Source organism: Thauera phenolivorans (assembly GCF_001696715.1).
In the GTDB taxonomy this organism is placed as follows: domain Bacteria; phylum Pseudomonadota; class Gammaproteobacteria; order Burkholderiales; family Rhodocyclaceae; genus Thauera; species Thauera phenolivorans.
Map to the genome: position 1 here is coordinate 308,409 of NZ_MBFM01000005.1, position 47,003 is coordinate 355,411.

General features: G+C 71.9%; 38 protein-coding genes and 1 riboswitch. Of the genes, 19 read left to right on the plus strand and 19 right to left on the minus strand.

The window, feature by feature from the left end; genetic code table 11:
• On the plus strand, positions 1 to 200 hold a 200-nt coding region (locus tag BB334_RS14485; protein ID WP_456300361.1), incomplete at its 5' end, for a magnesium chelatase subunit ChlI family protein.
• A 63-nt stretch (positions 201 to 263) separates the two neighbouring features.
• Positions 264 to 1,454 (plus strand): multidrug effflux MFS transporter, encoded by a 1,191-nt coding sequence (locus tag BB334_RS14490; protein WP_068809208.1) that lies wholly within the window; start codon positions 264 to 266, stop codon positions 1,452 to 1,454.
• Between the two features lie 4 nt (positions 1,455 to 1,458).
• Here BB334_RS14490 and BB334_RS14495 read toward each other — a convergent pair whose 3' ends face one another.
• The 3 genes from BB334_RS14495 to BB334_RS14505 all read right to left on the minus strand — a co-directional run bounded on the left by BB334_RS14495 (position 1,459) and on the right by BB334_RS14505 (position 3,419).
• Positions 1,459 to 1,851: a rhodanese-like domain-containing protein gene (locus BB334_RS14495; RefSeq protein WP_068809209.1), complete on the minus strand. Its 393-nt coding sequence runs from the start codon at positions 1,849 to 1,851 to the stop codon at positions 1,459 to 1,461.
• Between the two features lie 61 nt (positions 1,852 to 1,912).
• Positions 1,913 to 2,656, minus strand: coding sequence for an ABC transporter ATP-binding protein (locus tag BB334_RS14500; RefSeq protein ID WP_068809210.1), 744 nt, complete (start codon positions 2,654 to 2,656; stop codon positions 1,913 to 1,915).
• Positions 2,646 to 3,419: an ABC transporter ATP-binding protein gene (locus BB334_RS14505; RefSeq protein ID WP_068809211.1), complete on the minus strand. Its 774-nt coding sequence runs from the start codon at positions 3,417 to 3,419 to the stop codon at positions 2,646 to 2,648. Before BB334_RS14505 ends, BB334_RS14500 begins: the two co-directional genes overlap by 11 nt.
• A gap of 227 nt (positions 3,420 to 3,646) precedes the next feature.
• Between BB334_RS14505 and BB334_RS14510 the strand changes: the two genes are divergently transcribed.
• The 4 genes from BB334_RS14510 to BB334_RS14525 all read left to right on the plus strand — a co-directional run bounded on the left by BB334_RS14510 (position 3,647) and on the right by BB334_RS14525 (position 9,293).
• Positions 3,647 to 4,135 (plus strand): hypothetical protein, encoded by a 489-nt coding sequence (locus tag BB334_RS14510; protein WP_068809212.1) that lies wholly within the window; start codon positions 3,647 to 3,649, stop codon positions 4,133 to 4,135.
• Between the two features lies 1 nt (position 4,136).
• On the plus strand, positions 4,137 to 4,757 hold the full coding sequence (locus tag BB334_RS14515; protein WP_068809213.1) for a hypothetical protein: 621 nt from the start codon (positions 4,137 to 4,139) through the stop codon (positions 4,755 to 4,757).
• Positions 4,758 to 4,886: 129 nt separating this feature from the next.
• Positions 4,887 to 4,970, plus strand: a riboswitch (S-adenosyl-L-homocysteine riboswitch).
• 87 nt (positions 4,971 to 5,057) lie between these two features.
• On the plus strand, positions 5,058 to 8,822 hold the full coding sequence (metH, locus tag BB334_RS14520) for a methionine synthase (RefSeq protein WP_068809214.1): 3,765 nt from the start codon (positions 5,058 to 5,060) through the stop codon (positions 8,820 to 8,822).
• Between the two features lie 96 nt (positions 8,823 to 8,918).
• Positions 8,919 to 9,293, plus strand: a complete 375-nt coding sequence (locus BB334_RS14525; protein WP_068809215.1) for a thioredoxin family protein — start codon at positions 8,919 to 8,921, stop codon at positions 9,291 to 9,293.
• Positions 9,294 to 9,339: 46 nt separating this feature from the next.
• Here BB334_RS14525 and BB334_RS14530 read toward each other — a convergent pair whose 3' ends face one another.
• Both BB334_RS14530 and BB334_RS14535 read right to left on the minus strand, forming a co-directional pair.
• A complete protein-coding gene (locus BB334_RS14530) occupies positions 9,340 to 11,391 on the minus strand; it encodes a BCCT family transporter (RefSeq protein WP_198531265.1) in 2,052 nt (683 codons plus the stop codon).
• 152 nt (positions 11,392 to 11,543) lie between these two features.
• Complete coding sequence (locus tag BB334_RS14535; RefSeq protein ID WP_068809216.1) at positions 11,544 to 12,473, minus strand: LysR family transcriptional regulator; 930 nt, start codon at positions 12,471 to 12,473, stop codon at positions 11,544 to 11,546.
• Positions 12,474 to 12,622: 149 nt separating this feature from the next.
• Here BB334_RS14535 and BB334_RS14540 point away from each other — a divergent pair, with 149 nt between their 5' ends.
• On the plus strand, positions 12,623 to 13,030 hold the full coding sequence (locus BB334_RS14540; protein ID WP_068809217.1) for a tellurite resistance TerB family protein: 408 nt from the start codon (positions 12,623 to 12,625) through the stop codon (positions 13,028 to 13,030).
• 76 nt (positions 13,031 to 13,106) lie between these two features.
• Positions 13,107 to 13,580, plus strand: a complete 474-nt coding sequence (locus BB334_RS14545; protein WP_068809218.1) for a phosphate-starvation-inducible PsiE family protein — start codon at positions 13,107 to 13,109, stop codon at positions 13,578 to 13,580.
• A 12-nt stretch (positions 13,581 to 13,592) separates the two neighbouring features.
• Here the strand turns inward: BB334_RS14545 and BB334_RS14550 are convergent, their stop codons facing one another.
• Positions 13,593 to 14,534: a ribose-phosphate diphosphokinase gene (locus BB334_RS14550; protein ID WP_068809219.1), complete on the minus strand. Its 942-nt coding sequence runs from the start codon at positions 14,532 to 14,534 to the stop codon at positions 13,593 to 13,595.
• Between the two features lie 189 nt (positions 14,535 to 14,723).
• Between BB334_RS14550 and BB334_RS14555 the strand changes: the two genes are divergently transcribed.
• Positions 14,724 to 15,281, plus strand: a complete 558-nt coding sequence (locus BB334_RS14555) for a mechanosensitive ion channel family protein (RefSeq protein ID WP_068809220.1) — start codon at positions 14,724 to 14,726, stop codon at positions 15,279 to 15,281.
• Between the two features lie 63 nt (positions 15,282 to 15,344).
• On the opposite strand, the gene recD is transcribed toward BB334_RS14555, so the two are convergent.
• From recD to recC, 3 genes are read right to left on the minus strand one after another with little or no spacing between them, the layout of a single operon-like run.
• Positions 15,345 to 17,363, minus strand: coding sequence for an exodeoxyribonuclease V subunit alpha (gene recD, locus BB334_RS14560; protein WP_068809221.1), 2,019 nt, complete (start codon positions 17,361 to 17,363; stop codon positions 15,345 to 15,347).
• Positions 17,360 to 21,031, minus strand: coding sequence for an exodeoxyribonuclease V subunit beta (gene recB, locus BB334_RS14565; protein ID WP_068809222.1), 3,672 nt, complete (start codon positions 21,029 to 21,031; stop codon positions 17,360 to 17,362). The genes recD and recB overlap by 4 nt, the downstream gene beginning before the upstream one ends.
• Positions 21,028 to 24,561: an exodeoxyribonuclease V subunit gamma gene (recC, locus tag BB334_RS14570; protein WP_068809223.1), complete on the minus strand. Its 3,534-nt coding sequence runs from the start codon at positions 24,559 to 24,561 to the stop codon at positions 21,028 to 21,030. The genes recB and recC overlap by 4 nt, the downstream gene beginning before the upstream one ends.
• Before the next feature lie 173 nt (positions 24,562 to 24,734).
• Here recC and BB334_RS14575 point away from each other — a divergent pair, with 173 nt between their 5' ends.
• The 3 genes from BB334_RS14575 to BB334_RS14585 all read left to right on the plus strand — a co-directional run bounded on the left by BB334_RS14575 (position 24,735) and on the right by BB334_RS14585 (position 26,325).
• Positions 24,735 to 25,091: a hemerythrin domain-containing protein gene (locus tag BB334_RS14575; RefSeq protein WP_068809224.1), complete on the plus strand. Its 357-nt coding sequence runs from the start codon at positions 24,735 to 24,737 to the stop codon at positions 25,089 to 25,091.
• Positions 25,092 to 25,142: 51 nt separating this feature from the next.
• Positions 25,143 to 25,415, plus strand: coding sequence for a hypothetical protein (locus BB334_RS14580; RefSeq protein ID WP_198531266.1), 273 nt, complete (start codon positions 25,143 to 25,145; stop codon positions 25,413 to 25,415).
• Between the two features lie 181 nt (positions 25,416 to 25,596).
• The gene (locus tag BB334_RS14585; RefSeq protein ID WP_068809225.1) at positions 25,597 to 26,325 is read left to right on the plus strand and encodes an alpha/beta fold hydrolase; all 729 of its coding nucleotides are present in this window, start codon (positions 25,597 to 25,599) and stop codon (positions 26,323 to 26,325) included.
• 6 nt (positions 26,326 to 26,331) lie between these two features.
• Here the strand turns inward: BB334_RS14585 and BB334_RS14590 are convergent, their stop codons facing one another.
• Positions 26,332 to 27,555, minus strand: a complete 1,224-nt coding sequence (locus BB334_RS14590) for an exo-beta-N-acetylmuramidase NamZ family protein (RefSeq protein ID WP_068809226.1) — start codon at positions 27,553 to 27,555, stop codon at positions 26,332 to 26,334.
• 10 nt (positions 27,556 to 27,565) lie between these two features.
• Complete coding sequence (locus BB334_RS14595) at positions 27,566 to 28,207, minus strand: DOMON domain-containing protein (protein ID WP_068809227.1); 642 nt, start codon at positions 28,205 to 28,207, stop codon at positions 27,566 to 27,568.
• A gap of 173 nt (positions 28,208 to 28,380) precedes the next feature.
• On the opposite strand from BB334_RS14595, the gene BB334_RS14600 reads away from it, so the two are divergent.
• Complete coding sequence (locus BB334_RS14600) at positions 28,381 to 32,088, plus strand: nSTAND1 domain-containing NTPase (RefSeq protein WP_068809228.1); 3,708 nt, start codon at positions 28,381 to 28,383, stop codon at positions 32,086 to 32,088.
• A gap of 75 nt (positions 32,089 to 32,163) precedes the next feature.
• Here the strand turns inward: BB334_RS14600 and BB334_RS14605 are convergent, their stop codons facing one another.
• The gene (locus BB334_RS14605) at positions 32,164 to 33,213 is read right to left on the minus strand and encodes a hypothetical protein (protein WP_068809229.1); all 1,050 of its coding nucleotides are present in this window, start codon (positions 33,211 to 33,213) and stop codon (positions 32,164 to 32,166) included.
• 28 nt (positions 33,214 to 33,241) lie between these two features.
• On the minus strand, positions 33,242 to 33,724 hold the full coding sequence (locus tag BB334_RS14610) for a glycine zipper domain-containing protein (protein ID WP_108722507.1): 483 nt from the start codon (positions 33,722 to 33,724) through the stop codon (positions 33,242 to 33,244).
• A 180-nt stretch (positions 33,725 to 33,904) separates the two neighbouring features.
• On the opposite strand from BB334_RS14610, the gene BB334_RS14615 reads away from it, so the two are divergent.
• A complete protein-coding gene (locus BB334_RS14615) occupies positions 33,905 to 35,086 on the plus strand; it encodes an MFS transporter (RefSeq protein WP_068809231.1) in 1,182 nt (393 codons plus the stop codon).
• A 12-nt stretch (positions 35,087 to 35,098) separates the two neighbouring features.
• Here BB334_RS14615 and BB334_RS14620 read toward each other — a convergent pair whose 3' ends face one another.
• A complete protein-coding gene (locus tag BB334_RS14620) occupies positions 35,099 to 35,941 on the minus strand; it encodes a mechanosensitive ion channel family protein (RefSeq protein ID WP_068809232.1) in 843 nt (280 codons plus the stop codon).
• A gap of 160 nt (positions 35,942 to 36,101) precedes the next feature.
• Between BB334_RS14620 and ald the strand changes: the two genes are divergently transcribed.
• A complete protein-coding gene (gene ald / locus BB334_RS14625) occupies positions 36,102 to 37,190 on the plus strand; it encodes an alanine dehydrogenase (RefSeq protein ID WP_068809233.1) in 1,089 nt (362 codons plus the stop codon).
• 12 nt (positions 37,191 to 37,202) lie between these two features.
• On the opposite strand, the gene BB334_RS14630 is transcribed toward ald, so the two are convergent.
• The gene (locus BB334_RS14630) at positions 37,203 to 37,718 is read right to left on the minus strand and encodes a DUF2242 domain-containing protein (RefSeq protein WP_068809234.1); all 516 of its coding nucleotides are present in this window, start codon (positions 37,716 to 37,718) and stop codon (positions 37,203 to 37,205) included.
• Between the two features lie 150 nt (positions 37,719 to 37,868).
• Here BB334_RS14630 and BB334_RS14635 point away from each other — a divergent pair, with 150 nt between their 5' ends.
• Positions 37,869 to 38,501 carry a MarC family protein gene (locus BB334_RS14635; RefSeq protein ID WP_232756747.1) on the plus strand — a complete coding sequence of 211 codons (633 nt, stop codon included), beginning with the start codon at positions 37,869 to 37,871 and terminating at the stop codon, positions 38,499 to 38,501.
• A gap of 55 nt (positions 38,502 to 38,556) precedes the next feature.
• Complete coding sequence (locus BB334_RS14640; RefSeq protein WP_068809235.1) at positions 38,557 to 39,867, plus strand: tryptophan--tRNA ligase; 1,311 nt, start codon at positions 38,557 to 38,559, stop codon at positions 39,865 to 39,867.
• A gap of 29 nt (positions 39,868 to 39,896) precedes the next feature.
• Here the strand turns inward: BB334_RS14640 and BB334_RS14645 are convergent, their stop codons facing one another.
• Positions 39,897 to 40,751, minus strand: coding sequence for a class I SAM-dependent methyltransferase (locus tag BB334_RS14645; RefSeq protein ID WP_068809236.1), 855 nt, complete (start codon positions 40,749 to 40,751; stop codon positions 39,897 to 39,899).
• Between the two features lie 190 nt (positions 40,752 to 40,941).
• Here BB334_RS14645 and BB334_RS14650 point away from each other — a divergent pair, with 190 nt between their 5' ends.
• Positions 40,942 to 41,955, plus strand: coding sequence for an AraC family transcriptional regulator (locus BB334_RS14650; protein ID WP_068809237.1), 1,014 nt, complete (start codon positions 40,942 to 40,944; stop codon positions 41,953 to 41,955).
• A 60-nt stretch (positions 41,956 to 42,015) separates the two neighbouring features.
• Here BB334_RS14650 and cysK read toward each other — a convergent pair whose 3' ends face one another.
• From cysK to BB334_RS14665, 3 genes are all read right to left on the minus strand, one after another.
• Positions 42,016 to 42,993 carry a cysteine synthase A gene (gene cysK / locus BB334_RS14655; RefSeq protein WP_068809238.1) on the minus strand — a complete coding sequence of 326 codons (978 nt, stop codon included), beginning with the start codon at positions 42,991 to 42,993 and terminating at the stop codon, positions 42,016 to 42,018.
• 141 nt (positions 42,994 to 43,134) lie between these two features.
• Positions 43,135 to 44,568: an MFS transporter gene (locus BB334_RS14660; protein ID WP_083200445.1), complete on the minus strand. Its 1,434-nt coding sequence runs from the start codon at positions 44,566 to 44,568 to the stop codon at positions 43,135 to 43,137.
• Between the two features lie 407 nt (positions 44,569 to 44,975).
• Complete coding sequence (locus BB334_RS14665) at positions 44,976 to 46,487, minus strand: acetyl-CoA hydrolase/transferase family protein (RefSeq protein WP_068809239.1); 1,512 nt, start codon at positions 46,485 to 46,487, stop codon at positions 44,976 to 44,978.
• Between the two features lie 226 nt (positions 46,488 to 46,713).
• Here BB334_RS14665 and BB334_RS18030 point away from each other — a divergent pair.
• Positions 46,714 to 47,003 (plus strand): LysR family transcriptional regulator (locus BB334_RS18030; protein WP_158014423.1); only part of this gene is annotated, 290 nt, incomplete at its 3' end.

A 47,003-nucleotide genomic window follows, 5' to 3' on the forward strand; every position in this document is an offset into this window, starting at 1 on the left:
TTGAGGCCTTGTGCGCGCCGGACGCGGCCGGCGAGAAGCTGCTGCGGCAGGCGATCGGCGGGCTGAAGCTGTCCGCCAGGGGGTATCATCGCGTGCTACGGGTGGCACGCACGCTCGCCGATCTCGCCGGAGCGGGGCGCCCCGGCCCCGCCCACATCGCCGAGGCGATCCAGTACCGTCGCAGCCTCGATTCGCGCTGAGGGCGCCGGGGATGGCGACGGCGTCGGCGCGCCGCGCCCTCCAAGAACAACGACAACAGGCCGATGCCCTTCAGTTCGATAAGCCGCTGGCTGCCGCTGGTGCTGGCGACCCTCTCCGCCATCGGTCCGTTCGCGATCGACACCTACCTGCCGGCCTTCCCGGCGATTGGCACCTCGCTCGGCGCGACCCAGGTCGAGGTGCAGCAGACCCTCACGGTGTACATGCTCACCTTCGCCGTCATGGTGATGTGGCACGGCTCGCTATCGGACCGCTTCGGCCGCCGTCGGGTGCTGATCGTCGCCTCGGGCGCCTTCGCGTTCGCCTCGGCCCTGTGCGCGCTGGCGCCGACGATCGAGTGGCTGTGGATCGGACGCGCCGCGCAGGGCGTGTTCGGCGGTGCCGGGGTGGTGGTGGGGCGCGCGGTGGTGCGCGACCTCTATGACGGGGCCCAGGCCCAGCGCCTGATGGCGCGGGTGATGACGATCTTCGCGGTGGCCCCGGCGGTGGCGCCGATCATCGGCGGCGCCCTGCTAGAGCTCGCCGGCTGGCGCTCGATCTTCGTCTTCCTCGCGCTCTTCGGCGCCATGCAGACCTGGCTCACCTGGCGCTTCCTGCCCGAGAGCCTGCCCGAGGATGCCCGCCAGCCGCTGCATCCGGTCGGGCTCGCGCGTGCCTACGGCGCGGTGCTGTCGAATCGCGCCTTCATGCTGCTGAGCCTGGCGACGGCGCTGAACTTCAACGGCTTCTTCCTCTACGTGATGTCGGCGCCGGTGTTCATCATCGACCACCTCGGGCTGGGCAGCACCGCCTTCGGCTGGCTGTTCGTGCCGGGGGTGGCGGGGATGATGGCGGGCTCGATGCTGGCGGGCAGGCTCGCCGGGCGCTGGTCGACCGGGCGCACGATCGCCGTCGGCTACGCGCTGATGCTGGCGGCGGGCCTGCTCAACGTCGCGCTGTCGGCGCTGCTGCCGGCCGGCTTGCCGCAGTCGGTGCTGCCGATTCCGCTGTTCACCCTCGGCATGGCGATGGCGATGCCCTCCCTGAGCCTGCTCGCGCTCGATCTCTTCCCCGCCCGCCGCGGCATGGCCTCGAGCTGCCAGAGCTTCCTGCAGATGGGGCTCAACGCGGCGGTCGCCGGTGCGGTGGTGCCGCTGCTGTGGGGCAGCACGCTGTCGCTCGCGGCGGGGATGTGTCTGTTCGCGGGCCTCGGTCTGTTCGCCTTCCTTGCCTGGGCGCGGCGCGCCGCGGCGTGAAGCCTCAGCACTGCTGCCAGGGCAGGCCGTCGAAGCGCCAGCCGCTGACGCTGTTGCGGTGGTGGTGGTCGTCGAGCTCGCCCTCGAAACCATGGGCGACGTTGTAGATCTCGCTGAAACCGGCGGCGAGCAGGGCCTCGCCGGCCGCCTCCGAGCGGTTGCCGCTGCGGCAGATGAGCAGGATCGGGCGCTGGCCGCCGTTGCCGGCGAGTTTCTTCACCTCGCCGACGAAGTGCGGGTTGATGTCCCAGTCGGGGCCGTCGTTCCACGACACGTGGATGGCGCCGACCGGATGGCCGACGAAGAGGAATTCGATCTCGCTGCGCACGTCGATCAACAGGGCGTCGGGCGTGGCCTGGAGGAAGGCATGGGCCTCCTTCGGGGTCAGGTGTTTCATCGGCTTGTCTCCTTTGGCGCAGGATTATATTCGGAATTGCCGATGCGCCATGACGCCGGGCTCAGCCCGCCTCGCCGAGATAGGCGGCGCGCACGCCGGGGTCGGCGAGCAGGGCCTCGCCGCTGCCGGTGAGGATCAGCCTGCCCGACGCCATCACGTAGCCGCGCCCGGCGAACTCGAGCGCGAGCCTGGCGTTCTGCTCGACGAGCAGGACCGTGACGCCCTCGCGTGCCACCGACTGCACGACCTCGAAGATCTTCTCCACCAACAGCGGGGCGAGGCCCATCGAGGGCTCGTCGAGCAGCAGCAGCCTGGGCCGCGACAGCAGCGCGCGACCGATCGCCAGCATCTGCTGTTCGCCGCCAGACAGCGTGCCGGCGACCTGGTGCAGGCGCTCCCTCACCCGCGGCAGCAACGTGTAGACGCGCTCGAGGTCGGCCTCGATGCCGGCGCGGTCCTTGCGGCTGTAGGCGCCCATGCGCAGGTTCTCCGCCACCGTCAGACGGGTGAAGATGCCGCGGCCTTCGGGTACCAGGGCGATGCCGCGGCGCAGGCGCTCGTGCGCCGGCACCGGGTTGATGCGCTCGCCGGCGTAGAGGATGTCGCCGCCGGTGAGCGGCAGCACGCCGGCGATCGCGTTCAGCGTGGTGGTCTTGCCGGCGCCGTTGGCGCCGATCAGGCAGACCAGCTCGCCCGTCCGCAGTTCGAGCTCGATGCCCTTGACGGCCTGGATGCCGCCGTAGGCGACACGCAGCTCGCGGAGCTGCAGCAGCGGGCCGCTCGTGCTGCGGGTGTCAGTGGCCATGCCTGCCTGCGCCGAGATAGGCGGCGATCACCGCCTCGTCCTTCTGCACCACCGCCGGCACGTCTTCGGCGATCTTGCGGCCGAAGTCGAGCACCGCGACGCGGTCGCACAGGCCCATGACCAGCATGACGTCGTGCTCGATCAGCATAACGGTGACGCCGTCGGCGCGGATCTGCTCGATCAGCTGTCTGAGCTGGCCGGTCTCGGTGGCGTTCATGCCGGCGGCCGGCTCGTCTAGCGCGAGCAGCTGGGGTTCGGTGGCGAGCGCGCGTGCGATCTCGAGCCGGCGCTGATCGCCGTAGGGCAGGTTTTTCGACACCACCCCGGCGAAGCGGCCGATGCCGACGTAGTCCAGCAGCTCGTGAGCGCGCGCCGTGGTCCGCCGCTCCTCCTCGCGGGTGTGGCGGCTCTGGCCGAGGATGCCCCAGATGCCCGCCTTCGTCCGGATGTGGTGGCCGGCCATGACGTTCTCGAGCGCGGTCAGCTCGCGGAACAGGCGGATGTTCTGGAAGGTGCGGGCGATGCCGCGGCCCACCACCTCGTGCGGCTTGCCCGCGGGCAGCGCGCTGCCCTTGAACACGAACGCGCCGTCGTCGGCCACGCAGGCGCCGGTCAGCACGTTGAAGAGGGTGGTCTTGCCCGCGCCGTTGGGGCCGATCAGGCCGTACACCTCGCCCTCGTTGATGGTCAGCGACACTTCGGACAGCGCGTGCAGGCCGCCGAAGCGCTTCTGGACCTTGCGGGCCTCGAGCAGTGGGCTCACCGCCCTGCCTCCCGGCCCGGCCGCGGGCCGCGGGTGCGCGCAGGGCGTCGTCCCGCGGCGCGCGCCGCGAAGCCGATGGGGGTCTGCTTCATTCTCGATTCGCCCTCGCTGTGCTTGCAGTCACTTACCCCGCCGTCGTTGCAAAATGCGCGGCTTCGGAGGATTCTAGCCGAGTGATCGGACGCGCTGGCGAGTCCCGTCGGCGCTTCGCATGGAGATCTTCCCCGATGAAGCGATTTCTCGCCTGGCTGTGCGCCCTGTTGTCCGCGATCGGACTGAGCGCCTGCGACCAGTTCCACATCCGCGAACTCCAGCCCGGGGTTTCGAGCTCGCACGAGGTGCGCGACCGCTTCGGAGCGCCGCAGATGGAGTGGCGCAACGAGGACGGCTCCGTGACCTGGGAGTATTCCCGCCAGCCCGAGGGCACGGAGTGCTTCATGATCACGATCGGCCCGGACGGCATCCTGCAGCGCATCGAGCAGGTGCTCAACGAGGCGCAGTTCGCCCGCGTCGAACGCGGCATGGTCGGCGACGAGGTGCGCCGCCTGCTCGGCAAGCCGGCTTCCAGCCAGTTCCTACAATTGAAGCAGGAGACCGTGTGGGAGTGGCTGATCGATGTTCCCCCGCCGGGCGGGGATCGCGTCTATTTCACGGTCAATTTCAACACCGACGGCCGCGTCACCGGCACCGGCCGCTATGTGAAACCGGGGCGCTGAGATGAACGCGAATCGACTGCCCGCCGCGCGCGTGCGCGGCGTCGGATTGCTCCTGTTGCTGATGCTCGCGATGCTGCTGAGCGGCTGCGCGGTGTTCCGGCCGCCGCCGCCCTACACCACCGAGGCGGATGCGCTCGCGGACCGCGGCGAGCCGACCCGACGTTGGACGAACGAGGACGGCACCACCGTGCTCGAGTATTCGACCCAGCCCAACGGCTACACTTGCCTGATGGTCGAGGTGGACCGAAGCGGCGTCGTGCTGCGCCAGTGGGACGCCTTGTCCGAGCGCAACCTCGCCGAGGTCCGCCCCGGCATGAGCCGCGAGGAGGTCGACCGCATGCTCGGCGAGCATCGCTCGGAGCAGACCTTCCGCCTGTCGGGCGAGGAGGTGTGGGACTGGAACATCTACAACGACGGCCCCGGCATCGCCACTCTGTTCAACGTGCACTTCATCGACGGCAAGGTGGTGCGCACCAGCCGTACCTACGTCTATCCGAACGACGGCGGGCTGTTGGGCGGCTACTACTATGGCCGTCCCTACGGCTACGGTTTCTGGGGGGGCTATCCCTTCGGCTGGCCGTATCGCGCCTATCACCCCTACGCCCCCTGGTTCTTCTGGTGATCGACCGTGGCCCGGCTGCGCCGGATGCGGCGTTGTAGGAGCGCAGCCCTCTGCGCGATTGCAGCGGTGGCGCGGCTACCGGGGCGCGCCCGCTTGGCAAGGGATCGCGGGAATGGCTAGAATTGCGCACTTGCCGAGGAGCGTTGCGACCCGAACAGGCCCCGCGGGCCGGCGGGCCAGGCTCGGCAACCGATTCAACGGCGCTCGCAGACCCTTGCCGGTTTGTGGCGCCGTTCGCTTTTGTGTCCCGCTGCAGCCGGCCAACCTTGCGCGCAAGATCGCAGAACCGAGGTAACCGCCATGCAAGCCGACTGCAGCACCGAATTCCGCCAGCTTCTCGCCGAGCGCATCCTGATCCTGGACGGCGCGATGGGTACGATGATCCAGCAGGAGAAGCTGGGTGAGGCGGACTATCGCGGCGATCGCTTCCTCGATCACCCGAAGGACCTCAAGGGCAATAACGACCTGCTCGTGCTGACCCGTCCCGAGGTGGTCGCCGGCATCCACCGCGCCTATCTCGAGGCCGGCGCCGACATCATCGAGACCAACACCTTCAACGCCACCCGCGTGTCGCAGGCGGAGTACGGACTTGAAGCGCTGGCCTACGAGCTGAACGTCGAGGGCGCGCGTCTGGTGCGCCAACTGTGCGACGAATACACCGCGCAGGATCCCGCCAAGCCGCGCTTCTGCGCCGGCGTGCTCGGCCCGACCTCGCGCACGCTGTCGATCTCGCCGGACGTGAACGATCCCGGCTACCGCAACATCAGCTTCGATGCGCTCGCCGACGACTATTACGATTCGGCGAAGGGCCTGCTCCAGGGGGGCGCCGACCTCCTGCTGATCGAGACGGTGTTCGATACCCTGAACGCCAAGGCCGCGGTGTTCGCGATCGAGAAACTGTTCGATGACCTGGGCCGGCGCTGGCCGGTGATGATCTCCGGCACGATCACCGACGCCTCCGGCCGCACGCTGTCGGGCCAGACCGCCGAGGCGTTCTGGAACTCGCTGTCGCACGCGCAGCCGATCAGCTTCGGCCTCAACTGTGCGCTCGGCGCCGACCAGTTGCGCCAGTACGTCGAAGAGCTGTCGAACGTCTGCGACACCCATGTGTCGGCCCACCCCAACGCCGGCCTGCCCAACCCGCTGTCGCCCACCGGCTACGACGAGACCCCCGAGCACCTCGCCGGCCAGATCAAGGAATGGGCGCAGAGCGGTCTGGTGAACATCGTCGGCGGCTGCTGTGGCACCACGCCGGCGCACATCGCGGCGATCGCCGCGGCGGTCGAAGGCCTCGCCCCGCGCAGCGTGCCGACCATCGACAAGAAGCTGCGTCTGTCGGGGCTGGAACCCTTCAACGTCGGCGGCGATGCCCTGTTCGTCAACGTGGGCGAGCGCACCAACGTTACCGGCTCGAAGGCCTTCGCGCGCATGATCCTCGAAGGCCGCTTCGACGACGCGCTCGCGGTGGCGCGCCAGCAGGTGGAGAACGGGGCCCAGGTCATCGACATCAACATGGACGAGGCGATGCTGGACTCGGTCGCCGCGATGGAGCGCTTCTGCAAGCTGGTGGCCACCGAGCCCGACATCTCGCGCGTGCCGATCATGCTCGACTCGTCGAAGTGGTCGGTGATCGAGACCGGCCTCAAGTGCATCCAGGGCAAGGGCGTGGTCAACTCGATCTCGATGAAGGAGGGCGAGGCCGAGTTCCTGCGCCAGGCCCGGCTCGCACGCCGCTACGGCGCCGCGGTGATCGTCATGGCCTTCGACGAGCAGGGCCAGGCCGACACCTTCCGCCGCAAGACCGGGATCTGCGAGCGCGCCTACAAGTTGCTGGTGAAGCCGGTGGCCGAGGGTGGCGCCGGCCTCCCGCCGGAAGACATCATCTTCGACCCCAACATCTTCGCGATCGCCACCGGCATCGAGGAGCACGACAACTACGCGGTCGACTTCATCAACGCGGTGGCGTGGATCAAGGAGAATCTGCCGTACGCCAAGACCTCGGGCGGGGTGTCGAACGTGTCCTTCAGCTTCCGCGGCAACGACCCGGTGCGCGAGGCGATCCACACCGTCTTCCTGTACCACGCGATCAAGGCCGGTCTGTCGATGGGCATCGTCAACGCCGGCCAGCTCGGCGTCTATGACGAGCTCGATCCGGTGCTGCGCGAGAAGGTCGAGGACGTGGTGATGAACCGCAAGCCCGCATCCGGCCAGAACCCGGGCGAGGTGCTGGTGGAGATGGCGCAGTCGGTGAAGGGGCAGGCGAAGGAATCCGCGCAGGACCTCGCCTGGCGCGAATGGTCGGTGGAAGAGCGACTGTCGCACGCGCTGGTCAAGGGCATCACCGAATTCGTCGTCGCCGACACCGAGGAGGTGCGCGCCAAGCTCGAGGCCGAGGGCGCGCCGCCGCTGGCGGTCATCGAAGGCCCGCTGATGGCGGGCATGAGCGTGGTCGGCGACCTCTTCGGGGCGGGCAAGATGTTCCTGCCCCAGGTGGTGAAGTCGGCGCGGGTGATGAAGCAGGCGGTCGCCCACCTGATCCCCTACATCGAGGCCGAGAAGCTGCGCACCGGCGCCGCCAGCAAGGGCCGCATCGTCATGGCCACGGTGAAGGGCGACGTGCACGACATCGGCAAGAACATCGTTGGCGTGGTGCTCGGCTGCAACGGCTACGAGGTCATCGACCTCGGCGTGATGGTGCCGGCGACGAAGATCCTGGAAGCGGCGAAGGAACACGGCGCGCAGGCGATCGGCCTGTCCGGGCTGATCACCCCCTCGCTGGAGGAGATGAGCCACGTCGCCGCCGAGATGAAGCGCCAGGGCTTCGAGGTTCCGCTGCTCATCGGTGGCGCCACCACCAGCCGCAACCACACGGCGATCAAGATCGCGCCCCACTACGACCAGCCGGTGGTCTACGTGCCCGACGCCTCGCGCGCGGTCGGCGTGGTCACCGCGCTGCTGTCCGCGGGCCAGAGCGAAGCCTTCAAGGCCGAGATCGCCACCGACTACGAGAAGATCCGCGCCCTGCACGCCAACAAGAAGGGCGTGCAGCTGGTGAGCCTCGAGGCGGCGCGCGCCAACGCCTTCCGCACCGACTGGACCGCCGAGCCGGTCGCCGCCTGCAGCACCGCGCACCAGGCGGGCTTCCGCCCCTACCAGCCGGTGCGGCCGAACATGCTCGGCGTGCAGGCGATCGACGTCGAGCTCGCCGAGCTGGTGAACTACATCGACTGGGGCCCCTTCTTCCAGACCTGGGACCTCGCTGGCCGCTTCCCCGCGATCCTCGACGACGAGGTCGTGGGCGATACCGCGCGCAGCGTCTTCGCCGACGGCAAGGCGATGCTGGAGAAGGTCATCGCCGAGGGCTGGCTGCAGGCGAAGGCGGTGTTCGGCCTCTTCCCCGCGAACGCGGTTGGCGACGATATCGAGATCTACACGGGCGAGGACCGCAGCGAGCTCGCCATGGTGTGGCACGGCCTGCGCCAGCAGCACGAGCGTCCCGCGGGCAAGCCGCACTGGTGCCTGGCGGACTTCGTCGCCCCCAGGGACGCCGGCGGCGTGCCGGACTGGATCGGAGCCTTCGCGGTCACCGCCGGGCTGGGCATCGAGGCCAAGCTCGCCCAGTTCGAGGCGGCGCACGACGACTACCACGCGATCATGCTCAAGAGCCTGGCCGACCGCCTCGCCGAGGCCTGCGCCGAATGGCTGCACGAGCGCGTGCGGCGCGAGTGCTGGGGCTATGCGGCCGACGAGGCCCTCGACAACGCGGCGCTGATCGCCGAGCGCTACCGCGGCATCCGTCCCGCACCGGGCTACCCGGCCTGCCCCGACCATACGGTGAAGGGACCGCTGTTCGAGCTGCTCGGCGCGCGCGAACGCATCGGTATGGAGCTCACCGAAAGCTATGCGATGACGCCGGCCGCGGCGGTGAGCGGCTTCTACTTCGCCCATCCCGAGAGCCACTATTTCGCGGTCTCGAAGATCGGTCGCGACCAGCTCGAGGACTGGGCGGCACGCACCGGCATGGAAGTGGACGAAGCGGCGCGCTGGCTGGCGCCGCTGCTGTGAGCACCGGGCGCGCCGGCCTGGTCCGCACGATGCGTGACCCGGGCCGGCGGGCGGTGTAGTATCAGTTATTTCTAATATTTAGACAAGGAAGCGCGCATGGCCACCCTCGACATCACCGCCGAAAACTTCAACGACACCCTCTCGCAGAACGGCATCGTGTTCCTCGACTTCTGGGCGGCGTGGTGCGGCCCCTGCCGCAGCTTCGCGCCGACCTATGAGGCCGCGAGCGAGACGCATCCCGACATCGTGTTCGGCAAGATCGACACCGAGGCCGAGCAGGAACTCGCGGCCACCTTCGAGATCCGCTCGATCCCGACCATCGCGGTGATCCGCGAGGGCGTGATGGTGTTCCGCCAGTCCGGTGCGCTGCCGGCGAAGGCGCTCGGCGAAGTGATCGAGGCGGTGCGCGGGCTCGACATGGATCAGGTGCGCGCGGAGATCGCCGCCCACGAGGCCCAGCAGCAGGGCTGAACGCGCGCCACCCCTGCGGCGGTCGCCGCCGCCACGGGGTGTCGACTCAGCTGCCCTGGGCCGCGCCGCCGGCCGTCGGCGAATTGAGCATCTCGTCGTGCTCGTGCATCTTCCACGGCAGGCTGCCCGGCGAGATGTGCAGGAAGTGCAGGTACTTCTCGAACTGGTCGAGGATGTCGTCGATGACCTGCTGGACCTCGAAGCCGTAGATGTCGTAGGACTGCCCCCCGCGGCGCAGGAAGACTTCGGCGCGATAGTAGTGCGAGGGGCTGTCCTCGGAAATCTCGGGGAAGGCGTACTCCGGCATCGCGTACTCGACCATCCGGATGTCGTAGATGAAGTCGATCTGGCCTTCCTTCATCACCTCGATGTAGGCGCGGCCGGTGTCCTTGTCGAGCACCACCTCCGACACCCAGCCCTGGGTGGCGAGCTCGCGCTGCACGTGCTTCATGCCCTCGGCGGCCACGCCGCCGATGAAGGCCTCGACCTGGCCGCGGTCCGGGAAGCGGACCAGCTCTTCCAGGCGTTTCTTCCAGGTGCCGGTGCCGGCGCGGCTGCGCGCCATGTGGGCCTGCAGCGACACCTCGCGGTGGCCTTCGATGATCAGCGCGCGCCACATGCCGAAGGCGGCGATCAGCATGATGATCGCGAAGGGCAGGGCGCTGGCGATCGTCATCGTCTGCAGCGCCTTGAGGCCGCCGGCGAGCAGTAGCACCGAGGCGACCACGCCTTCGGTGATCGCCCAGAAGGCGCGCTGCCAGGCCGGCGTATGCGCCGCGCCGCCGGAGGCGAGCGAGTCGATCACGAGCGATCCCGAGTCGGACGAGGTGACGAAGAAGGTCACGATCAGGATCACCGTGATGAAGGAGACGATCGAGGTCAGCGGCAGGCGCTCGAAGAGCTTGAACAGCGCCAGCGCATGGTCGGCCTGCACCTCGCCGATCAGCGCCGTGTAGCCCTCCACCATGATCAGGTGCAGCGCGGTGTCGCCGAAGATCGAGAACCACAGGAAGGTGAACAGCGAGGGCACCAGCATCACGCCGAAGACGAACTGGCGGATCGTGCGCCCGCGCGAGATCTTGGCGATGAACAGGCCCACGAACGGCGCCCAGGCGATCGTCCAGCCGAAGATGAACAGGGTCCAGTTGCCGATCCAGTCGCTGCGCGTGTAAGCCTGCAGGTTGAAGGTGCGCTCGATGATGTTGTTGAGGTAGGCGCCGGTGTTCTGCAGGAAGGTCTCGAGGATGAAGATCGTCGGTCCCACCGAGAACACGAACAGCATCAGGCCGACCGCGAGCACCATGTTCAGGATCGACAGGTTCTTGACCCCCTTGTCGAGGCCGGCGACCACCGAGATCAGCGCCAGCGCGGTGATCACCGCGATCGCGATCACCTGCACCGTGGTGCCGACCGGGATCGACGGCCACAGGTAGTTGAGGCCGGCGTTGATCTGGGTGACCGACAGGCCGAGGGTGGTGGCGATGCCGAACAGGGTGCCGAGGATGGCGACGACGTCCACCGTGTGGCCTATCGGGCCGTGGATGCGCTCGCCGATCAGCGGGTAGAGGGCGGAGCGCATCGACAGCGGCAGGCCGTGGCGAAAGGCGAAGTAGGCCAGCACCAGGCCGACCAGGCCGTAGATCCCCCAGATGTGGAAGCCCCAGTGGAAGAAGGCGATCTGCATCGCCTGGCGGGCGGCGTCGAGCGTCTCGGCCGCACCTTGCGGCGGCGAGGCGTAGTGCAGCACCGGCTCGGCGACGCCGAAGAAGAGCAGCGCGATGCCGTAGCCGGCCGAGAACAGCATCGCGAACCAGGCCGGGAAGCTGTACTGCGGGGTGGCGTGGTCGGGGCCGAGCTTGATGCTGCCCCAGCGCGAGAAGCCGATCGCGACGATGAAGACGAGGAAGATCGCCACCGCCAGCATGTAGAACCAGCCGAAGGTCTCGGTGATCCAGGCCAGGGTGGAGGCGAAGACCTCGCCGGCGAGCTCGGGGTTGCTGGCGGTGCCGATGACCAGGAGCAGGGTGACGATGACCGCGGGGGCGAACACCGGGATCAGGATGGTGGAACCGGGCTTGCTGGCCGCGTTCTGCATCATGCCTCCGGATTGAATGGCGGAAGACGGATTCGGACGAATGGATGTACGAACCGATCTTACGTGAGCCAGCCGATGGGTGGAATTCCTTCGTAGGGACCTTCGGCTCATCGAGCCGCAGCCGCTTGCAGAGGGGCCCGCGCGCGACGGTCCGGTCACCGTCCCCGCGGCGGCGCGCCGTCCGCGCCGCTACCCAATGCCTTCGCCGCCTGTCGGTGGATCGCGGCCATCGCCGGGTGCGACAGGCGACGCTCGGTGGTGATCGCGTAGATCTGGCTGCCCACGTCGGCGATCTCGCCCACCGCGCGCACGCCGTACTGCGCACACACGTAGTCCGCGATCGTGGTCGGCGCGACGAAGAAGCCGGCACCGCCCTGGCCGAAGGCCTTCATCAGGGCGCTGTCGTCGAACTCGGCGACGACCTGCGGCTGGATGCGCGCGCGCTCGAACCACTGCAGCAGCGGGGCGCGATGAGCGACGTCGGCGCCCGGCAGCAGGAAGGGCGCGCGGTCGAGCACGGCTGGCAGAGCGCCTTCGCGTCCGGCGGCGAGCGCCGGCGCGGCGAACACGGTGAGCGTGCTCTCGCCGAGCAGGGTGCTGTAGCCGCGCACGCTGATGTCCGGTGGGATCGGGCGGTCGGCGATCACCAGGTCCAGGCGGTGCACCGCGAGCTCGGCGAGCAGCTCGGCGAGCGGCGCTTCGCGACACACGAGGCGCCCCGGGCGGTCGACGCGCAGCGCGGGCTCGATCAGGCGATGAACGACCGACTTGGGCATCGAGTCCGGCATGCCGATGCGGAAGGGCAGGCTGCGGCGCAGCGCGTCGTCCTGCACCACCGCAACGATCTCGTCACCGAGCGCGAAGATCGCCTCCGCGTGGCCGAGGATGCGCTCACCGGCCTCGGTCAGCTCCAGCCGGCGGCCGGCGCGGCGGAACAGGCTCACCCCGAGCGCGGCCTCGAAGGTGGCGATCTGGGCGCTGATCGAGTGCGGCGCGAGCTCGAGCACCCGCCCGGCCTCGGCGATCGTGCCCACGCGCGCGACCGTCCAGAAATAACGCAGATGCCTGTAGTTGAGCTCCGTCATCGCGGCGGCCTCGTCGTTCCGTCGAAAAAATCGATTCAAGTACCGATATTAATCGACTTTTTATGGCTCGGGCTTTCCCCTAGGCTGAAGTCGTCTGCAGGGCCGATCCGGTCGCTGCAGACGACACGACACCAGAAGGAGACCGCACCATGCGCCACTACGAAACCGACAGCTCGCCAGCCGCCGCCCGCATCCTCGCCCTCACCATGCTCGCCGACGGCGGCCTCGACCACAACGAGCTCGATGCCCTGATGCGCTCCGACCTCGTGCGCCGGCTCGGCATCGGCACGCTCGAGTTCGAGCGCATCCTGCGCGAATACTGCGACGACCTGATGATGAGCGCCCACTATCTGGACGGCATGCGACTCAAGCTCGCCGACGAGGTGTTCGAGCTGCTGCTCGAGGACATCGCCGATCCCGCCCTGCAGCGCGCCGTGCTGCGCACGATGCAGGACATCGTCAGCGCCGACGGCGTGGAGACGGGCGCCGAGGTCGAGGTCCTCGCGCGTGCGCTCGAGAAGTGGGGCGCGCGCAGCGCTCCGGGCAGGATCAACTGAAGGCGTGGAGCAGGCGGGCGCCGCAGGAAACGGCGTCGGCCTGCCCCATCCGCGACACGACGGCCGGGAGGCTGACATGGACAAGGCGCATCCGACACGAACCCCGGCGCACGACAATCACCTCGGCGAGCGGGTGGACGATCCCCTGATCGACCGTTTGCACTGGGTGATCCGGCAGGCGATCCGCGTGCTTGCGGTGCTGATGGTGGCGGTGATCCTGTGGACGGTTGCCGACGTGGTGCTGGTGCTTTACCAGAAGCTGTCCGCTCCGCCCTTGCTGCTGCTCGACTTCAACGACATCTTCGTGGTGTTCGCGGCTTTCCTGGCGGTGCTGATCGCGATCGAGATCTTCGTCAATATCACCCTCTACCTGCGCGACGACGTCATCCACGTCAAGCTGGTGGTGGCGACCGCACTGATGGCGATCGCGCGCAAGGTGATCGTGCTCGACCTCTCGACGCTCGAGCCCGCCTATCTGATGGGCATCGGGGTCGTCGTCCTCGCCCTGGGGGTGACCTACTGGATGGTGGCCGCGCGTCCGGGCGACTGAGCGCTCCGCGCTTCAGTCGAACAGCACGCCGACGCTCTCGCCGCTGTGGATGCGCTCGATCGCGGCGGCGAACAGCGGCGCCACGGTCAGCGTGGCGAGATTGGGGAGCTGCTTCTCCTCAGCGCGGTTGACCGTGTTGGTGACCACGATCGACTCGAGGTCGGCGTTGCGCAGGCGCTCGACCGCCGGTCCGCACAGCACGCCGTGCACCGCACCGACATGCGCGCTGCGCGCGCCCGCCGTCTTCAGGATGTCGACGCTCGACAGCACGGTGGCGCCGGTGGAGATCTCGTCCTCGAAGATCACCACGTCGCGCCCGCGCACCTCGCCGACCACCTCGCCGTGCTTCACCGCGGTGTCGTTGACCCGGCGCTTGTCGATGATCGCCATCGGGATGCCGAGGCGCTCGGAGAAGCGGCCCACGCGCTTGGCGCCGCCGGCGTCGGTGGCGACCGCGACCATGTTCGACAGCTCATGGTGTGCGCGGAAGTGCTCGGCGATGGTCGGGATCGCGGTGAGGTGGTCGACCGGCACGCTGAAGAAGCCGTGCACCTGGTCGGCGTGCAGGTCCATCGTCAGCACCCGGTCGGCGCCGGCGGTCTTCAGCATGTCGGCGATCAGGCGCGCGGTGATCGAGATCCGCGGCGCGTCCTTCTTGTCCGAGCGCGCATAGGAATAGTAGGGAATCACCGCGGTGATGCGCTGGGCCGAGGCGCTGCGCAGCGCGTCGAGGGTGATCAGCAGCTCCATGATGTGGTCGCTCACCGGCTCGGTGAAGGACTGCACCACGTAGACGTCGCGCTCGCGCACGTTCTCCTGGATCTGCACCCGCAGGTTGTCGTTGGAGAAGCGGGAGATCTCGATGCGGCCGGGGCGGATGCCGAGCCGGCTGCAGATTTCGGCGGCCAGCCCGCGGCTGGCGTTACAGGCGAAGATCTGGAGGGCGTGTTTCATTGCTTGGGTCTCGTCGGATGGGGGCGGCGCCGGGCGGCATGCCGCTTTGTACTCCTTTGGCGGCAGGGGAGGGAAGCGCGGGATGCCCACTTCGCGTCTCATGGCTTGCCAGAAAGCGCGGTCCGTCCTAGGCTTCGGCCGGTTTGCCCGCCGCCGCCAGGCACCGACTCCGTACCGGATCCCGCCCCGATGAAAGAACTGCTGCCCGCCTGGGCCCACCCCTGGATCGAGCTCATCGCGCCCGCGCTGCAGATCACGCTGATCCTGCTCACTGCCTGGCTGCTGCGAACCCTGCTGCGCCGCCTCATCACGCGCGCGGGCACGCATTACAGCCTGCCCGCCGAGCTGGTGCTGGGCGCCCGCCGAGTGACCGGCTTCGTCATCTACGCCGGCGCCGTGCTGCTGGTGCTCGACCGCCTCGGCGTGTCGGGTACCGTGTTGTGGACCGCCTTCACCGGTTTCGCCGCGGTCGCTGCGGTGGCCTTCTTCGCCGCCTGGAGCGTGCTGTCGAACATCTTCTGCACGCTGCTGATCTTCACCTCACGGCCCTTCCGCCTGCACGATCACGTCGAGCTGCTCGAGAGCGGCGACAAGGCCGGCCTGCGCGGCCAGGTGGTCGACATCAACCTGATCTACACCACCCTGCAGGAAGGCGCGGGCGGCAGCGGCGACACCGTGCTGCAGGTGCCCAACAGCCTGTTCTTTCAGCGCGTCGTGCGCCGCTGGCGCTATCCGCCGCGGGCCTGAGCCTACACGGCCGGGCGGCCCGTCCCGTCCTACGGGCTCAGGGGCGGCCTCCGGCATCTGGGCTCAGCCGCCGGACTCGAGGAAGTCGCGCAGCCCGCTGGCGCGCTCGGTGGGCCGCGCCAGCGCCGCCTCGAGGATGCCCGGCCGCTCCGCCATCAGCGTGAAGGCCCGGCGCGCGCGGGTGATGCCGGTGTAGGCGAGCTCGCGGCTGAGCACCTTGCCGGCGCCCGCCGACAGCACCAGCACCGCATGCTCGAACTCCGAGCCCTGGCTCTTGTGCACCGTCATCGCGAAGGCGGTCTCTGCGTGCGCGAGACGGCCGACCGCCACCGAGCGCAGCGCCTCGCCGTCGAGGAAGAAGACGCGCAGCGCGTCGCCGCCCCGGGCGCCCGGCAGGGTGATGCCGATGTCGCCGTTGAAGACGCCGAGCGTCGGCTCGTTGCGGGTGACGATCACCGGCCGCCCCGCATACCACTCGCCGCGCGGCTGCAGCAGGCCCGCGCGGGCGAGGGCCTGCTGCACCGCCTGGTTGAGCCCCGCCACGCCGAGCGCGCCCTCGCGCACCGCGCACAGCAGGCGGAAGCGGTCGAAGCGCTGCAGGACCGCCTTCGCCCACGCGGCGTGGGCCTCGGCCTCATCGGCCGCGGGGCCGCGGCGCAGCAGCTCCAGATAGTCGCGGTAGCAGGCGGGGGCGCCGACGCGGCCGCCGGTGGCGAGCGCGATCACCGCGTCGACGTCCGCGGCTTCGGTGCCGTACAGCGCGCCGCTTTCGTCGCCGGCGAGCAGACGCAGCGGCAGGCCGGTGTCGGCGGCGGCGTTCACCGCCCGCGCGAGCGCGCCGATCGGCCCCTCGAAGCGGCGACTCTCGCGCAGCATCACCGTCTGCTGGGCGAGCGCCGGCGCCGCGCGGGCGGCGGTGAGGTGCGGCGCCGGCAGGGTCTGGCCCGCCACCGCCTCGGCATAGCGGGCGGTCTCGGCGTCGTAGCGGCCGGCTTCGGCGTCGCGGCAGAGGTCGCCGAGCACCGCGCCGGCCTCGACCGAGGCGAGCTGGTCCTTGTCGCCGAGCAGCACCAGGCGGGCGTGCGGGGGCAGGGCGTCGAGCAGCGCCGCCATCATCTCCAGGTGCACCATCGAGGCCTCGTCGACCAGCAGCACGTCGAGGTCGAGCGGGTTGCCGGCGTGGTGGCGGAAGCGGCGGCTGTCCGGCCCGGCGCCGAGCAGGGCATGCAGGGTGCGCGCCGGGCCGATGCGGGCGGTGAGCGCGGCGAGGTCGAGATGGCCGGCGAGGCCCGCCTGCAGACCGAGCAGCGAGGCGTCGATCGACTGGCGCAGGCGCGCCGCCGCCTTGCCGGTGGGCGCCGCGAGCGCCACCCGCAGACGCTCGGGCGCGGGATGGGTGGCGAACAGCAGGGCGAGCAGGCGCGCCGCGGTGTAGGTCTTGCCCGTGCCCGGCCCGCCGGTGACGATCGACAGCCGCGCGCGCAGGGCGACCGCACAGGCCAGGCGCTGCCAGTCCACCGCCTCGGTGCGCGGCGTCGCGTCCGGCGCCGGGGCGAACAGGCGCGCCAGCCAGCGCGCGGCGCCGGCCTCGTCCACCGGCTCGCGCGCCGCGCTGCGCGCACGCACGGCGGCGGCCACCCGGCGCTCGTAGTCGCGGTAGCGGCGCAGGTAGAGGCGCGGCGCGGCGGCGGGGCCGTCGAGCACCAGCGGCTGGCCGCGGTCGGCGCCGCTGCCGACGCGATGGACGACCGCGCTCACGGCCAGGGCGGCGCGCCATCCGTCCACGCCTGACGGCAGTCGCGCGAGCAGGGCGGCGGCGTCCTCGTCCGGCGCTTCGGGCAGGGGAAGCAGGGCGTGGGGGTCCGATGCGAGCGCGGCGAGCGGCAGGCAGCTGTGGCCGCGGCCCTCCATCTGCGCGAGGACCGCCGCCGCGACCGCCAGCGCCGGGGTCGGCGCGGGGTCGAGCCCGGCGACGAAGGTGGCGAAGGCGCTGTCGAGGTGGCGCAGCTGGCCGCGGTCGCTGAGGCGGCCGAGCGCCTGCAGGGTGGCGGAGAGCGGGGCGAGCGGGGCGGGCGTGTTCATGCGCCGTGCTCCTCGGCGGCCAGCATCGCATCGAGCGCGTCGATGAGCGCGAGCGGCGGCGGGATGAAGTATTCGCCGCGCGCGGGGCCGTCGATGCCGCGCAGGAAGAAGTAGATCGCGCCGCCGAGCTGTCGCGCCGGCGCGTAGGCCTCGCCCAGGCGTGCGCGCAGCAGGCGGTGCAGGGCGAGCAGGTAGAGCGCGGCCTGCACGTCGTAGCGGTGCGCGGCCATCGCCGCCTCGAGCGCGTCGTGGTGGTAGGCGGCATCGTTGCGGCCGAGCGTGTTCGACTTGTAGTCCAGCACCCAGTAGCGGCCGTCGTGTTCGAAGACCAGGTCGGCGAAGCCCATCAGCATGCCGTGCAGGACGCGCGCGGGCAGCTCGGGGCGCGCGCGGCCGGCGAGCAGGTGGGCGCGGCAGAGGGCGTCGAGCTCGCGTGCGCGCAAGGCGCCGGCGGGCAGCCAGAACTCCAGCTCCGGCAGCAGCACCGGCAGCTCGCTCAGCGCCGCGCCCAGGCTGGGCAGCGGCCGGGCGGTGAGCGCCCGCATCCAGGCGATGACGTCGTCGGCGTACGCGCCGCGGCCGGCGCCCTCGCAGCGGCGGCGCAGACGCGCCTCGAGCGCGGGATCGCCGTCGAGGGCGAAGCCTTCCGCCGCCAGCCACTCGAGCTGGGCATGGAGGAAGTCGCCGCTGAAGCTGCCCTTCGGGAAGCGGTGCCAGGGCGCGGCGGCGGCCGGTCCGGGGGCGGCGGGGCCGTCCGCGGCGTCGCCGTCGATCTCGTCCTCGGCAGCGCGCTGGCGCTGGGTCGCCGCCATCGGCGCGGGTGTCGTGGCGAGGTCGCGCACCAGCGCGGAGAAGCTGCCGAGCGCCCAGTCGCGCTCGAAGTCGGCGGCGTAGGGCGGGCGGTCCTGCAGCGCGGGCGGGGCCGAGCGCGCCTGCAGGCGGCTGTGGCCGACCTCCTCGCCGGCCGCCTCGAGCACGATGGAGGGGCCGTCACCGCTTCCCGCCGCGTCCGCGAGCGCCTGCAGCGGGTCGATCCATTCGTTTTCGGCGCGCGCGGCCGTCCCGCCGAGCAGGTATCCCGGCGCGCTGTCGTGGGTGCGGCAGGCCTTGCCGTTGCCGATGCGGATCGCGGCGAAGCCCATCCACAGTGCGTGGCGCGGGCGGGTCAGCGCGACGTAGAGCAGGCGCAGGTCCTCCTGCAGGCGCTCGCGTTCGGCGCGCGCGAGATCCTCGTCGTCGTAATGCAGCTTCAGCGCGCGGCGGCCGGTCTCGTCGGCGACGCGCACGAAGCGGGTGTTGCGCCGCTCCACCGGTCGGAAGCTGCAGGGAAAGGGCAGGCACACCACCGGGTATTCGAGACCCTTGCTCTTGTGCACGGTGACGACCTTGACCAGGTCGGCGTCGCTCTCCAGGCGCAGCACCTGCTCGTCGCCGGCGGCGCCGACCTCGCCCATCTGCGTCGCCAGCCAGCGGATCAGCGCCTGCTCGCCGTCGAGCGCGGCGCTGGCGGCCTGCAGCAGCTCGGCGAGGTGCAGCACATTGGTCAGCCGCCGCTCGCCGTCCGCCGCCGTGAGCCAGCGCGCCGGCAGATCGAGCAGATGCAGGGTGCGGCGCAACATCGCCAGCACGCCCTGTTCGCGCCACACCCGGTTGAGGCTGCGCACCTGCTCGCTGCGTGCCTCGAAGGCTTCGTCGCTGGCGGCGAGCCAGGCGAGTTCGGCGGGCGGCAGGTCGAGCGTGCGGGTAGCGAAGCCGGCGCGCACCCGCTGCGCATCGAGCGGCGAGGCCACCGCGCGCAGCCAGTGCAGCAGGTCGCGCGCCTCCTCGCTGGCGAACACCGAGTCCTTGTCGGAGAGATAGACCGAGCTCACGCCGCGGCGGCGCAGCGCGTGGCGGACCGCCGCGGCTTCGGTGCCGGTGCGCACCAGCACCGCGATGTCCGCCGGGCGCAGGCGTTCGAAGCCACCGTCGGGCGAGGCGAAGCCGGCTCGCTCGTCGCTGAGCCAGCCGACGATCCGCTCCGCACAGCGGGCGGCGAAGAAGCGCCGGCTCTCGGCGGTGCTGCGCAGCGCGAGGTCGTGGCACACGGTGAGCGCGGGCACTGCGCCCGCGGCGCTTTGCAGGACCGCGTCGCGGTCCTTCGCCGCCACCTGTACGAAGGGCAGGGGATCCTCGCCGCCGCTGCGGAAGAGGAAGGCGCCCTCGCCCGCGCGCGCCTCGGCGGTGCCGAAGCAGCGGTTGACCGCGTCGACCAGCGCCGCGGTGGAGCGGTAGTTGGTGTCGAGCACGTAGTGGCGCCCGGCGGTGGCGCGGCGCGCCTGCAGATAGCTGTGGATGTCGGCGCCGCGGAAGGCGTAGATCGACTGCTTGGGATCGCCGATCAGCAGCAGCGCGCTGTCGCGTGCGTTGTCGGCGGTGCGGTAGAGACGGTCGAAGAGGCGGTATTGGAGCGGCGAGGTGTCCTGGAACTCGTCGATCAGCGCGACCGGATACTGGGTGAGGATGCGCTCGCGCAGGCGCGCGCCGTGCGGGCCGGCAAGCGCGTGGTCGAGCCGCTCGAGCATGTCGGCGAAGCCGAAGCTGCGCGCCTGGCGCTTGAGCCCCTGGAGGCGGCGGGCGACGCTGGCGGCGGCGTGCAGGCGCGCTGCGACCGCGGGTTCGGGGAGCGCGGCGAGGCCGGCGAGCAGCGCGGCGAAGGCCTCGAAGTGGGCCGGCAGCGCAATCGCGGGCGCGCCCGCCTTGCGCGCCTCGAGCAGGCCTGAGGGGCAGAGCCGCTTGCGGGCGGCCTCGGTGAGATCGAGGCGGGTGGCGAGTGGGTCCTGCGCCCAGGTCTCGAGCTGGGCGAGCCACTTGCGGTAGTTGTCGGGGCGCAGCTTGCTGCGGTTCCAGTCGCAGCTCGCCGGCGCGGTCTGGCTGTCGAGCCAGTCGCGCATTTCGCGCGCACGCCCGGCCCAGCCCTCCGCGATCGTGTGCAGGGCGGCATCGCGTTCGCGGCGGGTACGACGCAGGCAGTCGGCGAGCGTGCCCTCGCCGGCGTCCTCGGCGATCGGCTGGCCGGCCAGTGCGGCCATGTCCCCCGCGAAGGCGTTCACGCCGGGCCACACCGCGAGCGCGGCGTCGAGCTCGGCGCCGGCGAGCGGATAGCAGTGCTGGCGCCAGTAGTCGTGCGCGGCCTCGGTGAGCAGGCTGCGCTCGTCCGGCGAGAGGGTCTCGTCGAAGGGATTGCCGCTGTCGAAGGCGTGCTCGCGCAGCATGCGCTGACACCAGGCGTCGATCGTGTGCACTGCGGCCTCGTCCATGCCCTCGGCGGCCACCGCCAGGCGCCAGGCGGCGCCGGCGCGGCCGGCCTCGTCGGGGTAGGCCTCGAGCAGGCGGGCCAGCAGGGCGTCGCCGGGCGCGGGCTCGGTCTCGCCGCGGAAGCAGCGCGCCGCCTCGAGCAGGCGGGCGCGGATGCGGTCGGAGAGCTCGCGGGTGGCGGCGCGGGTGAAGGTCATCACCAGGATCTCGCCCGGCTGCAGCGGGCGGCCGAAGCCCGCCTCGCCGCCGTGGCCGAGCACCAGGCGCAGGTAGAGGGCGGCGATCGTCCACGTCTTGCCGGTGCCGGCGCTGGCCTCGATGAGGCGGCTGCCCCACAGCGGGAAATCGATCGGGTTCAGCGGCTGGCTCATGCGCGGCGCTCCTCGGAGGCGGCGGACGGGTCGGGGTGGGCGAGCACCGCGGTGTGGGCGGCGATCCAGTCGCGCAGCGGCGCGTACAGCCGTTCGGCGAGCTCGGCGAAGCGGCCATCGGCGCTCAGCGCCTCGAAGTCCGGATAGAGGCGGGCGAGGCAGGCTTCCTCGACCTCGCCGTGGGCATGATCGTGGCCCTCGTAGCAGCGCTGCGGATGCGCGCCCTCGAGCTGGGCCAGCGCGGTTCTGAGTGGCAGCGGCAGCGGCGCGTCGAGGCCTTCGCGCCAGGCCTGCAGCAGCCGCGCGAGTGTGGCGCGCGCGGGCTCGGCGGCGAGCGGTGCGATCGCCACGCTGGCGTCGCGCCCGACCACCAGGCCGCGCGCGGGCAGCCCGCCGGCGGCGGCGAGCAGGCTGCGCACCCAGGGCAGGAGCATGCGGTCGGCGCGCAGGTCCTGCTTCTTCGGGTCGTGCAGCAGGCGGGCGCTGTCGAGCGCGAGCCAGGTCGGCGGTGCGTCGGCCTCCGCCCCCGCGTGCAGCTGGTCGAGCCAATCCTCCATCCTCCCCCCCGCGGCCTCGAAGTGCAGGCGCTGGCGCTGCAGCGGACGGGGATGGGCGGCGAGCGCCGCTTGCCAGGCGTGCAGCAGCGGCAACACCACCGCCTCGAGCTCGCGCTCGCTGCGCGCACCGAAGCCGCCCATAGGCAGGCGGCCGGCGCGGCGCAGGCGACCCAGCTGCAGGCGCAGCCGGGCCTCGAGCGCGGCGCCGGGGGGAAGCGGCTCGCCCGGCGCGGACGCGGCGAGCACCGCCTGCGCGAGCTCGGCGACGAGGCCGTACTCCTCGAGGGCGTCGAAGCCGAAGGCCTCCTCGTCCACCGGTGCCTCTTCCGCCGCCTCGAAGCGCACCGCGAGGCGCTGGCGGAAGAAGGCCTTCACCGGGTTGCGCAGGAAGCTGGCGAGCTGCGCCACCGTCAGCGGCGTGCGCGGATCGGGCTCGAAGGGCGCGAGCGGCGGCACGGCCGCCGCGATGGCGGGCTCGTCCGCGTCGGCCGCATGGGCGGCGCGCCATTCGCGGGCGTAGGTGAACAACGCCGCGCCGGGCTCGAAGTAGCGCCGGCTGAAGGGCTGGAGCGGGTGCTCGGTGGTACGGGAGGCGACCACCCCGGCGCCCCAGCCGGCGGCGAGATAGTCGCGCAGCTGCGACACCAGTACCGAGGGCGGCTGCTCGCTGTTGTCGCGCACGCTGCGCCCGCTCCAGCTCGCGTAGAAGACCCGGCGCGCCGACAGCAGGGCCTCGAGCATGAGCTGGCGGTCGTCGTCGCGGCGGGCGCGGTCGCCGGGGCGGGCCTGGCCGGAAACGCCCATCAGGTCGAAGTCGCTGCGCGGCGCGCGGCGCGGGTAGTCGCCGTCGTTCATGCCGAGCAGGCAGACCACCTCGAACGGGATCGCGCGCATCGGCATCAGGGTGCAGAAGGTCACGCCGCCGGCGCGGAAGCGCTTGTTCAGGCTCGGCGACTCGAGCGCGCTGAGCCAGGCGCCGGCGGCGACCGCGAGCGGCAGCTCGCCGTCGAAGCCGCCCTCGCGGCAGGCTTCGGTCCACGCCTCGAGCGCGTCGTCGAGCGCGCCGAGGGTGCGCTGGTCGGCGAGCTCGCGCGCATCGACCAGCTTGGCGAGCAGGGTGCGGCAGCGGCGCGCCCATTGGTCGGGGGGGGCGGGCTGGCGGGCCGCGTCGCGCCAGCGCAGCAGGCATTCGAGCAGGCGGGCGAAGCCGCCGGCGAGCTCGGCATCGAGGCCGCCGACCTCGGCGTAGGGCTCGATGTCGGCAAAGGGCTCGCCCGCGTCCTCGCCACCGTCGACGCCGGACTCGCCCATCGCGAAGCCCATCAGCATCCTGTTCACGCCGAAGCGGGCGCTGTTCTGCTCGCCGCAGGTGGCCAGCTGGAGGGCGGCGCGGTGGGCCGCATCCAGCCCCCAGCGGATGCCGGCACCGCGCATCCACTGCGTGAGGCGGGGCAGGGCGGCGGCGTCGATGCCGAAGCGCGCGGCGATCGCCGGCACCTCGAGGAGGTCGCACAGCTCGCTCAGGCGCGCGCGCTCGCCGGGCAGGCGCAGCAGCCATTCGAGCGCGCCTACCAGCGGGCTCGCCGCGCGCGCGCTGAGGTCGGCGATGTCGAACGGGATGTGGCGCGGGTCGTGGCGACCGTACTGGCCGAACACCGCGCGGATCGCGGGGGCGAAGTCGTCGATCGCCGGCACCATCACCACGATGTCGCGCGGATGCAGCGGGCGGCCGCCGGGGGGGTGGGCGAGCAGCGCGAGCAGCTGGTCGTGCAGCACCTCGAGCTCGCGCACCGGGCCGTGGGCGATGTGGAACACGATCGAGCGGTCGTCCGCCGCCACCGCGAGGCGCGGGTGTTCGCACAGCGGGACGAGGTCGCGGATGTGCGCGTGCACCTGGCGCAGCAGCGGCGTGCCGGCTGCCTCGCCCCCGCTCTCGTCCTCATCCCCGTCCTCGTCGAAGAGGTCGATGCGCGGCAGCGAGAAGCGTGCGCGCGCCTGCTCGGCGTCGTCGAAGGCGTCGAGCTGGCGCACGAAGTCGCGCGCCTGCCGTCCCCAGGCCGCAAGCAGCGGATGGGCGTGCAGGTGCATCTGCTCCAGCGGCAGCGCGTCGAGCGGGCCCGCCGCGGGCTTGTCGGGCTGGCGCCGGCGCGCGCTGCGCAGCCACTCGCGGCCGTCGATGATGTCCGCCCAGTGGAAGCGGCAGGGGTTGGGTACCGCGAGCATGACCTGGCTGTGGCGCGACAGCGCGGCGAGCAGCTCGAGCGTCGGCAGCGGCACGTGGGTCATGCCGAACAGTACGATGCGCCGCGGCAGCGGTGCGGCGAACGGGCGGCCGTCTTCCAGTGCGGCGAGTACCCGGCGATGCAGGCGGGGGCGGATCGCGGCGCGCGCGTCCTCGTCCACTTCTCCGAGCAGACGGCGCCACAGCGCGGGCTGCCAGGCCTGGTCGGGCGGCACCGCGGATTCCACGCCCGCGGCCGACACCAGGCGGTCGTGTCCCGTCGCCCATTGCTCGAGCCAGTCGGGCCGATAGACCTGGTACTGGTCGAAGAGGTCGGCGATGCGCGCGGCGAGCTGCCACAGCCGGGTGTCGTCGTCGGCGCGCAGATAGCCGGCGACCGGCGCGAAGGCCGGATCGTCGAGCAGGCCCGGCAGCAGCCGCATCAGGCGCCAGGTCAGCGGCGCCTCGTCGAGCGCCGAGGACGGGGGCACGGCAGCGTGGCCGAGGATCTGGCGGTAGCTGCGCCACATGAAGCGCGCCGGCAGGCTCACGGCGGCGGCGGCGCACACGCCCGCCTCGCGCGCGAGGCTCATCTTCACCCACTCGGCCATGCCGTTGCTCTGCACGAGGATGGTCTCCTGCTCGAGCGGGGCGAGCGGATGCTGGCGCAGCCAGGCCGCCACCGTGTCCATCAGGACCTCGGTGCGGTTGCCGTGCAGGGCGATGAAGCCGGGTTCGATGCTCGATGACATGTGCCTTGGTGTCGTTGCGCGCCACGGACGCGATTGTGCCTCAGCGCGGGGCGGTTCCAGTACCGCGGCGACGCCGGCCCGGGGCGGATTCGTCGGCGCTAAAAGATGTACGGGCGTTGACTCTTTGAAAGATGTTCTTAAAATGCATCTTAAAACCACGACCGGAAAGCCACATGAAACGCGACCAGCGCCTCGTCCAGCTCTCCAGGGAACACCATCCCGCCCTGCGCCTCGGACGCCATCTGATCGCCGGCGGGGCAGGCGCCGAACTGCGCTCGCAATCCGCCGCGCTGGCGGCGCACTTCGCCGAAGAGGAAGGGACGCTGGTGCCGCTGCTCGGCGCCCATGGCCACGACGACCTCGCCCGCCGGCTGTGCCGCGAGCATGCGGATCTCGCCGCCCTGTTCGCCGCCGCCCTGCGGGGCGAGCGGGAGGACGAGGCGGGCAGGGCGCTCATCGCGCACGTGCGCTTCGAGGAACGTGAACTGTTCCCGATCGTCGAGGCGCTGTTCGCGCGTGACCCGGCATGACGCCCACGGTCGTCGACCCGATTCCCTCCATCCGCAAGGAGTAGACGCGAAATGCAATCCAGCCTGTATCCCTCCGCCGCCACCCGCGCCCCGTCCGGCGCGGCCCCCCGCCGCAACATTTACCTCGGCCTCGGCATGATGCTCGTCGCCGCGCTGGCGATGGTCGGCACGATCCTGATCGCCTATCCCTATGCGGCGAACTTCAGCCTGCCGGCACAGATCGCCGCCCACCTGCTGCTGCCGGTGGCAGCGGGGGTGTTCAAGCTCGGCTACGTCGTGCGCCTCGCCGGCCATCACTCGGCCGGGAACTACGCGGCGGGCTGAGGCGGCGGCAATGCCGCGCCCCAGGCAGGGTGGGAGATCCGCACGGAAGAGCGCTCGGCGCACTGCATGACGATCCGCGGCGCGTGTCGGGAGTACCCTGCGAAGTGCGCGGCGCACCGATTGCGATCGGGAGATCGCATGGCAGTCGGCGCGATACCACTGATGCTCGAAGGGGACCGACATGGAAAAGACCAACCTGATCATGTTGCCGGGGCTGCTCAACGACGCGAGCCTGTTCACCCACCAGGTCGGCGAGCTGTCGAATCTCGTCGCCGTCACGGTCGCCGACCTCACCGGTGCGGACTCGATCGCCGCGCTCGCCGCCGACACGCTGGCGCAGGCGCCCACGGGGCGGTTCGTGCTCGCCGGGATGTCGATGGGCGGCTATGTCGCCTTCGAGATCATGCGCCAGGCGGGGGAGCGGGTGAAGGCATTGGCGCTTCTGAGCACGAGCGCCCGCCCCGACACGCCGGAGGCCAGCGCGGGCCGCGAGGCGCTCATCGAGCTCTCCCGGACCGATTTCCCGGCCGTCATCGAGAAGCTGCTCGCGCGGATGGCGCATCCGGCTCACGCCGACACGCCCGAAGTGGGCGGCATGTTCCAGTCGATGGCGACCGAGCTGGGGCCGGAGGTGTTCGCGCGCCAGCAGCGCGCGATCATGGGGCGCGCTGACAGCCGCCCGACGCTCGCCGGCATCCGTTGTCCCACGCTGGTGATCTGCGGCCGGCAGGACGAGCTCACGCCGCCCGAGGTGCATGAGGAGATCGTCGCCGGCATTCCGGGGGCGCAGCTCGCGGTGATCGAGGAATGCGGCCACCTGTCCCCGCTCGAGCAGCCGGAGCAGCTCACCCTGCTGCTGCACGACTGGCTGTACGAGCTCGCCGGGTCGCCGCAGAGGAGTCCGAACTGAGCCGGGTCAGGGATAGATCAGGAATCTACGCCGCTCCTCGCTCCACGCGAGTTCGTCGGGCCCGGCCAGCGCCTCGAGGTCGCCGGGCTGCGCCGCTGCCTCATCCACCCACTGCCTGAGCACTTCGCTGCCGTTGATGAGGTCGATCGCCAGCCGCCCGTGTTCGTACTCGTAGGGGAAATCCCGCCACAGCGGGTAGTCGGGCTGCAGCCGGCGCAGCGCCTTGAATGCCAGCGCCTGCAGGCGCCACGGGCGAAAGGCGGCGTGATCGTAGTGGGCCGGGTCCTCGACGTGGATCTGTACGCCGTGGCAGAGCCTGCCGGCGTGCTTGTGGAAGGTGGGTTCGAACCAGCATTCGCGCAGCACGCAGCCTTCGAGCCAGTGCGGCGCGAACGCACGCATCTCGTCGATCAGCGCGCGGGCGTCGATGTTCGGTGCGCCGAACAGCTCGAGCGGGCGGGTGGTGCCGCGGCCCTCGGACAGCGTCGTGCCTTCGAGCATGACGGTGCCGGCGTAGGCGCGCGCCATCCACAGGTTGGGGGCGTTCGGGCTGGGGTTGATCCAGGTGCGCTCGCCGAGCGGCCAGCCGTGGCCGGGGGCGGTGTCGGGCTGCCAGCCCTCCATCTCGATCACGCGGCAATCCACCTCGAGCGCGAGCGTGGCGACGAACCAGCGCGCGAGCTCGCCCATCGTCATGCCGTGGCGCATCGGCAGCGGGCCGGCGCCGACGAAGCTCTCCCAGCCGGGCCGCAGCAGGGTGCCTTCCACCGGGCGACCGGCGGGGTTGGGGCGGTCGAGCACCCACACCGACTTGCCGTGGCGGGCGGCCTCCTCGAGCACGTAGCGCAGGGTGGTGATGAAGGTGTAGATGCGGCAGCCGAGGTCCTGCAGATCGACCAGCAGCACGTCGAAGCTGTCCATCATCGCCGCGGTCGGGCGGCGCACCTCGCCGTACAGGCTGAACACCGGGATGCCGAGCAGCGGGTCGACGAAGTCGGCCGACTCGACCATGTTGTCCTGCTTGTCGCCGCGCAGACCGTGCTGGGGGCCGAAGGCGGCGGTGAGGCGGAGGTCGGGCAGCGCGGCGAGCGCGTCGAGCGAGTGCGTCAGGTTGCGGGTCACCGAGGCCGGGTGGGCGAGCAGGGCGACGCGGCGGCCGGCGAGCGGGCGGCGCAGCGCGGGGTCGGCGAGCAGGCGGTCGATGCCGAAGCGGACGGTGGTCGGGTTCATCTCGCGCTCCTCAGTCGACCGGCGGCTGCCAGGTCTTGAACATCAGCACGAAGCCGGCGCGCGCGTGGAAATCGGGCGTCGCGCGGGGGTGGTGCACGGCCCAGCAGTCGAGCCGGCCGTCGCTGCGTTCGAGCACCGCCGACAGCCCGGCCTCCAGCTCGGTGCCCGGCGGCACGGCCGGCAGGGCAGCGGCCGGCACCTGCGCCACCAGCATCAGGCGGTCGTCGTGGCGGTCGAAGCGGATCGTCGGCGCGGCGGCGGGGCGCAGCTCGTCGCTGCGTTCGCGTTCGGCGCGGAAGTCGTAGATCGCCCACTCGCCGGAGGGCGAGAAGTTGTACTCGCGATAGCCCGGTTCGCCCGCGAGCGCGAGGAAGACCTCGAAGCAGGTGTGGCGCCACAGGTCCTCTCCCGGGCCGGGCGCGGCCGGGGCGGGAATGCGCAGCTCGGCCGCCGTCAGGCCCTCGAGGGCGAACTCGAAGCCGGCGCCGCCGTCCGGGGTGGCATACATCGTCGCCAGCAGGGCCGTGGCGGGGACGTCGGCGCGGTCGGCCGCCTGGACAGGATCCGCCGCGGGGGCGGCGGTCGAGGGATGGGGGCGCAGGCCGACGGTGACGGTCGGCACGCGGGGGCGTTCGGCGGGGGCTTGGCTCACGATCTTCGGGCAGCGGGCGTCAATTTGGTTGGCATCGGTTCCGGCGCGGCCGGGCGGCCGCGACGGGGCAGGCGCAATGGTAGCCGGTTCGCCGCGGCCGCGCGCGGGGCCTTGGCGACCCGCGTCGGCGGGTGCATGCTGAGTCCCGGACGGCGGTCGGACGGAGGGCAGCGGTGTCGGGGATCTTCATCAGCCACAGCAGTCGCGACCGGCAGGCGGCCGAGGAGATGGCCGCGCGCCTGCGCGCCCATGGCTACCAGTCGCTGTTTCTCGACTTCGATCCCGCCGACGGCATCCCCGCCGGACGCGACTGGGAGCGCGAGATCTACGCCGGGCTGCGCAGCTGCAGCGGTGTCGTGGTGCTGTGCAGCGCGCACTCGATGGCCTCCGACTGGTGCTTCGCCGAGATCACCCACGCGCGCGCCCTCGGCAAGCGGCTGTTCCCGGTGCTGATCGGCGAGTGCACCCTGCGTGCGCTGCTGCTCGACACCCAGGTCGTGGATCTGCGGGCCGATCCCGATGACGGCTACGCCCGGCTGTGGCGCGGCATGCGGGGTGCCGGGCTGGACCCGGCCGACAGCTTCGCGTGGGAAAGCGGGCGCGCGCCCTATCCCGGCCTCGCGCCCTTCCAGGCGGCCGACGCCGCGGTGTATTTCGGTCGCGAGGAAGAGCAGCGCCGCTGCCTCGACGCACTGGCGCAGATGCGCCGCTATGGCGGCGAGCGCCTGCTGGTGGTGGTCGGCGCCTCGGGCTGCGGCAAATCCTCGCTGGTGCGCGCGGGGGTGCTGCCGCGCGTCGCGCGCATGCCGGACTGGCGGGTCCTCGGCCCGATGCGGCCGCTGCGCCGACCCGACGAGGAACTCGCCCGGGTGCTGGCGGCGGCGCAGGCACCGCCAGGACAAGCGGCTGCGGGACAGGCACCCGGCAGGCGCGGCGGGCGCCGCGATGACGGCGGTGACGCGGCGGTCGCCGCTGCTACGGGGGGCATCGGGGCCGCGCTCGCGGGGGCCTTCGCGTCGGCGCCGGGGCGGCCGGCGGTGCTGCTGGTGGTCGACCAGCTCGAGGAGCTCGTCACCACCAGCGCGCCCGAGGCGGCGGCGCGCTTCGTGCAGGCGCTGCGCGCCGCGCTCGCACCCGAGGCCGGCGAGCTCTACTGCCTGGCGACGCTGCGCGCGGACTACCTCGGCGCGCTGCAGGCGCATCCGGCGTGGGGCGCGCTGCCCTTCCGCCAGCTGCCGCTGGCGCCGATGAACGCAAGCCATTTCGCCGAGATCATCCGCGGCCCCGCGCGCGTCGCCGGGCTCGAGCTGGAGGACGGCTTGGTCGAGGCGCTGGCGCACGACACCGGCAGCCCCGACGCGCTGCCGCTGCTCGCATTCACCCTGAACCGGCTGTGGCGCGAGTTCGGCGACGACCGCCGCCTCACCCTCGACGAATACCGCGAGCGCGTCGGCGGCCTGGAGGGGGCGATCCGCCACGAGGCGAGCGCGGTGCTCGCCGCGCTCGCCCCCCCGGCCGAGGCCCTCGACGCGCTGCGCCGCGCCTTTCGCCAGCTGGTGCGGGTCGAGCCCGAGGGCGGCTACACGCGGCGCGCGGCGCGCTGGCAGGATCTGCCCGCGGCCGCGCATCCGCTGCTCGAGGCCTTCGTCGCCGCCCGCCTGCTCGTCTCCGCCCAGCAGGAGGACGGCGAACGCACGCTCGAGGTGGCCCACGAGGCGCTCTTCCGCGCCTGGGACGAGTTGCGCCGCTGGCTCGACGAGGACCGCGTGTTCCTGCTCTGGCGTCAGCATGCGCTGGCGGCGGCCGAGGCCTGGCGGCGTGCGCCGGCCGACGCCGGGCTGCTGCTGAGCGGCGGTCCGCTCGCCGAGGCGCAGCGCTGGCGGGCCGCGCGCGACGACGAGCTGGGCGAGCCGCTGCGCAGCCATATCGACGCCAGCGTCGCCACCGCGCGGCGGGTGCGCATGCGGCGGCTGGGCGCACGCGGCGGCCTCGCGGCGCTGGTGTTCGCCTCGGCCGCGCTCGGCGCCGGTTTCTGGCAGCAGCAGCGCGAGGCCGGGCGGCAGCGGGTCGACAGCTACTGGAGCGGCGCCTTGTCGGCGCGCGACGCCGGCGACGACGCGCTGCGAGCCGCCCACTATCTTGCGCGTGCGGCCGACCTCGGCGGCGCCGGCCCGGCGCGCGACAACGCGCTGATCGCGATCGGCATGCTCGCCGGCGGCGTCGCGCTGGCGGGTGAGCTCGCCCTGCCGGGCGTGCCCGACGGCGTGCGGCCGGCGGTGGAACAGCGTGCGCTGCTGGCCTGGCGCGGCCGCGAGGGGTGGCTACACGACCTCGGCGACGGCAGCCTGCGGGCGAGCTTCGCGCATCCGGATGCGGTCGCCGAGGGCCTCGTCCTCGCCGGCGGCGAGGTCGTCACCCGCGACGCCGGCGGCGGCGTGTGGCTGTGGGGCGGCGCGGGGCCGCCGCGCGCGCTCGCGCCGGGCGGGGTGGCGCGCATCGCCGCCGACCGCGAAGGGCGGCAGCTCCTGGGCTGGGGCGACGACGGCCTGCGCTGGTGGATCCTGCCCGGGGGCGCGCCCGCCGGCCCTCTGCTCGCCGGCACGCCGATCGCGGGCGCCGCCTTCGTCGACCGCGGCGGGCTGCTGGCGTGGGACGCCGCCGGCCGCTTCTGGCGGGTGGACGCGGCCGGCGCGGCGGCGCGCTGGGAGACCGGTTGTGCGCCGCGCGGCGTGGAGCTTGCCGCCGATGGCCGCAGCGCGATCAGCTTCTGCGACACCGCGCTGATCCGCCACGACGTGATGGCGGGCAGGATAGCGGCGCGCTGGAATTCGCCCGAGCTGGTCGATGGCGTGCACTTCGACGTCGACGCCGGCCTGGTGGTGTCGTGGAGCGCGGGCCGCGGCCGGCTGCGGGTGTGGCAGGCGGCCGACGGCGCGCCGCGCTTCGAGCGGCCGCTCGATCGCGAGGGCAGCCTGTCGCGGGTGCTGCTGTTGGCGGGGGGCGCGCGGCTGCTCACCGCCGGCGCCGATGGCCGGCTCGAGGCCTGGGACCTCACCCACGGCGAACTCGCCGCGCGCGGCCGCCATCATCGCGAGGAGGCGCCGGTGCTCGCCGAGGCCGACGCGGGCGGCACGCGGGTGCTGGCCTGGAGCCGGGCGGCGGGCGCGCGGCTGTGGGACGCCGGCACGCTGACGCCGCTGAGCCTGCCGCTGCAGCACCCCGCCAGCGTGGTCGGCGCTGCCCTCGTCGATGGCGGCGGCGCGATCCTCAGCTGGGCGGACGACGGCGGGGTGCGCCTGTGGCGCCGCCAGCCGGCGCGCGAACTCACCGCGCCGGCGGCGGCGGGCGGGGAGCCGGCCTTGCCGCGGCCGCAGGCGCCGGATGCCGCATTGAAGGCGAGGCTCGACCGGCTCGGCCTGCACGACTACCAGGTGCTGCACACGCAGGGGGAACAGGTGCTGCTCGCCGCCGGCCCGCTGGTCCGCCGCCTCGGCCCGGGGGAGCGCCTGTCGCCGCCGTTGGCGCTCGACGAGGGCGCGCGCGGCGGCGCCCTGCTCGACGAAGAACGCGTCGTGCTGTGGGGCAACAGCAGCGTGCGCCTGTGGGACGCGGCGGGCGGCCGGCCGCTCAGCGCCCTGTTGCGTTCCGACGTGCTGTTTCCCGAGCGCGGCGCGGTCGACGGCGGCCTGCTCGTCTCCGACGGCGTGCAGGCGCGGCGCTGGCGCTGGTCGCTGCCCCCTACCGCGGGCGCTGCCGAGTGGCTCGCGCTCGACAATGCGACGACGATGGACGAACAGGGGGCGATCCGTCCGCTCGCGCGCGAGCAATGGTGCGAGCGCATGCACAGGGCGCAGCGCACGGCGACCGGTTGCGACCCGTGAGCCGCGCCGTGCGCGAGCGTTGGCGGCGAAGCGCGCTCCCCGGCCCGGCCAGCGCCGACGGCCAGCCGCCGTCGCTCACTGCACGAGCACGAGCGACTCCGACCAGGCGCCGACCCAGTCGCCGCCCTCGTCCCACACTCTCACCTGCAGCTGGTGGCGGCCGGTCGACAGCTGCGCGCGTTCGTCGCGGCCGTCCCAGCGCTGCGGCGGGGCGCTCTCGATGCGGCGGTCGCGTTGCACCGGGCCGATGCGCTGGCCCCGGACGTAGCGCTTGCGCACGCCGTCCGGGCTCTGCGTCACCTGCATGAACTCGACCGCGGCGTGGTCGAAATCGGAGCGCGAGTGGAAGGCGTAACCCGCGGTCTCGCCGCGCGCCGGGCGCATCAGGCCGGGGTCGAACTCGAGCCCATCGACCGCCACCGAGCCCACCGCGCGCGGCCCGATGCCCAAGCCGTGGACGCTGAAGCCGTCGATCGTCTGCGTGCCGGTCTCGAGGTCGGTGGCGGTGAGCGCGATCACCGCCGGCTGCAGGCGGTCGCCGAGGAAGGGCGGCAGCTCGAAGCGCAGCGCGTGGCGGCCGAGGCCGAAGCGGTCGAGCCGGTAGCTCACCGTCTCCGCACCCGGGATCGCGATCCGCAGCAGCACCCGCCCCGGGCGCTGCTGGGTGTAATCGACCACCACCGGCCAGCCGCCGCGCACCAGGCCGCGCACGCCGAAGGCGCTGGCGTTGAACTGGGGCGCGAGCTGCGGGCCGTCGCGCAGCAGCTCGCGCGTGGCCTCGACCTCGTCGCGCTCTTCCGCCTTCTCTTCGGCGAGCGCCTTACCGATCGCGAACAGCGCCGCTGCGCCGACGATGATCGCCGGGATCAGCCAGTTCCTGCCGCCCCCGCCGCCGCCCTCGCCGGTAGGGCGACCGTCGCCATAGTCGCCGCCGCCGACGTCACGGGCCGGCTGGTTGGGCGGGGCGTCGCGCGTCACCCCGGGATAAGTCGGGGTGGTGGTCGTGGTGGTCGCGCTCCCTCGGGGCGACTGCTCGATGGCCTGCGCGCCTGCGGCCGGCGGCAGCGCGGCGAGCGCGAGGCAGAGCGCGAGGCACAGACTGCGGCGCGCGATCGGGGTGGTCATGGGCAACTCCCGTCAGTGGTGGTGGCGCTCAGGCGGCCTGGCTGCTGAAATCGAGGTTTTCCTCACCCGGCGTGCGGCAGGCGATGCCTTCCATGACCTCGCGCCGGCCATCCACCTCGACGACCTGGTCGAAGCGTCGGCACTCCTTGCCGGCCTCGGCGTAGAAGTCCGAGGTCGGCGTCACCGCGAAGTCGCGGCCGGTGTCCTCGTTGTGCCAGCTCACCGTCCGACCCCTTGGCGTCGTATCGATCGTCTCGGCGAGCCGCTTCCTGTCGGCGTCGTCCATGTACTGGCCGATCATCCGCCCCACCACGCCGCCGAGCAGGACGCCGATCGCGGCGCCGCCGGCGCTGTCGTCGCCGATCTTGTAGCCGGCGATGCCGCCGAGCAGGCCGCCGATGGCGGTGCCCCAGTCGCGCTTCTGCATGTTCTCGCAGCCGGATGCCGACAGCAGCACGAGGGCGGCGGCGAGGGAGGAGGCCAGGGTTCGCGCAGCGGGCATTCGGGGCATGTGGGTGTCCTCGGGCGGGGACGGGAGCGGGCCTGTGCCGGTCGGCGATGATGACGGGGACCGCGCCGGAACGGGGCGCCGAATTCATTCTAGTTCACCGTCGGGGCGCGATCGGCGCGAAGGCGCGGCGCGCGATCGCCCGTCTTGAGCCGACGGCGACGGCCGCGCAGACTGTGGCCCATGCGCATCCCGCCGCTCGTCCTGATCGTGGTCGCCCAGCTGTTCGGCACCTCGCTGTGGTTCTCCGCCAACGCCGCGGGGGAGGACCTGATGCGAGCGTGGGCGCTGCAGCCGGCCGACATCGGGCGGCTGACGAACGCGGTGCAGTTGGGCTTTATCCTCGGCACCCTCGGCTTCGCGCTCAGCGGCCTGGCCGACCGCTTCCCGGCGAGCCGCATCTTCGCCTGCTGCGCACTGCTCGGGGCGGCGGCGAACGCGGGTTTCGCGCTGCTCGCGCACGATCTCGGCGAAGGATTGGCGTGGCGCTTCGCGGTGGGGCTGGCGCTCGCCGGCATCTATCCGATCGGGATGAAGCTGGTGGTGAGCTGGGTGCCGCAGCAGGCGGGCGCGGCGCTTGCCTGGCTGGTCGGCATGCTGACGCTGGGCACCGCCTTGCCGCACGGCGTGCGCACGCTGGAGACCGGCTGGGGATGGCAGGCCGCGATCCTGGTGTCGTCGGCGCTGGCGCTGCTCGCCGCGGGAATGATCGCCGCGCTCGGCGACGGGCCGCACCTGGCGCGGCGCGCCGGGGCGGCGCGGCTGCGCCTCGGCGAAGGCTTCCTCGCGCTGCGTGAGCCGCGCTTTCGCGCCTCGGCCTTCGGCTATTTCGGCCACCAGTGGGAGTTGTACGCCTTCTGGACGCTGGTGCCGCTGATGGTCACCGCGGCGCGTGGCCCGCAGGCGGGCTCGCCGTCCGGGCCCGTGTTCGCGGTGATCGGCATCGGCGCGGCGGGCTGCGTGCTCGGCGGCTGGCTCAGCCGGCGCATCGGCAGCGCGCGGGTGGCGGCGCTGGCGCTCGCCGTGTCGGCGGCCTGCTGCGCGCTCTATCCGCTCGCCAGCGCCTGGCCGGCGCCGCTGCTCGCCGCGCTGATGCTGGTGTGGGGGGCGAGCGTGGTGGCGGATTCGCCGCACTTCTCGGCGCTGTCGGCGCGCGCCTGTGCGCCGGAGCGGCTGGGCAGCGCGCTCGCGTTCCAGAACGCGGTCGGCTTCGCGATCACGATGGTCGCGATCGAGCTCGCGACCCGGCTGTGGCCGCAGATCGGCGATCGCGTCGCGTGGGTGCTGCTGCCCGGGCCGCTGCTCGGGCTGCTCGCGCTGTGGCCGCTGTGGCGCGAGCGCGAACCGGCGGGCGATTCGCGCTGAGGGCCGGCCGCCTCAGGCGACGTTGCGCTCGGCCGGCAGCTGGACCACGCGCTGGTGCATTTCCATCTGCGGCAAGGGGATGGTGATGCCGTGGTCGTCGAAGGCGATCTTCACCTTCTCCTTGAGGTCGCACATCGTCGCGAAGTGGTCGGCGGTGGCGACCCAGGGGCGCACGTGGAGGGTGACGCGGCTGTCGGCGAGGTCGGCGACGCCGATGTAGGGCGGCGGGTCGGCCAGCACGCGCGGCTCGTCGTTGAGCACCTGCTCGATGATGCGCTTCGCCTTGCGGATGTCGTCGTCGTAGCCGATGCCGAACACGAGATCGATGCGGCGGGTCGCGCGCGCCGAATAGTTGATGATCACGTCGGCGTAGATCGCGCCGTTGGGGACGATGATCTCGCGGTTGTCCACGGTGCGGAAGGTCGAGCTGAAGATGTTGATGTTCTCCACCACGCCGGAGGTGCCGCCGGCCTCGACGAAGTCGCCGGCGCGGAACGGGCGGAATACGATCAGCATGACGCCGGCGGCGAAGTTCTTCAGCGAGTCCTGCAGCGCGAGGCCGATCGCCAGGCCGGCGGCACCGATGATCGCGACCAGCGAGGTGGTGTCGACGCCGAGGCGGTCGAGGGCGGCGATCACCACCACCAGCAGCAGCACGCCGTGCAGGATGGAGTTGATGAAGTTGATGAGGATCTCGTCGAGCTTCGCCCGCGTGAGCAGGCGCCTGGCGAGCGCGACGATGCCGTTGGCGACCCAGCGGCCGACGATGAAGATGCCGAGCGCGAACAGCAGGTTGATGCCCCAGGGCAGGGCGTACAGCTCGATCCAGTCGAAATTCGTGAGGACCTCGGGCATGGGTCTTCCTTCGCTTGTTGGGCGCCCCAGTATACCTGCGTGAGCGGGCGGGATTGTGCACTGCAGTATCGACGCCGGCGACCGTGCGCTTTGCGCGCGATCACGGCGGGCGCATCATGCGGCCTGGTGATCGTCAGGCTTTTCGTACGGAGCGCCCATCATGGACATCGGCATCCCGAAGGAAATCAAGGTTCACGAATACCGCGTGGGGGCGACTCCCTACAGCGTGCGCGAGTTCGTCGCCCGTGGTCACCGGGTGGTGGTCGAGCACGATGCCGGGGCGGCGATCGGCTTCGGTGATGAGGACTATCGCGCCGCCGGTGCCGAGGTGGTGGGGGAGGCGGCCGAGGTCTATGCGCGCGCCGAGCTGGTGGTGAAGATCAAGGAGCCGCAGCCGGACGAGTGCCGCTTGCTGCGCCCCGGCCAGATCCTGTTCGCCTACCTGCACCTGGCGGCCGATCCCGGGCAGGCGCGCCTGCTGATGGCCTCGGGCTGCAGCGCGATCGCCTACGAGACGGTGACCGGCGCGGGCGGCAGCCTGCCGCTGCTGGCGCCGATGAGCGAGGTCGCCGGGCGGATGGCGATCCAGGCCGGCGCCACCTGCCTCGAACTCGCGCACGGCGGCGCCGGCCTGCTGCTCGGCGGCGTGCCCGGGGTGGCGGCGGCGAAGGTGGCGATCCTCGGCGGCGGCGTCGTCGGCGTCAATGCCGCGCGCATGGCGGTGGGGCTGGGCGCGCGGGTCAGCGTGATCGACCGCGACATCGGCCGCCTGCGCCGCATCGACGAGACGTTCGGCAACCGGGTTCGCACCCAGCTCGCTGCGGCGGCCGCGATCGAGCGCCTGGTCACCGACGCCGACCTCGTGATCGGTGCCGTGCTGATCCCCGGTGCGGCCACGCCGCGCCTGGTGCCGCGCGAGTGGCTGACGCGCATGCGACGCGGCTCGGTGCTGGTGGACGTCGCGATCGACCAGGGTGGCTGCTTCGAGACCAGCCGGCCCACCACCCATGCCGAGCCCACCTACGTGGTCGACGGCGTCGTGCACTACTGCGTCACCAACATGCCGGGCGCGGTCGCCCGCACCTCGACCTTCGCCCTCGACAACGCCACCCTGCCGTACGCGCTGGCGCTCGCCGACAAGGGCAAGGCGCGCGCGCTGGCCGAGGATGCCGGCCTTGCCGCCGGCCTCAACGTGGACGCGGGCCGGATCACCTGTGCGCCGGTGGCGGAGGCGCTCGGCTTTTCCTGAGCGCCCCCGCGCTCACTTGCCCTCGAGGGTGTCGATCAGGGCGAACAGGCGGCGGTAGAAGTCGGGATCGACCACCGTCTCCTCGCCGACCTTCACCAGCGACTCCTTGTCCGCCGCCCATGGCAGCGAGATCGAGCCGAGGCCGGTGACGCTGAGGCCGGTGTTGGATGCGGCCGACTTCAGCTCGAAGTGGGTCTGGCGGGCGTTGGCGTAGATCGCCGCGCCGACGTTGCTCGGCAGGCACACCAGGGTGATGTCGAGCCGCACGCTGTGCTCGTACTTGGGCTGGAACAGCTTCTCGCCGCGGATCGTCTGCGGATCGGCGTTGTCGATCTGGTAACCCTGGCTCAGCAGCGCGCGCCGACCCAACTCGCAGGCCGCCACCGGCTCGCGGGTGCTCCAGGTGACGAATGGCGACTCGGTGGCGAAGCTCTCCCCCTCGAAGACCGAGCGCGAGGACGAGGCGCAGCCGACGATGGCCAGGCTGACGAGGGCCGCAAGCGGGAAAAGGCGCGCGAGACGAAGCATGGGGCGATGTTTCCGGGGGCGGGGGGCGGTGGAGGTGATGCGCGCATGTTAGGGCATCCGTGCGGACCTCGGGGCGGGCGCTCGCCGCTAGAATGCGGGTTTCCCGTTCAATTGCAGCGGCGGCCCGCCGCCGACGAAGGTGTGCCGATCGTGTCTTGGGATTCGTGGTTCAACATGCTGGTGGGCCTGATCGTGATCGTCAATCCGCTGACCGCGGTGTCGGTGCACGCCAGCCTCACCACGCGCCAGAGCCCGCGGCGCCGGCGCCGCACCGGGCGCATGGCGGCGTTCACCGTGGGCGTGGTGCTCACCGTGGCGGCGCTCGCCGGCGAGACGGTGCTGGCGATGTTCGGCATCGGCATCTCCGAGTTCAAGGTCGGCGGCGGCGTGCTGATCCTGCTGATGGCGATCGCGATGCTCAACGCCCAGATGGGCGGCGCGCGGCAGACCGAGGAGGAGGCCGACGAGGCGCACGACCGCGACGAGATCGGCGTGGTGCCGCTCGGCGTGCCGCTGCTCGCCGGCCCGGGCGCGATCAGTACGGTGATCATCTACGCGCTGCAGCAGGGCGGCTGGCTCAGCCGGCTGGTGCTGGTGGCCGAGATTTGGATCGTCGCCGGGCTGGTGGCGCTCGCACTCGCGCTCGGCCAGCCGCTGGTCGAGCGCATCGGCAAGACCGGGCTCAACATCGTCACCCGGATCATGGGCCTGATCCTCGCCGCGATAGCGGTCGGCTTCATCACCAGCGGCCTGAAGGTCCTGCTGCCCGGCCTGGCGGGCTGAGCAGGGCGGCCGTCGAGGCGCTAGAATTCCCGCTTTTGCATAGCTGGAGAGGCGCATGAGCAGCCGTCGCGTACTGACCGGGATCACCACGTCGGGAACCCCCCATCTCGGCAACTACGCCGGGGCCATCCGGCCGGCGATCGACGCGAGCCGCCCGGCCGGTGTCGAGAGCTTCTACTTCCTCGCCGACTACCATGCGCTGATCAAGACCGCCGATCCCGCGCGGGTGCAGCGCTCGACGCTCGAGATCGCCGCCTCCTGGCTCGCCGCCGGGCTCGACACCGACCGCGTGTGGTTCTACCGCCAGTCCGACATCCCGGAGATCCCCGAGCTCACCTGGCTGCTCACCTGCGTCGCCGGCAAGGGCCTGCTCAACCGCGCCCACGCCTACAAGGCGGCGGTGGACAGGAACCTCGCCGAGGGCGTCGACCCGGACGCCGGGGTCAACATGGGCCTGTTCATGTACCCGGTGCTGATGGCGGCCGACATCCTGATGTTCAAGGCGCACTCGGTGCCGGTCGGCCGCGACCAGATCCAGCACATCGAGATGGCGCGCGACATCGCCGCCCGCTTCAACCACCTCTACGGCGAGCACTTCGTGCTGCCCGAGGCGGCGGTCGACGAGTCGGTGGCGACCCTGCCCGGCCTCGACGGCCGCAAGATGAGCAAGAGCTACGACAACACGATTCCGCTGTTCGCGCCGCGCGCCGAGCTGAAGAAGCTGATCTTCTCGATCGTCACCGACTCGCGCGAGCCGGGCGAGCCGAAGGACGCCGAGGGCTCGGCGCTGTTCCAGCTCTACCAGGCCTTCGCCACGCCGCAGGAGACGCGCGCGATGCGCGCCGCCTTCGAAGAGGGCATCGCCTGGGGCGAGGCCAAGCAGGCGCTGTTCGAGCGCATCGATCGCGCGATCGCGCCGATGCGCGAACGCTACCTCGAGCTGATCGCCGAGCCGGCGCGCATCGAGGACAGGCTGCGCGAGGGCGCGCTCAAGGCGCGCGCGATCGCCACCCCCTTCCTCGCCGAGCTGCGCCACGCGGTCGGCCTGCGCGGGCTGGCGAGCGCCACCGCGGCCCAGGTCGCCGAGCGGCCGAAGGCGGCGGTGCTGCCGCAGTTCAAGCAGTACCGGGAGGCCGACGGCCGCTTCTACTTCAAGTTCGTCGACGGCGAGGGGCGGCTGCTGCTGCAGGGCGCCGGCTTCGACTCGCCGCGCGATGCCGGCCGCTGCGTCGCCGGCCTGAAGCAGGGCGCGCCCTTCGTCGCGCTCGGCGACGAGCTGGCGATGGAGGGGCGCGCGGTCGCCACCCTGGCCGCGGGCGCCACGCTGGAGGAAGTGCGCGCGGCGCTCGCGGCCCTCGCCGCCTGAGCGGGCCGGCGATCGCCGGCGTGCGCCGCTCAGTGCCGGGTGATCACCGCCTCGAGGTATTCGCCCGGCACCACCAGCGAATGCGTGCCGGCGGTGTTCAGCGACTCGAGCAGCGCCAGCAGGTCGGCATGCAGGCGCGCCTGGCCCGCCTCGTCGAGCGCGGCGAAGGCCTTGTGGGTGGGCCCGTACCAGCTGCGGAAGACCTCGATCCAGTGCGCCGGCGAGCGGTAGCGGAAGTTGAAGCTGCGCCGGCTGCAGCGGATGTCGTCGGCGCGCGGGCCGAACAGCTCGGTCAGATAGGCCTCGTCGCCCCATTTCACCGGCGAACGCAGCCCGGCCGGGGGCGGCACATGGGCGCCCACGGTGCGGAACAGCTGGCCGATGAAGCCCTCCGGTGTCCACGCGGCGATGCCGATGCGTCCGCCGGGACGCACCACCCGCAGCAGCTCGCCGGCGGTGCGCTCATGGTCGGGGGCGAACATCGCACCGAAGGTGGAGAGCGCGACGTCGAAGCTGCCGTCGTCGAAGGGCAGAGCCTCGGCGTCGGCGACCTTGCACTCCACCGCCAGACCCTCGGCGTGCGCGCGGGCGGCCGCCTTGTCGAGCAGCTGCGGCACGTAGTCGGTCGCGGTCACCGCGGCGAAGCGGCGGGCGGCGGCCAGGGTGGCGTTGCCGTTGCCGGCGGCGACGTCGAGCACGCGTTCGCCGGCGCGCACGTCGGCCGCCTCGGCCAGATTCTCGCCCACGATCTGTAGTGTCGTGCCGATCACCGCGTAGTCGCCGCTCGCCCAGGTGGCCTGCTGGCGCTGCTTGATCGCGGCGAGGTCGGGGGCGGGCGCGGCAGCGCTCGGGGCGGGGGTGCGCAGTTCGAGGGGTGCGTTCATGGTGCTCTCCTTCTCCTTGGGGTTGGGGCGGGCCTCTGCGGGCCCGTGCCGGCGGGGCGATGCGGTATCTGCCGACGTGCTCATTGTTTCGGAACGCCGGATTCGGTGCTTGACTGGAAGTCGGGCGAACCTGCCCGTGCGTCCGCGATCGCGGGCGCGTGCGGGCGTTCGCCGTGCGGAGCCGACCACGATGAGCTGCGACACCCTGTCCGACCTGCTTGGCGCCGTGCGCCTGCGCGGCGCGGTGTTCTATTACGTCAGCTGCTGGGAGGAGTGGGCGACGGAAGCACCGCCCGCGGGCGAGATCGCCGCCGCGGTGATGCCCGGCGCCGACCACGTGATGGCCTTCCACATGATCGCGCGCGGCAACGGCTGGGCGGCGGTGAGCGGCTGCGCGCCGGTGCGGCTGGCCCCCGGTGACGTCGTGATGTTCCCGCACGGCGACGCGCACGTGATGTCGAGCGCACCTGGCCTCGCCGCCGAGCGTGTCGCGCCGGCGTGGGTGTTCGCCACCCGCAAGCTGCCGCGCCCGATTCCGGTGAGCTACCGCGACGGCCCCGGCGTGGTGGCCGACCTGCCGGTCGACGACGCCGACGCGGTGCTGGTGTGCGGCTTCCTCGGCTGCGACCTGCGGCCCTTCAATCCGCTGGTGTCCGCGCTGCCGCACCTGCTGCACCTGCCGGCGGCGCGTGCCGGCGGCTGGATGGAGCACGTCATCGCGCAGGCGGCGCGCGAATCCGCCGAGCGGCGCGCGGGCGCCGAGGCGGTGCTGGAACGGCTTGCCGAGATGATGTTCGTCGATACCGCGCGGCGCTATCTCGACGACCTGCCGCCGGACGCCACCGGCTGGCTCGCCGGCCTGCGCGACCGCTACGTCGGCCGCGCGCTCGCGCTGCTGCACGAGAACCCGGCGCGGCCGTGGACGATCGACGAACTCGGCCGCCAAGTGGGCCTGTCGCGTTCGGCGCTGCACGAGCGCTTCATGCAGTTTCTCGGCCAGCCGCCGATGCATTACCTGGCGAACTGGCGCATCCAGCTCGGCGCGCGCCTGTTGCGCGAGCGCGGCCTGAGCGTGGCCGCGGTCGCGCTCGAGGTGGGCTACGAATCGGAAGCCGCCTTCTCGCGCGCGTTCAAGCGCCTCGTCGGCCTGCCGCCGGCGACCTGGCGGCGCCAGGCCGAGCAGATTGCCGGCAGGGGGCAGTGAGCAGCCGCCGACTGCGTTCCCCGCGGCGCTGGCGCCCGGCTTGCCCCGCCCGGATCGCGCTCAGAGCGCGATGCCGTTCTGATCGAACATGCCTTCGAACAGGATCGAGCTGAGGTAGCGCTCGCCCGAGTCGGGCAGGACGACGACGATGGTCTTGTCCGCGTTCTCCGGCTTCTTCGCCAGGCGCGCGGCCACCGCGACCGCCGCGCCGCAGGAGATGCCGGCCAGGATGCCTTCCTCGCGCGCGAGACGGCGGGCGTAGTCGATCGCCTCCTCGTTGCTCACCTGTTCGATCGCATCGACCAGGTCGAGATCGAGCACCTCGGGCACGAAGCCGGCGCCGATGCCCTGGATCTTGTGCGGCCCCGGCGTGAGCGGCTGGCCGGCGCGGGCCTGGCTCAGCACCGGACTGGCGGCGGGCTCGACGGCGACCGCCTGGATCGGCTTGCCGCGCGTGTTCTTGATGTGGCGCGCCACGCCGGTGATGGTGCCGCCGGTGCCGACGCCGGAAACGAGGATGTCGATTGCGCCGTCGGTGTCCTTCCAGATCTCGGGGCCGGTGGTCGTCTCGTGGATCGCCGGGTTCGCCGGGTTGCTGAACTGCTGCAGCAGCACGAAGCGGTCCGGCGCGCCGGCGACGATCTCCTCGGCCTTCGCGATCGCGCCCTTCATCCCCTTCGCGCCCTCGGTCAGCACCAGGCGGGCGCCGAAGGCGGCGAGCAGCTTGCGCCGTTCGACGCTCATCGTGTCGGGCATCGTCAGGGTGAGCGGGATGCCTTTCGCCGCGGCGACGAAGGCGAGCGCGATGCCGGTGTTGCCGCTGGTCGGCTCGACGATCTCCTTGCCGGCGCCGAGCAGGCCGCGCTGCTCGGCGTCCTTGACCATCGCTGCGCCGATCCGGCACTTCACCGAGTAGGCGGGGTTGCGTCCCTCGATCTTGGCCAGCACGGTGGCCTGGGCGCCGTCGAGGATGCGGTTCAGGCGCACCAGCGGGGTGCGACCGATCGATTCCGCGTTGTCGGGATACCAGTTGGACATGGATGACTCTCCCAGTGTGGGCGAGCGGAGCTGCCGCTCGCCGCTGAATGAAGGCAAGGCGGGCACGCCTCGATTTCAACAATAGCAGCCCGCGCGCACCACGGTCCGGGTGCGGCACGCGGCGTGCAGCGAGGGGGCGGGCTAGGCGGCGGCCGGGCGCGCCGCGGCGTCGGGGCCCTCGGCGGTGCCAGCGCCGAAGGCCGTGTCGGTGTCTTCGGCGGTGTCCGGCGCGGCGGCCGCTTCGCGCGCGGGCGGCGCCGGCTCGGCGCCCGGGTCGTCGCTGAAGGCGTCGGCATCGGCATCGGCGTCGGCTTCGGTCTCGGACGCGGGCGCCGTCTCGGCATCGGGTTCCACCTCGGCTTCGGGCGAGACCATCTCCAGCACGGTCGGCGAGGTGCGCAGCATCGGGGTGAAGTGGGCCGCCTCGTCGACGATCTCGTCGGCGCCACGTCGCGCCTGCACCAGGGCGAACAGCGCCACCGGCGCGAAGGCGAGGGCGAAGTGCAGCGGCAGCGCGATCGCCCCGATGCGGCTCATCAGCCAGCCGGCGAAGGCGGGACCGAGCGCAGCGGCGACCCCATGCAGCAGCAGGATGCCGGCGTTGCCCGAGAGGATCTCGTCCTGGTGGAGATGGTCGATGAGGTGGGCGACGACGACCGGATACACGGCGAAGGCGGCGGCACCGAACACGAAGATCCCGCCCAGCAGTGCGGGCGCGTTGCCGCCGAAGGCGGCCATCGCCGCAGCGGCGGCGACCGCGAGCGCCGCCACCACCGAGAGCACTGCGCGGCGGTCGAAGCGGTCGGAGAAATGTCCGATCGGCCATTGCAACAATGCGCCGCCGACGATCGCGGTGGTCATCATGGTCGCGATCTGCGCCGGGTCGAGGCCGCTGCGCTCGCCGTACAGCGGACCGAGCGACCAGAACGCGCCCATCGCCAGGCCGGAGGCGAGCGCGCCGGTAAACGCCACCGGCGCGGCCTGCCACAGGCGGCGCAGGTCGTGCGGCGGCGCGTCGCTGAGCGCAGGCGGCGGCAGGCGGGTCGCGGTGACCGGCAGCAGCGAGATGCAGACGAAGATCGCCGCCACCGCGAACAGGGTGAAGGCCGAAGGCGAGTCGAGCCGCAGCAGCTGCTGGGCACCGGCGAGCGCGACCAGGTTCACCACCATGTACACCGCGAACACCTTGCCGCGGCTCTCCGACGGGGTGGTGCCGTTGAGCCAGCTCTCGACCACCGCATAGAAGCCGACCAGCGCGATGCCGGTCAGCACGCGCAGCCCCATCCACACCCAGGGATTCACCACCAGCGCGTGCGCGAGCACGCAGGCGGCGGCGACCGCGCCGAAGAAGGCGAAGGCGCGGATGTGGCCGATGCGCCGGATCAGCGCCGGCGAGGTGAAGGTGCCGAGGAAGAAGCCGAGGAAGTAGGCCGAGCCGAGCAGGCCGAGGGTGGCGTCGGAGAAGCCTTCGAGGCTGCCGCGCAGCGAGATGAGGGTGTTGAGCAGCCCGGAGCCGAGCAGCAGCAGGGCGATGCCGGCGAGCAGGGCGCCGATCGGAAACAGGACGGGAAGCATGTCGGGGGCAGCGCACGTCGACGTGCGCCCGCTCGCTGGCGGGCCGGCGCGTCACGGGTCGCCGGAAACTGTTTTTGGACCAACATTGTAGCGCGCGCCGGGCCCGCCTGTGGCGGGCGCCGCCGCCTCCGGCAGGAGCGCTGCCCCCAGGGCGATCGCAGCCGTCATCGCCGGCACCACCGCCCTTATCGCGCAGGGGGCTGCGCTCCTACGGTGCCTGCGACGACCGCCTTCCGTGCAGGGGCCCTGCCCCCAGGGCGATCGCAACCGTCATCACCGGCACCACCGCCCTTATCGCGCAGGGGGCTGCGCTCCTACACCACCGCGGCGCGCAGCCCCCGGTAGGAGCCCTGCCCCCAGGGCGATCGCTGCGTTGCCGTGGGCACAGCCGACGTCGTCGGGAGGGCTTACATCCGCTCGCCGCGAAGCGCGCGCAGGTGCCAGTCGAACACCTCCTGCAGCAGGTGGGGCGTGTGCTTGCCCGGCGACTGATCGAGCGCGCGCCGGTAGTAGTCGCGCAGCGCCGGCTGGAAGTCGGGGTGGGCGCAGTTCTCGATCACCGCCTTCGCGCGCTGGCGCGGCGACAGGCCGCGCAGGTCGGCCAGACCCCGCTCGGTGACCAGGATCTGCACGTCGTGCTCGGTGTGGTCCACATGCGAAACCATCGGCACGATGCACGACAGCGCGCCGCCCTTCGCCTGCGAGGGGGTCATGAAGATCGACAGGTAGGCGTTGCGCGCGAAGTCGCCCGAGCCGCCGATGCCGTTCATGATCTTCGAGCCCATCAGATGGGTCGAATTGACGTTGCCGTAGATGTCGGCCTCGATCATGCCGTTCATCGAGATCACGCCGAGGCGGCGGATCACCTCGGGGTGGTTGCTGATCTCCTGCGGGCGCAGGATGATGCGTTCGCGGAAGCGGTCGATGTCGGCGTTGAACTCGGTCAGCGCCTCGTTGCTGAGCGACAGTGCGGTCGCCGAGGCCACCGCGAGCTTGCCCGACTTCAGCATCTCCAGCATGCCGTCCTGCAGCACCTCGGTGTAGGCGGTGAGGTTTTCGAACGGACCCTCGTTGAGACCGGCGAGCACCGCGTTGGCGATGTTGCCCACGCCCGACTGCAGCGGCAGCAGTTCGGCCGGGAGCCGCCCCTTCTTCACCTCGTGCTGCAGGAAGTCGAGGATGTGGCCGGCGATCCGGCGTGAGTTCTCGTCGGGCGGGCTGAACGCGGAGTTGCGGTCGGGTGCGTGGGTCTCGACCACCGCGATGATCTTGTCCGGATCGCAACGCAGATAGGGCTCGCCGATGCGCTGGCCGGCATCGACGAGCGGGATCGGCCTGCGGTGCGGCGGCAGCTGCGTGCCGTAGTAGATGTCGTGCATGCCCTCGAGCCCGGTGCTCTGCCAGGAATTGACCTCGAGAATGATCTTGTCCGCCTGCTCCAGCCAGGTCTTGTTGTTGCCCACCGAGGTGGCGGGGATCAGCCGGCCGTCGGGCAGGATGCCGGCCACCTCCACCACCGCGACGTCGAGCTTGCCGAGGAAGCCGAACCACACGAACTGCGCGACGTGCGAGAGATGGATGTCGATGTACTCCATCTGGCCGGCATTGATGCGCTCGCGGCAGATCGGGTCGGACTGGTAGGGAAGACGCATCTCGATGCCGTCGACCTTGGCCAGCGCGCCGTCGAGCTCGGGCGCGGTCGAGGCGCCGGTCCACACGCCGATGCGGAACTTGCCGCCATTGGCGTTGGCCGTCTCGATGCGGCGGGCGAGCGCCGCCGGCAGTGCCTTCGGGTAGCCGGACCCGGTGAAGCCGCTCATGCCGACATTGGCCCCGGAGGGGATCAGCGCGGCGGCTTCCTCGGCCGACATCACGCGGTTCTGCAGGGCGGGGCAGTGGATTCGGTTTTCTCGGGTCATCGTGGATTCGCTCAGCTTTCAGGAGGTAAAGAAAACGCGCCACCGGGCGGTGGCGCGTGCTTTGGTCGATCGCGCGTGCCCGCGCCACCCCGAGGGAGTGGATGGCGCGGGCGCCGGGCCGAAGGGTGCTACTGAGTTGTGCGCGCCAATATAGGCAGCGCCGTTCGCGGCAACAAACTAGAATTCCTTGTCCGACAGGTAAGCAGAGCTAATCCATCACCTTGCCATGAGCTATCGCCTGCCCAGCCTCGCCCTCCTGCGCACCTTCGAGGCCGCAGCGCGGCACCTGAGCTTCAAGCGTGCCGCGGCCGAGGTCTGCGTGACGCCGTCGGCGGTGAGCCAGCAGATCAGGGCGCTCGAGGAGTGGCTCGGCGCGCCGCTGTTCCACCGCATGACGCGCGGGCTGGCGCTGACCGCGCAGGGCGAAGCGATGCTGCCCAAGCTGCGCGAGGGCTTCGAGTGCATCGCGGCGGCGGTCGAGCTCACCCGCCAGGCCGGTGACGGCCCGCTCCAGCT

Bases quoted from the DNA above. Each gene is read 5' to 3' on its own strand.
- BB334_RS14620 (WP_068809232.1), bottom strand. From the start codon at position 35,941: ATGCCCGAGGTCCTCACGAATTTCGACTGGATCGAGCTGTACGCCCTG.
- metH (WP_068809214.1), top strand. From the start codon at position 5,058: ATGCAAGCCGACTGCAGCACCGAATTCCGCCAGCTTCTCGCCGAGCGC.
- BB334_RS14510 (WP_068809212.1), top strand. From the start codon at position 3,647: ATGAAGCGATTTCTCGCCTGGCTGTGCGCCCTGTTGTCCGCGATCGGA.
- BB334_RS14580 (WP_198531266.1), top strand. From the start codon at position 25,143: ATGCAATCCAGCCTGTATCCCTCCGCCGCCACCCGCGCCCCGTCCGGC.
- BB334_RS14535 (WP_068809216.1), bottom strand. From the start codon at position 12,473: ATGACGGAGCTCAACTACAGGCATCTGCGTTATTTCTGGACGGTCGCG.
- BB334_RS14665 (WP_068809239.1), bottom strand. From the start codon at position 46,487: ATGACCCGAGAAAACCGAATCCACTGCCCCGCCCTGCAGAACCGCGTG.
- recB (WP_068809222.1), bottom strand. From the start codon at position 21,031: ATGAGCCAGCCGCTGAACCCGATCGATTTCCCGCTGTGGGGCAGCCGC.
- BB334_RS14495 (WP_068809209.1), bottom strand. From the start codon at position 1,851: ATGAAACACCTGACCCCGAAGGAGGCCCATGCCTTCCTCCAGGCCACG.
- BB334_RS14630 (WP_068809234.1), bottom strand. From the start codon at position 37,718: ATGCTTCGTCTCGCGCGCCTTTTCCCGCTTGCGGCCCTCGTCAGCCTG.
- BB334_RS14615 (WP_068809231.1), top strand. From the start codon at position 33,905: ATGCGCATCCCGCCGCTCGTCCTGATCGTGGTCGCCCAGCTGTTCGGC.
- recC (WP_068809223.1), bottom strand. From the start codon at position 24,561: ATGTCATCGAGCATCGAACCCGGCTTCATCGCCCTGCACGGCAACCGC.
- cysK (WP_068809238.1), bottom strand. From the start codon at position 42,993: ATGTCCAACTGGTATCCCGACAACGCGGAATCGATCGGTCGCACCCCG.
- BB334_RS14660 (WP_083200445.1), bottom strand. From the start codon at position 44,568: ATGCTTCCCGTCCTGTTTCCGATCGGCGCCCTGCTCGCCGGCATCGCC.
- BB334_RS14575 (WP_068809224.1), top strand. From the start codon at position 24,735: ATGAAACGCGACCAGCGCCTCGTCCAGCTCTCCAGGGAACACCATCCC.
- BB334_RS14610 (WP_108722507.1), bottom strand. From the start codon at position 33,724: ATGCCCCGAATGCCCGCTGCGCGAACCCTGGCCTCCTCCCTCGCCGCC.
- BB334_RS14590 (WP_068809226.1), bottom strand. From the start codon at position 27,555: ATGAACCCGACCACCGTCCGCTTCGGCATCGACCGCCTGCTCGCCGAC.
- BB334_RS14645 (WP_068809236.1), bottom strand. From the start codon at position 40,751: ATGAACGCACCCCTCGAACTGCGCACCCCCGCCCCGAGCGCTGCCGCG.
- BB334_RS14605 (WP_068809229.1), bottom strand. From the start codon at position 33,213: ATGACCACCCCGATCGCGCGCCGCAGTCTGTGCCTCGCGCTCTGCCTC.
- BB334_RS14555 (WP_068809220.1), top strand. From the start codon at position 14,724: ATGAAAGAACTGCTGCCCGCCTGGGCCCACCCCTGGATCGAGCTCATC.
- ald (WP_068809233.1), top strand. From the start codon at position 36,102: ATGGACATCGGCATCCCGAAGGAAATCAAGGTTCACGAATACCGCGTG.
- BB334_RS14530 (WP_198531265.1), bottom strand. From the start codon at position 11,391: ATGATGCAGAACGCGGCCAGCAAGCCCGGTTCCACCATCCTGATCCCG.
- recD (WP_068809221.1), bottom strand. From the start codon at position 17,363: ATGAACACGCCCGCCCCGCTCGCCCCGCTCTCCGCCACCCTGCAGGCG.
- BB334_RS14500 (WP_068809210.1), bottom strand. From the start codon at position 2,656: ATGGCCACTGACACCCGCAGCACGAGCGGCCCGCTGCTGCAGCTCCGC.
- BB334_RS14525 (WP_068809215.1), top strand. From the start codon at position 8,919: ATGGCCACCCTCGACATCACCGCCGAAAACTTCAACGACACCCTCTCG.
- BB334_RS14650 (WP_068809237.1), top strand. From the start codon at position 40,942: ATGAGCTGCGACACCCTGTCCGACCTGCTTGGCGCCGTGCGCCTGCGC.
- BB334_RS14490 (WP_068809208.1), top strand. From the start codon at position 264: ATGCCCTTCAGTTCGATAAGCCGCTGGCTGCCGCTGGTGCTGGCGACC.
- BB334_RS14585 (WP_068809225.1), top strand. From the start codon at position 25,597: ATGGAAAAGACCAACCTGATCATGTTGCCGGGGCTGCTCAACGACGCG.
- BB334_RS14545 (WP_068809218.1), top strand. From the start codon at position 13,107: ATGGACAAGGCGCATCCGACACGAACCCCGGCGCACGACAATCACCTC.
- BB334_RS14515 (WP_068809213.1), top strand. From the start codon at position 4,137: ATGAACGCGAATCGACTGCCCGCCGCGCGCGTGCGCGGCGTCGGATTG.
- BB334_RS14640 (WP_068809235.1), top strand. From the start codon at position 38,557: ATGAGCAGCCGTCGCGTACTGACCGGGATCACCACGTCGGGAACCCCC.
- BB334_RS14550 (WP_068809219.1), bottom strand. From the start codon at position 14,534: ATGAAACACGCCCTCCAGATCTTCGCCTGTAACGCCAGCCGCGGGCTG.
- BB334_RS14540 (WP_068809217.1), top strand. From the start codon at position 12,623: ATGCGCCACTACGAAACCGACAGCTCGCCAGCCGCCGCCCGCATCCTC.